Source organism: Actinoplanes sp. G11-F43 (assembly GCF_050589265.1).
Lineage (GTDB): Bacteria > Actinomycetota > Actinomycetes > Mycobacteriales > Micromonosporaceae > Actinoplanes.
The window spans coordinates 9020-66392 of the sequence record NZ_JBNZCE010000019.1 but is presented as its reverse complement, the minus strand read 5'-3'; the positions used below and the strand labels follow the sequence as shown (position 1 = coordinate 66392).

The window sequence follows — 57373 nt, the reverse complement described above, 5'->3', positions numbered from 1 at the left end:
GATCCGGCGCGGCTGGGTGTGCCCGATCTGCCCGCGCACACCCCGGCCCAGCTCGACGCAGATCTTCGGGATCTGGGTGGTCTTGCCCGACCCGGTCTCGCCGGCGACGACCACGACCTGGTGGTCCCGGATCGCGGTGGCGATGTCGTCCTTGCGGGCGCTGACCGGCAGCCCTTCCGGGTACGTCACCCGGGGCACCGACGCGATCCGCGCGTCCAGGCGGGACCGGGCGCGCTCGGCCTCGGTGGCGATCTCCGCGAGCACGGCGGCCCGCGCGTCGTCGTCACGGATCCGTCTCGTCCCGTCGAGGCGGCGCTGGAGCCGCCGCTGATCGCGGGGCAGCAGCTCGGTGATCTGGGTGCGCAGGGCGGCAGGCGTTATCGACATGGCGCAGCAAGGATAGGCGCAACCGCCGCGAATCGCCCCGTGATTAACACCGCCCCGTTTCCCGGGACGCCCCTGGCTCGATATCCCATCGAATGGGATGGCCGATCAGAAACGAGGCCCGCGGTGATCGTTGTCGCAGAAGATCACGACGACATCCGGTACGTGCTCAAACGCTCGCTGGAACGGGCCGGTCACCGGGTCGTCGCGGCGGCCGACGGGGCGACGGCGCTGGCGGCGGTGAAGGAGCACCGGCCCGATCTGGTGGTCACCGACGTGGACATGCCACACATGACCGGGCTGGACCTGTGCCGGGCGATCCGGGCCGACGACGATCTGCGGCACATCCCGGTGGTGGTGGCCAGCGGGTCGCTGATGCCCGGGGACGGGCAGGCCGAGGACGCCGGGGCGTCGGCGACGCTGCTCAAGCCGTTCGTGCCGGCTCAGCTGCTGGCGCTGATCGCGCAGCTGCTGCCGTCCCGGGTCATCTCCGAGTCCTAGACGGGTCCGGGAACGGGGCGGGTTTCGGGTTGGGGGCGGCCAGGCCGGGCAGGCGGGTCGCCTCGATGATCGCGAACCGTTCGGCCAGCTCCCGTTGCAGGGCCTCGTCCACCTCGTCGTCACCGGCGGCGGCGGGCAGGGTGAACCAGAATCGCGTACCGCCGCCGGGATTGTCCTCCACCCCGATCTCACCGTCGTGGCGTTCCACGATCCGGCGGCAGATGGCCAGGCCGAGGCCGGTGCCGGAGTATCCGGCGGCGGCCTCGGTGCGGTGGAAGGACTCGAAGACGTACGGCTTGTCGGCGTCCGGGATGCCGATGCCGGAGTCGGTGACCTCGATGCGCGCCCACCGGCCGTCCAGGACCCCGGTGACCGCGACGGTCGGGACCGCTCCGGGCCGCACGTACTTCAGGGCGTTGCCGATCAGGTTGTCCAGCACGTGCCGCAGCATGGCCGGGTCGGTCTGCACGTGCGGCAGCGGCCCGACCGACCAGACCGGCGCCGCCGTGCCCGGCCCGAGCGCGGCGATCCGGTCCTCGACCACCTCCAGGGTCAGCGGCTCCGGGTCGAGCGGGACGGTGCGCAGCGGGGCGTTGCGGGCGGTGGTGTAGGCGAGCAGGGTCTCGATCAGGGTGTCCATCCGGTCCACGGAGCGGATGATCCGGCCCAGCGCGTCCCGGGTCGCCGCGGTCTCCGGAAGGTCCTCCGGCAGATCCTCCAGTGCCAGGTCGGCGAATCCGCGTACGACCGACAGTGGCGCCTTGAGGTCGTGGGCCGCGACCCCGGCGAAGACCGACAGATCGGTCTCGTGGCGGCGCAGTTCGGTGATGTCCCGGCTGACCGCGACCGCGCCGTGCTCGCCGGCGCTGGGGTCCAGCGGCCGCGCGTCGATGCTGACCAGCACCCCCTCCGGCCGGCCCGGGTTGCGGATCAGCACCTCGAAGCCGTCGACGCTCTCCCCGTCCAGGGCCCGGATCAGCGGCATCTCCTCGGTCGGCAGCGGGGTGCGCCCGTCCGGCCGGTAGACGCCGTAGGCCTCCTGCCAGTCGGCCGGCACGGCCGGGGTCTCGGCGACGCCGAGCAGGCGTTTGGCGGCCGGGTTCTCCAGCAGCATCCGGCCCTGGGAGTCGACCACGCTGACCCCGTCACTGATCGTCGTCATGATCGCGCCGAGCAGTTCGGCCCGCCGCCGGCTCTCCGCCTCGGTGCCGCGCAGTTCGGCGGTGGCCGTCTCGACCCGCTGGTGGGCCCGGGCCCGGCCGGTGGCCAGCACGTGCACCAGCCAGGCGGCCAGCCCGGTCAGGATCAGGCCGCCGGCCAGCACGACCCCCGGCAGGTACCAGCCGGTGCCGGTGAGCAGCCGGGCGTCGCCGCTGGTCTCCAGGATCCACTCGCGGTCGGCGACCAGCAGCGGCCCGGCCCGGCGCAGCCGCCCGTCCCCGGGGGTACGCCAGGAGGCGACGAGCTCACGGGTGCCGTCGTCGTTGACCGACACCAGGTCACCGGAGACCCGGCCCTCGCCGACGGTGGTGAGGATGTCCTTCAGGAAGGTCCCGCCGCGCAGGGCGGACACCACCCAGCCGCGGAACACCGGAGTGTTCTCCCGGGTCCAGACCGGCGCGGCGAAGACGAACGACAGCTGCCGTTCGGCCTCCGGCAGATGCCGGTCGGCGACGAGCAGGTAGGCGTCGGACACCGCGGTGCGGTGGGTGGCCCGGGCGGTCGTCAGGGCCTCGGCGATCGGGGGGACGGCGGCCAGGTCGGCGCCGGAACGGGCACCCGGCTCCTCCTGGTCGAGCCGCCGGACGTAGACGGCGAAGAAGTGTTCGGCGTACGCCGGATCGGGTTTGAAGGTGAGATCGCCCGCGCCCCGCGCCTGCCACGACCGCTCGGCCTCGCCGACCCCGGCGGTGGGCACCGGCACCACGAACGCGACCGGGGCCGCGCCGATCAGTGCGGCGTCGGCCAGTGGACCGCTCGCGGTGTCGAAGTCGTCCCAGGTCGTCTCGGGGTCGTTGGCCAGCCCGGCGGCCAGGGTGTCGACCATGCCGCGATAGCGCTCGGTCTCCATCCGGATCGCCTCGAGCGCGGTGGCGTGCCGCTGGTCCATGATCCGGTCGGCGTTGCCGCGCTGGGCGGTGAGCAGGGCGGTGGTGGCCAGCGCGGTGGCGATCAGGCCGACCAGGAGCACGGATACGGAGAGCAGCGGACCGGTGGCCCGCCGCGCTCCGTTCTCCCGTTGCCCCACCATGAGCAGCGTAGGCCGCGGATCACTTCCAGGTGTCGTACCGGTACAAATCGTGTTTGGTCATGATCTGGGTGACCTTGGTGTAGTACGCCGGGTCGGTGGCGTATCCGGCCTTCCACACCGTCCAGATGAACCTGTTCGCGTCCTTGGTGTGGGCGAAGGCGGGCGCGTACCGCTTGTTGTTGCGCAGGAAGTGACCGTGGTCGCGGAACGAGCGGGCCATCGTGGCGTACGTGCGGAAGGCGTCCTCGGTCACGAAGCACTTACCCGCCTTGTCGCACTCGTTCGTCGTGTAGACGTGGCAGCCGGTGGCGTGCGGGCCGTGGAAGCCCTTCTGGCACTTGATCCCGAAGAAGTTCTTGTCCACCGCCGAGAGGCCGCTGCGCCCCCAGCCGGACTCCAGGATCGACTGGGCGATGGTCACCGAGGCCGGTACGCCGTACTGCCGCCAGCCCTGCTGGGCCCCCGGCACGGCGGCCTTGATGAACTGCTCCGGCGTCAGGACCGGGGCCGGCGGGGCGGGGGCCGGGGTGGGTGTGGGGGCGGGCGCGGCCGGCGGGCACGCCTTGACCGTGGCCGAGACGACGTACGCGTGCGAGATGTACCGGCCGTCGGTCAGCCGGTCCCACTGGGTGGTGGTCCGCACCGTCCCCTTGATCTTCGGGCCCTGGATCGAGCAGGCCAGCTTCACGGTGGCCCCGTTGGCGATCTTCCGGACCACGGCGGTCTTCGTCGAGGGGGTGTCCCGCACGTTCACCGGGCCGTCCGAGGTCCGGATCTTCCCGGTCACCACCGTGGCACCGGCCGCCTGCGCCATGCCGGGAGCCGTCGTCGCCCCGGCCCCGGCGGCGAGCACCAGCAGAGCGCCGGTGAGCAGTCGTCGGGTGGTCTGCCCCATGAGTGAGAGTCCCCTCGGTCGGCGCCGGAACAGGTGCTCCGGCGTCGGTCACCAAGCTCCGGGACGCCGGGTGCGGGACGAGATCACGAACGGGTGCGAAAGCGTTGCCGCGGTCACGCTTCAAAAACCCGGCGACGGGGAAAGGCGCGTTGCACATCGCACGCCCCAGGAGGTCCCATGACAGCCGTCGCGTCCCGTCCGGCGCCCGCCGAGAAGGCGCCGCCGGAGAAGAAGACGCCGGCCGGCCGATGGCACACGTTCACCCCGTTGCTGGTGGCGGCCCTCGCCGCGGCCGGGGCGTATGCCGTCCATCGCCTGTTCATCGGCACCCCGCTGGGGCAGACCATCGACACCGAGGCGCTGCGCGGCGGGGACTTCGACCATCCCCAGGTCACCGAGGTCCTCGGCCGGACCCTGGACGGCACCCGCCTCGTCGTCCTCGCCGGGGTGTGCCTGCTGGCCGCCGCGTTCGGGGTGCTGCGCCGCCGCCTCGACCTGGCGGTGGCCTCCGGCTTCCTGGTGATCGCCGCCAACGTGATCACCCAGCAGCTCAAGGCCGGCCTGGAACGGCCGCTGCTGGACGGCTTCCCGATGCCGAACTCCTGGCCCAGCGGGCACGCCACGGCCGCCGCCTCGGCCGCGTTCGTGCTGGTCCTGGTCTTCCCCCGGCTGATGCGCGGGATGGTCGGGCTGGCCGGCGCCGCCTACGTCGCGATCGTCTCGGTGGCCACCGTGTGGGCCGAGTGGCACCGGCCCAGCGACACCATCGCCGCCCTGCTCATCGTGCTGGCCTGCGGGTCGCTGGCGGTGTTCTTCGTCCGGCTGCGGCGGCCCGGCCCGAGCCGTTCCCTGCAACTGCCCAACCGTCTGGTGATGGGCTGTCTGGGCGGCGCCGCCGCGCTGGCCGTCGCCACCGCCGTGTTCGGCATGGCCTCGGTGGCGGTGTCCGAGCGGGCCATCCCCGAGCTGGTCTCCGGCCGGTTCGCCTTCCTGACCGGCGCGGCCGGCATCGTCGCCGCGACCGCCGTCACCTTCATCGTCTGGGTCCGGCTCACCGCGGCCGAGCCCGCGCCCACCCCGGCCACCGCGGCCCCCACCCCGGCTCCTTCCCGCGGCGCCGCCACCACTCGCGCCGCCCGCACCGACCGCACCACCGCCGCCAAGTAAGGAGAGCCCGATGACCTCACCCGCGAACGACGCACCCACCACCCCGGTCCCGGCCACCGCCCCGGACGACGCGCCCACCACCCCGGCCCCGGCCGCCGCGGGCGCGATCCCGCCCGGCCCGGCCGGAGGTGTGCCGGTCCTGCCCGCGCAGACCACCGGCACCGGCATCGCGACCGGTCCCACCGTGGTGGTCGGCAGCTACCCCGACTACGCCCTCGCCCAGCAGGCCGTCGACCACCTGTCGGACAACAGGTTCCCGGTGCAGCGCACCTCGATCGTCGGCACAGACCTGCGCCTGGTGGAGAACGTGCTGGGCCGGCTCACCATCGGCCGGGCGTCCGGCGCCGGCGCGGCCAGCGGCGCCTGGCTGGGTCTGCTGATCGGCCTGTTCTTCGGCATCTTCAGTGACTCCAGCTGGATCTCGGTCCTGCTGACCACGGTGGTGTTCGGCGCGATCTGGGGCGCCATCTTCGGGGCCATCGCGCACGCCATGACCGGCGGCCGCCGGGACTTCACCTCGCGCAGCTCGCTGCAGGCCGCCACCTACGAGGTGCACGCCGACGCCGAGGTCGCCGACGAGGCCCGCACCCTGCTGATCAGCCTCAACTGGCGCAGCAGCGGCGCCGAGTGACACCCCGCACGAGGAGGGGGCCCGCGGATCCGCGGGCCCCCTCCTCGTGTCGTGGAGATCAGGCGAGCTGGTGGCGCATCTTCGCGAGGGCCCGGGTGAGCAGCCGGGACACGTGCATCTGGGAGATGCCGATCTGGTCGGCGATCTGCGACTGGGTCAGGTTGCCGTAGAAGCGCAGCGTCAGGATCCGCTGCTCGCGGTCGTCCAGGCTGGCCAGGGCCGGCCCGAGCGCCACCCGGGCCTCGGCCTTCTCGAACTCGTCGTCCTCACCGCCGAGGGTGTCACCCAGCTCGGTGGTGCCGTCGGCGCTGATCGGGGTGGACAGGGACGTCGCGTGGTACGCCCGGGCGCCCTCCAGGCCCTCCAGCACCTCCTCCTCGGTCACCCCGAGGTGGACGGCGATGTCCGGGACGGTCGGCGACCGGCCCAGCGTGTGCGTCAGGGTGGCGTTGGCCTCGGTGATGGCGAGCCGCAGCTCCTGGAGGCGGCGGGGCACCCGGACCGACCACGTCCGGTCCCGGAAGTGCCGTTTGATCTCGCCGATGATGGTGGGGATGGCGTAGCCGGCGAAGTCGACGCCGCGCTCGGGGTCGAACTTGTCGACCGCTTTGATCAGCCCGACGGTGGCGGTCTGGACCAGGTCGTCGGTGGGCTCGCCACGGCCGGAGTAGCGGTGGGCGAGATGACGCGCGAGAGGCAGCCACGCCTCGATCGCCTGAGCCCGTAACCGGGTCCGCCGGGGACCCGTGGGAGCCGCCGACATCGCGGCCAGGAGCTCGGAGGCACTGGTCCCGGGCACCGTGTGCGCGGGCTGCCGGGTGGCCTGTAGCAGGGTCATGAGTGGTCCTCCATCAGCGGGCAGAGAGCCGTGCCCGCACGCGGCGACCGTTCTGAAGTGCAACGTTAGCCAAGAAGCCTAGCCGTGGCCAACCGAAAGTATGAGTGACTTCACGTGAATACTGCCGTCACACGCTGAAATCAGCCGATGGTGGCCGCGGCGTCCGGGAGTTTTGCCGTCGCACCCACGTGGTAGACACCAACCGCGGAACAACCGCAGGCACCGGCAGAACGGAAGACGGATGACCATCCTCGGCATCGACATCGGCGGCTCCGGCGTGAAGGGCGCGCCGGTCGACCAGGTCCGCGGCGAGCTCCTCGGCGAGCGGTTCCGGGTGCCCACCCCGCAGCCGGCCGACGTGACCAGCGTGGTCGAGGCGGTCGCCGAGGTCGCGGCCCGGTTCGACGGTTTCGGCAGCGTCGGCGTGACGTTCCCGGGCGTGGTCGTCGACGGGGTGACTCGCAGCGCCGCCAACGTCGACAAGTCCTGGCTGGACGCGCCCGCCGCGCGCCTGTTCACCGAGCGGCTCGGCAAGCCGGTCACCGTGCTCAACGACGCCGACGCGGCCGGGGTGGCCGAGGTGACGTTCGGTGGCGGCCGCGACCAGTCCGGCCTGATCATGATGCTGACCTTCGGCACCGGCATCGGCAGCGCCCTGTTCCTGGACGGCGTGCTGATCCCGAACACCGAGTTCGGCCACCTGGAGCTGGACGGCGCCGACGCCGAGCTGCTCGCCGCCGACCGGGTCCGCGAGTCCGAGGACCTGAGCTGGGAGCAGTGGGCCGCCCGGGTGGAGCGCTACCTGCGCCACGTGGAGATGCTGCTCGCGCCCCGGCTGTTCATCATCGGCGGTGGGGTCAGCAAGAAGTCGGAGAAGTTCTTCCCGCTGCTGGACATCAAGACCCCGATCGTGCCGGCCACCCTGCTCAACAACGCGGGCATCATCGGCGCGGCGATCGCCGCCGCGCAGGCCGCCGAGGGCCCCGGCCCGCAGGACCCGGGCGCCGTCCAGGTCGACACGACGGTGGTGCGGTGATGGCGCGCACGATCGCGACGAACACCACGGTCGAGCGGGCCGGGCTGGTCGAGTTCCTGCGGCCCCGGCACCACGCCATCCTGATGACCACCAAGCGGGACGGCCGCCCGCAGTCCTCACCGAACACGTGCGGTGTCGACCCCGAGGGCCGCATCGTCATCTCCAGCTACCCCGAGCGGGCCAAGGTCGCCAACATCCGCCGCGACCCCCGGGTCACCCTGACCGTGCTGTCCGACGAGTGGAACGGCCCGTGGGTGCAGGTGGACGGCGTCGCCGAGGTGATCGATCTGCCCGACGCGGTGGAGCCGCTGGTGGAGTACTTCCGCTGCATCGCCGGTGAGCACTCCGACTGGGACGAGTACCGCCAGGCCATGATCGACCAGGGCAAGTGCCTGATCCGGGTGACGATCGAGTCCTGGGGCCCGATCGCCACCGGCGGCTTCCCGGCCCGCCTGGCCTGACCTGACGGCCGGACCGACCCGGAAACCCCAGACCGCTTGCCGGTACGAGGTCAGCGCCGGGTCGCCGGCCCGGTCCCAGACGTACGCCTCCGGTGCCGGGTCCGGCACCTCGGCTCAGGCCCGGACGTACGCCTCGGGTGTCGGGTCCGGCACCTCGGCCCGGTCGCGGACGTACGCCTCGGGTGCCGGGTCCGGAGCCTCGGCCCGGTCTCCGGTCGACGCGGAGGCGCAGCGGATCGTGCGCCCGGAGGTGTCCCGGTAGAACCCGCCGGACTCCTCCGGCGACCTCGTCGTTCCCCGTCCTCCCGGGCGGGGATGCCGGCCGGCGCTCGCCGGTTGCCGCGGCGTCACCGGGCCGGAGGCAGGCGACCGGAGAATGGCGGAGACACGAAAGGAGGCCGCAAGGCCGGCACCCAGGAGGACCCAGGTGGTGCCGGCCTTGCGGCCTCGGTGCCCCTCCCCCGTTTCCGGCGGGCCGGCTCACGCCCGCGTGCGCGGGCCGGCCCTGGAGGAGGGTGAGCCGTTTCAGGCCGCGAGGGGGGTGCGGTCCTGCTCGGCGTCCAGGAGGTAGAGGAGCTGGTCGCGGTGCATGGCGGCGATCGGTTCGAGCAGGTCGGGGTGGCGCAGCAGGGCGGCGGCCTCACGGTCGCGGGCGTCCGGCTGCAGGAGGCGGCGGAACTCGTTGGGCAGGCCACCGCGACGGCCGTGCGGGCGGGGGCGCTGGTCCGGGACCGGCATCGCGGCGATGACGGCGTCGACGCCGCGGCGGGCCAGCATCGGGTCGGCGAGCAGGCAGGCCGCCCACGACACGACGACCTCGTCGACCCAGGTGCGCCAGCCCTCGCCGTCGGCGAACTCGTCCTCGGGCTCGCTGCCGGCCCGCCAGTCGAGGATGGCGGAGCCGCCGGGGCCGGCGATGGCGACCAGCGCGGCGTCGATCTCGGTGGGGTAGCGCAGCCAGGCGGCGACCGTGATGGCCTGGCGGGCCTGGAGCTCGGCGAGCGTGTGCGTCACCGTGTTGGCCTCGCCGCCCGGGTAGGCACGCGCCAGCCAGTGGGTGCTGGCGGCGATCACCGGGGACAGGGCGGTGGACGGTCCGGCCACGTTATCTCCTCCTTCGTGCGCTCGCCGTCGGCTCGCGTCGAGGGTTGTTTCGGTGCCGTGGGACCGGTCATGAGAAGGGTTCCTCGATGGCAACCGAGGGCAACCGACACGCTCCCGGGCGCGTGACATCAGTGGGCTTCCCCACGGCGCGCGCCCGCGTGTCGCGCGGTGGGGCGCTCGCCGGCGGGAGCGCGCGACCGGAGGCCCGGGTCGCGGGGCGGGCCTGCTGAGGGGGCGGGTGAGGCGAAGATGAACGCCTGTTGCGATCAGGTGAGATCGTCGTGTTTTCCGGCGGCGCGCGGACGCGTCCCGATGCGCTGTGACGCATCTCCTCCGGTAGGTTGTGTCGCATCGGCGATCGGCCGTTTCAAAAACTCCACTGCGGAGAAGTCATAGAGACGCCGGCGGTGGTTTTCCCGGTCGCCGAGTCCTCCCGCGCCCCTCTGACTACGGTGGAGATCATGACCGGTCGCTTCCCCATCGAAGACGTGACACCGGCTGTTTCCGGTGGCCGCTACCCCGCTAAAGCGGTGGTCGGTGAACTGATTCCCGTCTCGGCGGTGTCCTATCGCGAAGGTCATCACGCGCTCGGCGTGAACGTGGTATGGCGCGGTCCCGACGGCGGGACCCAGGCCTTCACCCGGATGACCCCCGGCGAGCCGGGCCTCGACAAGTGGCACGCCGCGATCCGCCCGGACGAGGTGGGCCGCTGGACGTTCACGGTGGAGGCGTTCGACGATCCGTACCGGACGTGGCGCGACGCCGTGGTAAAGAAGATCGGCGCCGGGCAGAGCGCCGAGGAGCTGGCGAACGATCTGGCCGAGGGCGCGGACGTGCTCGACCTGGCCACCAAGATCGTCCCGGCCGAGGACGAGGAGCGGGTCCGGGAGGCCGCGGCCGCGCTGCGGGACAGCGAGAAGTCGCTGTTCGCCCGGGTCACCCCGGCGCTGGACCTGGAGGAGCTGCTCTGGCACAACCCGGTGCGGCACCTGGTCACCACCACCCGGTCGTTCGCGATCTGGGTGGACCGGCAGCGGGCGCTCTACTCGTCGTGGTATGAGTTCTTCCCCCGTTCCGAGGGCGCCGAGATCGGCCCGGACGCCACCCCGATCAAGCACGGGACCTTCCGCACCGCGGCCGAACGGCTGCCGGCGGTGGCGGCGATGGGCTTCAACGTCGTCTACCTGCCGCCGATCCACCCGATCGGCAGGATCAACCGCAAGGGCCGCAACAACACCCTGGTGGCCCGGCCGGAGGATGTCGGCTCGCCGTGGGCGATCGGCTCCGACGAGGGCGGCCACGACGCGATCCACCCGCAGCTGGGCACCCTGGCGGACTTCGTCGCGTTCCGGGAGCGGGCCGAGGAGCTGGGCATGGAGGTGGCGCTGGACCTGGCTCTGCAGGCCGCGCCGGACCACCCGTGGGTGAAGAAGTTCCCGCAGTTCTTCACCACGAAGGCGGACGGCACCATCGCGTACGCCGAGAACCCGCCCAAGAAGTACCAGGACATCTACCCGATCAACTGGGACAACGACTACCGCACGCTGCGCGACGAGGTCTACCGCGTGGTGATGCACTGGGTGGACAACGGGGTCAAGATCTTCCGGGTGGACAACCCGCACACCAAGGCCGTGAACTTCTGGCAGTGGCTGATCCCGAAGGTCAAGGAGACCAACCCGGACGTGCTGTTCCTGGCCGAGGCGTTCACCCGCCCGGCGATGATGAACGGGCTCGGCAAGATCGGCTTCACCCAGTCGTACACCTACTTCACCTGGCGCACCACCGCCGCCGAGATGAAGGAGTACATGGGCCAGCTGCTCGGCTCGATCGACTGGATGCGGCCGAACTTCTGGCCGAACACGCCGGACATCCTGCACGAGTCGCTGCAGAACGGCGGCCCGCCGATGTTCAAGATCCGCGCGGTGCTGGCCTCGATGCTCACCCCGTCCTGGGGCCTCTACTCCGGGTACGAGCTGTTCGAGCACGTGCCGCGGCCGGGCGCCGAGGAGTACATCGACAACGAGAAGTTCGAGCTGAAGCCCCGGGACTGGGCCGCGGCGGAGCGGGCCGGCCGGTCCCTCGCCCCGTTCCTCACCCGGCTCAACAAGATCCGGGAGAGCAACCCGGCCCTGCACTGGCTGCGCAACCTGCGATTCCACGAGATCGACAACGGGGCGCTGCTCTGCTTCTCCAAGCGGGACCCGGACACCGGTAACACCGTCCTGGTGGTCTGCTCGTTCGACTCCGGCAACGTGCAGTGGGGCAACACCACTCTGGACATGCCCGCGCTCGGCCTGGACTGGCACGAGCGATTCACGGTGGTCGACCAGATCACCGGCGCGACGTACGAGTGGGGTCAGTACAACGCGGTTCGGATCGATCCGTTCGTGGAGCCGGCGCACGTCTTCGTCGTACAGGCGAAGTAGTAGTTCGCTCTTCAGGCGGGGTTTTCAAGGGGAGAAACAACGATGGAGCTGTCGACGTCCGAGCACGATCCGGCTGAGGGAAGTCACACCGAGGACGGGGTGGTCGAGCATCCGACCGCCGAGGATTTCGGGCATGCCCGGACCCTGCCCGCCGACCGGACCTGGTTTCAGCGGGCCGTCTTCTACGAAGTGCTGGTCCGTGCCTTCTACGACTCGGGTTCGGACGGCGGCGGCGACCTGCGCGGGCTGATAGAACGGCTCGACTACCTGCAGTGGCTGGGAGTCGACTGCCTCTGGCTGCCGCCGTTCTACGACTCCCCGCTGCGTGACGGCGGCTACGACATCCGCGACTTCTACAAGGTGCTGCCGGAGTTCGGCACGGTCGAGGACTTCGTGGCCCTGCTGGACGCGGCGCACAAGCGCGGCATCCGGGTGATCACCGACCTGGTCATGAACCACACGTCGGACTCGCACCCGTGGTTCCAGGCGTCCCGGCACGATCCGGAGGGGCCGTACGGCGACTTCTACGTCTGGAACGACACCAGCGAGAAGTACCAGGACGCGCGGATCATCTTCGTCGACACCGAGGAGTCGAACTGGACGTTCGACCCGGTGCGGCGGCAGTTCTACTGGCACCGGTTCTTCTCGCACCAGCCGGATCTCAACTACGAGAACCCGAAGGTGCAGGAGGCCATGCTGGACGTGCTGCGGTTCTGGCTGGACCTGGGCATCGACGGGTTCCGGCTGGACGCGGTGCCGTACCTCTTCGAGGAGGAGGGCACCAACTGCGAGAACCTGCCGCAGACGCACGCGTTCCTCAAGCACTGCCGCAAGGTGATCGACGACGAGTTCCCGGGCCGGGTGCTGCTGGCCGAGGCGAACCAGTGGCCGGCCGACGTGGTGGAGTACTTCGGCGACCCGGAGGCCGGTGGCGACGAGTGCCACATGGCGTTCCACTTCCCGCTGATGCCACGGATCTTCATGGCCGTACGCCGGGAGTCGCGTTTCCCGATCTCGGAGATCCTGGCGCAGACGCCACCGATCCCGGACAACACCCAGTGGGGCATCTTCCTGCGTAACCACGACGAGCTGACGCTCGAGATGGTGACCGACGAAGAACGCGACTACATGTACTCGGAGTACGCCAAGGACCCGCGGATGAAGGCCAACGTCGGCATCCGCCGCCGGCTGGCCCCGCTGCTGGAGAACGACCGCAACCAGATCGAGCTGTTCACCGCCCTGCTGCTGTCGCTGCCCGGCTCGCCGGTGCTCTACTACGGCGACGAGATCGGGATGGGCGACAACATCTGGCTCGGTGACCGCGACGGTGTGCGGACCCCGATGCAGTGGACCCCGGACCGCAACGCCGGTTTCTCCACGGCCACGCCCGGCCGGCTCTACCTGCCGGTCAACCAGGACCCGGTGTACGGCTACCAGGCGGTCAACGTGGAGGCCCAGCGCGACAGTGCCACCTCGCTGCTGAACTGGACCCGGACCATGCTCGCGGTCCGGCGCCGGCACGAGGCGTTCGCCACCGGCACGTTCCGCGAACTGGGCGGGTCGAACCCGTCGGTGCTCGCCTTCCTGCGGGAGATCGGCGACGACGTGGTGCTCTGCGTGAACAACCTGTCCCGGTTCCCGCAACCGATCGAGCTCAATCTCCAGCACTGGAACGGGTACACCCCGGTGGAGTTGACCGGGCATGTCAACTTCCCCCGGATCGGCCAGTTGCCGTACCTTCTGACCCTTCCCGGGCACGGGTTCTACTGGTTCCAACTGTGCGGGTCGGAGGAGAAGCAATGACGCTGCCGTTCGCCGAGTGGTTACCGAAACAGCGCTGGTACGCCGGGCGCAGCCGGGTCCTGTCCTCGGTCAAACAGGCGTCCGCGACGGCTCTGGGCGAAGACCTGGAGCTGGTCCTGGTCGACGTGGAGTACACCGACGGCAGTTCCGAGCGCTACCAGATCGTGGTGGGCTGGGGTGACGGGCCGATGGCCGAGTACAGCGCGGTGGCCACCATCGGGAGCACCGACGACGGCCGGACCGGCTACGACGCCCTCTACGACCCGGCCGCCGCCCGGTACCTGCTGACCCTCTTCGACCGTTCCGGGACGGCCGGTGACATCGCCTTCGAGAAGGAGCCCGGTGTCACCCTGCCGCTGGAGGCCTGGCCGCGGGTGTTCGACGCGGAGCAGAGCAACACCAGCGTGATCTTCGACGAGGACGCGATCTTCAAGATGTTCCGGCGGGTCACCAGTGGTGTCAATCCGGACATCGAGCTCAACCGGGTCCTCGGCCGGGCCGGCAACCCGCACGTGGCCCGGCTCTTCGGGTCGTACCAGGCGGCCGACGACTACTCCCTCGGCATGGTCACCGAGTACGCGGTGAACTCGGCCGAGGGCTGGGCGATGGCCACCGCCTCGGCCCGGGACCTGTTCGCCGACGCCGCGTACGCCGCGGACGAGGTCGGCGGCGACTTCCAGGGCGAGTCGTACCGGCTCGGCGAGGCGGTCGCGTCGGTGCACAAGACCCTCGCCGGGGAGCTGGGCAGCGGCCCCGCGCCGTTCCCGCTGGACGCCGTGCTGGCCCGGCTGCGGTCGGCCGCCAACGCGGTGCCCGAGCTGCAGCAGTACGTCCCGGCGATCACCGACCGGTTCACCGGGCTCACCGGCGAGCAGGTGACGGTCCAGCGGGTGCACGGCGACCTGCATCTGGGCCAGGTGCTGCGCACCCCGGAGAGCTGGCTGCTGATCGACTTCGAGGGTGAGCCGGGCCAGCCGCTGGACGAACGCCGGCTGCCCGACTCGCCGCTGCGCGACGTGGCCGGGGTGCTGCGCTCCTACGAGTACGCCGCGTACCAGCTGCTGGTGGACCAGGACGACGACGAACACCTGGCGGCACGCGCCCGGGAGTGGGTGGACCGCAACCGGGCCGCGTTCTGCGACGGCTACACCCATGTGGCCGGCAGCGACCCGCGGGAGCAGGCGGGGCTGCTGGCGGCGTACGAGCTGGACAAGGCGGTCTACGAGGCCGCGTACGAAGCCCGGCACCGGCCCGGCTGGCTGCGGATCCCCCTGCGGTCGATCGCCAGGCTCGTCGGATGAACCCCGGAGGGCACCCCCACACCATGATCGGTCAAACCACCACCACCCGGCTGGCCGCCGACCGGCGCGCCATGGACGGCGTGATCGCCGGGGACACCCACGATCCGCACGCCGTCCTGGGCGCCCACCCGCACGACGGGCGCACCGTCATCCGGACCCTGCGCAAGGGCGCCGGCGCGGTCGCCGTCCTGCACGAGGGCGAGCGCTACGAGACGGTGAAGGTGCACGACAGCGGCATCTTCGCGGCCGAGCTGCCGGGCACCGTGCTCGACTACCGCCTCGACGTGGACGGCGACCGGTTCGACGACCCGTACCGTCATCCGCCCACCCTGGGCGAGCTGGACCTGCACCTGATCGGCGAGGGCCGGCACGAGAAGCTGTGGAAGGTGCTGGGCGCGCAGCCGCGTGGCGCCGGTGTCGGCTTCGCGGTGTGGGCGCCGGGCGCCCGCGGTGTGCAGGTGGTCGGCGACTTCACCGGCTGGGGCCCGTTCGACGGATGGCCGATGCGGTCGCTCGGCTCCAGCGGGGTGTGGGAGATCTACATCCCGGCCGCGCACACCGGCAGCAAGTACAAGTTCAAGATCCTCGGCCGGGACGGGGTGTGGCGGGAGCACGCCGACCCGCTCGCCCAGCACACCGAGGTGCCGCCGGCCACCGCGTCGGTGGTGTACCAGTCCGGGTACCAGTGGCAGGACGAGCAGTGGATGCGCGACCGGTCCCGCAAGTCCTGGCACCAGGAGCCGATCAGCTGCTACGAGGTCCACCTGGGCTCGTGGCGTCCCGGGCTGTCCTACACCGAGCTGGCCGACCAGCTGGTGGAGTACGTGCTGGAGACCGGTTTCACGCACGTCGAGCTGATGCCGGTGATGGAGCACCCGTTCGGCGGCTCGTGGGGCTACCAGGTCACCGGCTACTACGCGCCGACGTCCCGGTTCGGCACCCCCGACGAGTTCCGGCACCTGGTCGACAGACTGCACCAGGCCGGGATCGGGGTGATCCTGGACTGGGTGCCGGCGCACTTCCCGAAGGACGAGTGGGCGCTCGCCCGGTTCGACGGCACCCCGCTCTACGAGCACGGCGACTGGCGGCGCGGCGAACAGCCCGACTGGGGCACGTACGTCTTCGACTTCGGCCGCAAGGAGGTCCGCAACTTCCTGGTCGCCAACGCCCTCTACTGGTGCGAGGAGTTCCACGCCGACGGCCTGCGGGTCGACGCGGTCGCCTCGATGCTGTACCTGGACTACTCGCGCAAGGAGGGCGAGTGGACCCCGAACCAGTACGGCGGCCGGGAGAACCTGGAGGCGATCAGCTTCCTCCAGGAGATGAACGCGACCGTCTACAAGAACCACCCCGGCGTGATGACCATCGCCGAGGAGTCCACCGCCTGGCCCGGCGTCACCCGCCCCACCCACCTGGGCGGCCTCGGCTTCGGTTTCAAGTGGAACATGGGCTGGATGAACGACACCCTGTCGTACATCGAGCACGAGCCCATCCACCGGCAGTGGCACCACCACCAGATGACCTTCGCGACGGTCTACGCGTGGAGTGAGAACTACTGCCTGCCGATCAGCCACGACGAGGTGGTGCACGGCAAGGGCTCACTGACCGGCAAGATGCCCGGCGACCTGTGGCAGCAGCTGGCCAACACTCGGGCCCTGCTCGGTTTCATGTGGGCGTTCACCGGCAAGCAGCTGCTGTTCATGGGCGCCGAGATGGGCGACCTGCGGGAGTGGAGCGAGGAACGCGGCCTGGACTGGGGCCTGCTCCAGGACCCCCGGTTCGGCGGGATCAAAGGCCTGGTCGGTGACCTGAACCGGGTCTACCGGGAGACGCCCGCGCTGTGGACGCAGGACACCTCCCCGTCCGGCTTCCGGTGGATCACCAGCGAGGACTCGCAGCACAACACGTTCTCGTTCGTCCGGTTCGCCCCGAACGGCGACGCGCTGGCCTGCGTGGTCAACTTCGCCGCCGTCCCGCACGAGGGCTACCGGATCGGCCTGCCCCGGGCCGGCCGCTGGGACGAGGTGGTCAACACCGACAGCGAGCTGTACGGCGGCTCCGGCGTCGGCAACCTGGGCGGCGTGGAGGCCGAGCACATCGCCTGGCACGGTTTCGACGCCTCGGTGTCGCTGCGGATCCCCCCGCTCGGCGCGGTCTGGCTGCGTCACACCGCGTCCTGACCGCTACCGGTCTGCTCGCTGCCATTCGGTGGCGAGCAGACCGTACAGCAGGTCGTCGGTCCACTCCCCCTTGATGAACGTCTGCTGACGCAGCAGCCCCTCCCGCTGGAACCCGAGCCGCTCCATCAGCGCCGCCGAACGGGTGTTGCGGGCATCGCACTCCCCGGTCACCCGGCGCAGCCCCTGCTTGCCGAAGAGCCGGTCCAGCACGCTGCCAACCGCTTCAAAGGCCAGACCCTTGCGCTGGTACGCCGGGTCGAAGGTGAAGCCGATCTCCGCCTGCAGCAGGTTGTCGTGGATCCGCACACCCACGTCCCCGATGAGCCGCTGATCCTCGGTGTGCTCGACGGCGTACTGGAACCATCCCGCCGCCGTCGGCGAGCCCTCCGCGTAGGCCTTGACCGCCCCCTCGGCCTTCTCGACCGGAAAGGGCACCGCCCACGGCTGGTAGCGCGCCACCTCCGGAATCGACCGGTAGGCGGCCAGCACCGGCGCGTCGGAGGCCCGGAAACGCCGCAGGACCAGTCGCTCAGTCGTCATCAGCACCCGGCGACAATACGCGCACCAGGCGACACATGACGCCCCCGGAGCGAGTCCGCGAGATCTGCCGGGCCGACGTGGGCCATAGCCCGACGTCCCTGGTCACCCGTCCAGCCGCCGTGACCGAGGCTGTCCGGCTGCGTGACCGCCGGTTAAGCGAGACCGCACGGTCTCGCTCCACCGGTGATGATCACTGAGTTCGATCTCAGTGGGTGAAGCGGGAGACTCCGGATCAGGCGTCGACGACGTCGGAGACGATGACCGTCACGTTGTCCGGGGCGCCGTTCTCCAGGGTGCGGTTGACCAGGGCGGCCGCGCACTCCTTACGATCGGCGACCTCGCGCAGTGTCTGGGCGATCACCGCGTCCTCGACGTAGTCGGAGAGGCCGTCGCTGCACTGCAGGAAGCGGTCGCCGACCCGGGCCGGGATGGTGCGGCCGGCCGGGCGGTACGAGCCGCCCTGCACGGCCTGGGTGACCAGGGCGCGCTGCGGGTGGCGGCGGGCGTCGTCGCGGGTGAGCACACCCTGGTCGACCAGCGCCTGGACATACGTGTCGTCTCGGGTGAGCTGCTGGAACTCGCCGTCGCGGAGCAGGTAGCAGCGGGAGTCGCCGACGTTGAGGACGGCCAGCCGGTCACCGGACAGCAGCAGGGCGGTGACCGTGGTGCCCATGCCGTCGCGGGCGTCGTCCTCGGCCACCGACGCCTCGATCCGCTGGTTGGCGGTCTCCAGCGCGGAGATCAGGTCCTGGAGGGGTTCGCCGTTGTCCGGCGCGGTGTCGACGGAGCTGAGCGTCTGGACGACCATGTCGCTCGCCAGCTCCCCGGCGGGCAGCCCGCCCATGCCGTCCGCCACCACGAACAGTCGATTTCCGACGAAGACCGCGTCTTCGTTGTTGGACCGGACCAGGCCCTGATCAGTGGCGGCGACCGCCCGGACAGCAAGCGTCATGCCGTAAGAGTGCCAAAGGCCAATTCCGTTGTCTCTAGTACCTCCTACCAAGTGTCGCGGGATCCGGTTTCCGGCCCGCCGGGCCGCCCGCCCCGGATGGCCGGATGATCGTGCTGGTCACGGCTCGGCGCGGCGTCGCGGAGGGCCGGGGACAGCGCTTTCCGGGACCGTACGGCGAAGAAATCGGTCATGGGACGGGCCGCCCGGCCGGAAGTGACATTCGCGACATCGGGGTACGGACGGGCCTCTCGGGCGGTTCAGGATCGACCCGGGCATCCCCCGCGAGGAGTACGGCCGGAGGGGCGTTTGATGATCGCGGTTGGGTGACAGTGTGGGGCGGCGCGACAAGCCGCCGCGCCGTCGGTGACAATCGTCGACGTGACGACAGCTATCCATCAGCGCATCGCCTCGGAGCTCGGGGTACGGGAAGGGCAGGTCACCGCCGCGGTCGAGCTGCTCGACGGTGGGGCGACGGTGCCGTTCATCGCCCGATACCGCAAGGAGGTGACCGGCACACTCGACGACGCCCAGCTGCGCACGCTCGAGGAGCGTCTGGGTTATCTCCGCGAGCTGGAGGACCGGCGGGCCGCGGTGCTGGAGTCGATCCGCTCCCAGGGCAAACTCGACGACGCGCTCGAGCGGCAGATCCTCGAGGCCGACACGAAGGCCCGCCTGGAGGACATCTACCTGCCGTTCAAGCCGAAGCGCCGGACCAAGGCGATGATCGCCCGCGAGGCCGGTCTGGAGCCGCTGGCCGACGGCCTGCTCAGTGACCCGACGGTGGACCCGAAGGCGGCCGCCGCGGCGTTCGTCGACGCCGACAAGGGGGTGGCCGATCCGCAGGCCGCCCTGGACGGGGCGCGGGCCATCCTGATCGAGCGGTTCGCCGAGGACGCCGACCTGATCGGCGAGCTGCGCGAGCAGATGTGGACGCGGGGCCGCCTGGTGGCGAAGGTGCGCGACGGCAAGGAGACCGACGGCGCCAAGTTCTCCGACTACTTCGACTTCGCCGAGCCGTACGGCAAACTGCCCTCGCACCGCATCCTGGCGATGCTGCGCGGCGAGAAGGAGGACGTCCTCGACCTGACCATGGAGCCGCACCCGGAGGAGGACGAGGGCTACTTCGAGGGCCGGATCGCCTTCCGCAACGGGATCGTCGACCAGCGCCGTCCCGGCGACAAGTGGCTGGTCGACACGGTCCGCTGGGCCTGGCGCACCCGGATCCTCATCCACCTCGGCGCCGACCTGCGGGTGCGGCTGCGGGAGGCGGCCGAGGACGAGGCGGTGCGGGTGTTCGCGGCGAACCTGCGGGATCTGCTGCTGGCCGCGCCGGCCGGGACGCGCACCACGATGGGCCTGGACCCGGGTTTCCGCACCGGGGTGAAGGTGGCCGTGGTGGACGCCACCGGCAAGGTGGTGGCCACCGACACGATCTACCCGCACGTGCCGCAGAACAAGTGGGACGAGTCGATCCACCGGCTGGCGGCGCTGGCGTCGAAGCACAACGTCGAGCTGATCGCGATCGGCAACGGCACCGCGTCGCGGGAGACCGACAAGCTGGCCACCGAGCTGATCAAGCGGCACCCGGACGCCAAGCTGACCAAGGTGGTGGTGTCCGAGGCGGGCGCGTCGGTCTACTCGGCCTCGGCGTACGCCTCGCAGGAACTGCCCGGTCTGGACGTCTCGCTGCGGGGCGCGGTGTCGATCGCCCGGCGCCTGCAGGATCCGCTCGCCGAGCTGGTGAAGATCGATCCGAAGTCGATCGGGGTCGGGCAATACCAGCACGACCTGTCCGAGGTGAAGCTGGCCCGCTCGCTGGACGCGGTGGTCGAGGACTGTGTGAACGGTGTCGGGGTGGACGTCAACACCGCGTCCGCGCCGCTGCTGACCCGGGTCTCCGGGATCACCGCCGGCCTGGCCGAGAACATCGTGCTGCACCGGGACTCCAACGGCCCGTTCAAGAACCGTAACGAGATCAAGAAGGTGGCCCGGCTGGGCCCGAAGGCGTTCGAGCAGTGCGCCGGCTTCCTGCGGATCCGCGACGGCGAGGACCCGCTGGACTTCTCCAGCGTGCACCCGGAGTCGTACCCGCTGGTCCGCACGATCGCCGCGGACGCCGGGTCGGACGTGAAGACGCTGATCGGCAACAGCCCGCTGCTGAAGGGCATCCGGCCGGACAAGTTCGTGACCGACGCGGTCGGCCTGCCGACCATCACCGACATCCTGAAGGAGCTGGAGAAGCCGGGGCGTGACCCGCGCCCGGCGTTCACCACGGCCACCTTCGCCGAGGGTGTGGAGAAGATCGCCGACCTGAAGCCGGGCATGATCCTGGAGGGCCAGGTGACGAACGTGGCCGCGTTCGGCGCGTTCGTCGACATCGGCGTGCACCAGGACGGCCTGGTGCACGTGTCGGCGCTCTCCGACAAGTTCGTGCAGGATCCGCGCGAGGTGGTCAAGTCCGGTGACGTGGTGAAGGTCCGGGTGCTGGAGGTCGACCCGGTCCGCAAGCGGATCTCGCTGAGCATGCGCCTGAACGACGAGCCGGCCCGGGAGCGCCGGCCGCGTGAGGACCGCGGCCAGGGCGCCCAGCGCGGCCAGGGCGGCGGCGGGCCGCAGCGTGGTGGTCAGGGTGGCCAGCGCGGTGGTCAGGGTGGCCAGCGGGGCGGTCAGCCCCGGCAGGGCGGCGGCCAGCGCGGTGGCGGTGGTGGCGGCGGCAACAGTTTCGGCAACAGCGCGATGGCTGACGCGCTGCGCCGGGCCGGCCTGACCCGCGACTGACGACCGGAGGGGGTGTGGCCGCCGGCCGCACCCCCTCGGTTCAGATCTTCCAGACCCGCAGATCGCTGAAGGCCACCTCGTACGGCCCGGGCCGCGGATCGCGCTCGGTGTAGATGCCGAGCACCAGCCGCTCGCCCTCGACGTCGTCCTCGGTGAGCTGGGCCACCCCGACCTTGGCGCCGTTGCGGCTGATCTCCAGCAGGTCGCGCTTGATCAGCATCCCGATCCGGGTCGGTGTGCCCAGCGGGATCGGGGCCCCGGCCAGCGGGAAGGTCCGCTTCACCAGGACTTCGCGGGACCGGTGCACGCCGAAGTACATGTTCCGCTCGCACACCCGCAGCTGGTAGCCGAGGCTGGTGTCGTTACGGAACCAGAGGGTGGCGCAGCTGTCCCGCGTGTTCAGCCGCACCGTGACGTCCACCAGCAGGTCGTCGGGCAGCTCGTCGGACGGCCCCTTGCATTTGAAGGTGCCGCTGGTGTCCCGCCGCGCCACCAGCCCCTGCCCCGCGTCGAACCGGCAGGCGCCCTCACCGGCCTGATCGCTCTGCTGCCAGTAGGCCTGCTGGCGCAGCGCGTCGGCGATCCACGGCGCGTCGGCCGGCAGCGACGGCCCGGGGATCGTGGCGCCCTCGGTGGGGCCGCCGGTGACGTCGCCGCCGTGCCCGCGCAGTGACAGCGCCAGCATCAGCGAACCGGCCACTATCGCCAGGATCAGGAAGCCGACCGCGGCGGGCAGCGCCCAGCGGCGGGCCGGCTCCGGCGGCGGCGGGCCGGACCGCATCGATCCGGTGGCCGGCGGCGCCGAGATCGGCACCGTGACGATCGAGTTCTCGTCGTAGCCGACCAGGCCGGGCGGGATGGCCAGGGTCGGCACGGTGGGCGGGCCGGACACCCCGGTCACCGCCTGCGCCTCGACCGCGGCGGCCCGCAGGTCGGGCTGGTCGGCGAAGGCGGCGGCGGTGGCGGCCGGCCGCTCGGTGCCGGAGACCAGCAGGTCCAGCAGTTCGCGGGAGGTGGGCCGGTTGGCCGGATCCTTCTCCAGGGCGTGCGCCACCAGCTCGCGCAGCGGGCCGCCGAGACCGTCCAGGCGGGGCGGCTGGGTGAGGATGCGGGCCGCCATGGCCGGCGGCGAGTCGGCGTAGAAGGGCGTCTGGCCGGTTCCCGCGTACGCCACCACCGTCCCCCACGCGAACACGTCGGCGGCCGGGGTGATCGGGGTGTCCTCCTCGGAGCCGAACCGCTCCGGCGCCATGTACGCCACCGTGCCGACCATCTGGTCGGTGCGGGTGTTGGCGCTGGTCGCCTCCATCGCGCGGGCGATCCCGAAGTCGATCACCTTGGGACTGCCCGGGGCGAGCAGCACGTTGCGCGGTTTCAGATCGCGGTGGATCACCCCGGCGCCGTGGATGGCGGTCAGCGCGGTGGCCACCCCGATCGCCACCCCGTGCAGATTGGCGCTGGTCAGCGGGCCGCGCTGCTCGACCACCTCGGCCAGGGTGGGGCCGTCGACGTATTCGACGACCAGGTAGGGCTGCTCGTGGTCGGGGTCGGCGTCGAGCACCTCGGCGGTGCAGAACGGCGGCACCTGCCGGGCCCGGTTGACCTCGCTGCGGAACCGGCGGCGGAACTCGTCGTCGTGGGCCAGGTCGGCGCGCACCACCTTGACCGCGACCAGCACCCCGGCCGCGGTGCGGGCCAGATAGACGGTGCCCATCCCGCCCTCGCCGAGGCGCCCGACCAGCTCGTAGTCGCCGAGGGCACGGGGATCGCGCGGGCGCAGCGGCTGCGCCCGCTCACCCGGCAGTGCGCCGTCCACCATTCCCGTCCCCCCGAAGCTGTGCGCACGCACTTTATCGGGCCGGGTCTCTGCCCGGATAGGCGGCGGGCTCATGGAGATCCCCGAGTCCAGGATCGGGGGGAGACCCGATGCGCCGGCCCTCTCGGGGCGGACACCATGGAGTCATCGGTTCACATCGAGTGAAGGCAGGGATCCTGAAATGAACGCCGTGCACGACTCTCTCGCCCGTCAGGGGCTGGTCCGCCCGACGCAGGGCCGGATGATCGCCGGCGTCTGCGCCGGCCTGGGCCGCCGTTTCGGCATCGACCCGTGGATCGCCCGGCTGCTGTTCGTGCTGATCCTCTTCCTCATCCCGGGCAGCCAGATCCTGGTCTACCCGATCCTCTGGCTGCTGATGCCGGCGGAGAAGCCGGCCTACTCCCCCACCACTTTCTAGCCCGGAACCGGGGAGGCTCCGGCAGCGTCCAACCGGGCATGAAGCCTCTCGTCACGGCGGTCACCCTCACGGTGGCCGCCGTTCTGGTCTCCGCGTGCGCCGCGGAGAAACCCGCCGTGGAGACAGCCGCCGTGGCGACAGCCGCCGTAGCGCAAACCGCCGGGCCGCTGGTCGGGATGCGGTTCTTCGAGCAGATCCGCCCCGGCCCGGCGATGCTGCTCAAGCGGCAGCCGGCCACGCTGGCCGAGGCCTACGCCGAGAGCACCGCCGTCGTCGAGGCGGACGTCACCGGGGTCCGCGCCGGGCGCCGGGTGGGTGACATGAGCAGTGTGATCGTCACGCTCGCCCCGGTCCGGGTGCTGCGCGGCGCGCTCCGGCCGGCGCTGCCGGTCGAGGTGGAGTTCGGGCCGCTCTACGACCCGGCGGACGTGGACCGGGTGGCGGGCAGGATGGACTCGTTCCCGCCGGAGCGGGGCATCTGGCTGCTGCGCCGGCAGGGCGAGCCGGCGAAGGACCGCAAGCCCGGCGCTCCGCGGGTGGACCCGGCCCAGGACCTGAGCCTCTACCGGACAGTCCACCCGAACTGCGGGATCCTCGTGCCGGGGCCGGAGCACGTGGAGGCGCCGTCAGCGCAGGACGACACCTCGGGTCATGGCGCGCAGGCCGAGGCGGAACGCTTCGCCACCCTGGCCGAACTGGCCGGTCACGCCGTCATCTCCTGAACCCGCTGGGTCAGCTGGAGGTCGTCCAGGTACCCCTTGTAGGTCTCCTCGCCGTCGGCGTCCAGGAAGACGTACCAGCTCTGCTGCACGATCCCGAACCGCTTCCACAGCTTGCCGGGCGCGTCGTTCAGGTGCGGCACGTCCTGCAGCTCGAAGTCGGCGACGAACCGCTTCATCTCCGACGGCTTGCCCATCCCGGCGATGCCGAGGATCTGCAGCCGGTCGCCGTACTCGTCCTTCAGATCGCCGATCGACTGTGCCTCGCTGGCGCAGGTCGCGCACCAGGGCGCCCAGAACCACAGGATGGCCGGCTTGCCGGCGAGGCTCGCCGCGTCGAACTTCGCCCCCTCCAGCGTGGTGCCGGCGAAGGTGAGGTTCTTCGGGACCGGCTTCTTCTCCGCCGGTTCCGACGAGGGCGCGGTGGAGGTCGCGGCGGCCGGGGACGGTCCGGCCGCCGCGGGCGACTCCACCGGTTCGGTGCCACAGCCGGCCGCCGCCAGAGCGAGAGCAAGGGCAAAGGCGGACAGAGCCGGCTTCGGTACGCGTACCGAGTCGCGTTTTTTCATGTCATCTCGTCATTTCGCCGGGGTGGGCTCGGTCAGGCGCAGGGCCAGAGCCGGGCACACGTTGACCGCCTTGCGAGCGCCGTCCTCGAGCCACGGCGGCAGGGGCGTCTGCGGGAACGCCGGGAACCCGTTGTGGTCCAGCCGGATGATCTCCGGGGCCACCGCGGAGCACAGGCCGTGCCCGTCGCAGCGGGACCAGTCCAGGGCCAGTTTCCGGGCGCCCTTCTCGGCGGTGTACGGCAGCGGCAGGATGCCCCGGACCGACTTGCCGCAGCCCTCGCCGTTGGCGTGCGCCTCGACGTCGGCCTTGAACACCTCCAGCGCGGACAGCGCGAACCGGCCGGTGCCGTCCGGGTGGCTGCACGCGCCGCGGCCCTTGACCAGGCCGGCCGCCTGCCGGACCTCCTTGACCGCGTTGCCGCCGAGGGCGACCAGGGTGACCGCGCGGGCCAGGTCGGGCAGGCCGATGCGGCACGGGCCGCACTGACCGGCCGACTCACCGGCGAGGTACTGCACCACCTGGGCCACCTCGCCGATCGGGCAGGTCTTCGAGCCGATCGGGATCAGCATGCCGGCGCCCAGGGTGCCGCCGACCTTGGCGAACCCCTTACGGGAGATCTGGATCGTCTTGGCCTGCTCGGCGCTGACCCACTTGCCGTGGTAGCCGCCGACCAGCAGGCCGGGGCCGATGTCGGCGCCGCACATCTCCAGCACCTCCATGAGCGAGGTGCCGCTGGGCGCCTCGACCACGGCGGGGGCGGTCGCCGAGCCGCCGACGGTGAGCATCACCGTGCCGGGCTCCTCGGGGATGCCGACCGCGTTGTACTCCCACGGCCCGAGCCGGGCCGCGATGGCCAGCTGCGAGTAGGTCTCCGCGTTGGACAGCAGGGTGGGCAGGCCCATCACGCCGTTGTCGCTGGACCGGACCTTGCGGCCGGGCGGGATGTGCGCCTCGCCGTTGATGCCGCGGACCAGCGCGCCGCCCTCACCGGAGATGAACCGGTGCGGCACCACCACGATCCGGGTCGGGCAGGGCATCTTCCGCTCGGCCAGCGCCGCGGCCAGCGACTCCTGGCCGACCCCGTCGTCGGCGACGCCGATGACGATCTCCTCGGCGTCCAGGGCGGCGGCGGCCAGCGCCGCGCCGTCCAGGATCAGGTGCGGGCCGCGGGTGAGGACGGCCTTGTCCTTCCATGACGGCGGTTCGCCCTCGGTGGCGTTCACCACGATCACCGGCGGCAGCTCCTGCCGGCGGCAGGAGTCGACCACCGCGCGGACCTTGCGGGCGAACGGGAATCCGGCGCCGCCCCGGCCGCGCAGTTCGATGCGGTCGGCGAGACCGATCAGCTCACCGGAGGACAGCGCGGCGAACCCGCCGTGCACCTCCTGGTGGGCCAGCAGATCGAGGCGGCCGTACTCGTCGAAGCCCGCCGTGATCCGTGGCGTGCCGATCGCCGTGACCGGTGGAACCTGTGCCTCGCTCACTTCTCATCCTTCATGTCACTCACCGCGCAGCTGCGAGAAGTAGCCGTCGTCGCTGTCGTCCCGGCCACGGCGGCCACCACGGCCACCGTCCTGCGGTTCGGCCCGGCGGGACCGCCGCGAACCGGAGTCGACCAGGGTCGGGCTGTCGTCGCCCTCGGTGAAGTCGACGAACTCGCTGCGGCTCGGGCGGCGGGGCGCCTCGTCGTAGCGGGGCTCGTCGTACCGGGGCTGCTGCTCCTCGTAGCGGGCCGGCCGGGCACCGCGCGGCGCCGGGGCGTCGTCGTAGTCGTCGTCGGCACGGCGACGGCTCCGGGGACGCTCGTCGTACTCCGGCTCCGGGTCCCGGCGGCGCGAGCGCGGGGCCGGCTCGTCGTCCTCGAACCGGCGCATCCGGGTGCTCGTCGACTCCAGGTCGTCGCGGCGCATCCGGGTGCTCGTCGATTCGAGATCGTCGCGGCGCATCCGGCCGCTGGGCGACTCCAGGTCGTCGCGGCGCATCCGGCCGCTGGGCGACTCGAGATCGTCGCGGCGCATCCGGGTGCTCGTCGACTCCAGGTCGTCGCGGCGGCGCGAGCGCGGGGCCGGCTCGTCGTCCTCGAACCGGCGGCCACGCGGAGCGTCCTCGTACATCTCCTGCGCGCGGCCACCCCGGGAACGCGGGGCCGGCTCGTCGTCGTACCGGTACCGGTCGTCCTCGGCGTCCCGGCGCGACATCCGGGTCTGGGTGTCGTAGCGCTCGTCGTCCTCGACGGCCCGGCGCTGGCGGGGCGCGGGCGCCTCCAGTTCGGGCTGCCGGCGGCGCTCGTCCTCGGCCGGGGCGGCGGCCGGGGCGGGGCTGACCGGGCGGACCGGCGGCGGGGTGTCCATGCTCCAGGCCTGGGTGGGCTGGGCGGCCGGCTGGGCGCCGGTGTTCCAGGCCGGGCCGGCGGCCTGCTGGGTGCCACCGTTCCAGGCCGGGTTGGCGGCCGGCTGCGGGGCGCCGCCGGCCGGGGCGAGCAGGTCGACCGGGGGTTCGGCGCGACGGGCGGACGGCCGGCGGATCGGCGCGCTGGCGGTGGGGACCAGGGTGCCGGTCTCGTTCTTGACCGCACCGACGCCGGCCGGCGAGGCGAAGTCCTTCTTGCGGTTGAGGCTGACCGAGAGGCGGACGGCCAGGCCGACCAGGACGCCGACGACGCAGACGACGTACGCGACGATGACCCAGGTGGCGGCGGCGCGGCCGGCGCCGAGGCCGTGCATCAGGGCGATCGGCCAGATCAGGTAGGAGATCGCGTGGATGCCACGCCACATCCACGGCTTGCCGCGGCCGATGAACCGGGAGCGAGCCAGGCCGGACCACATGACCAGCACCATGACCCAGGCGGAGATGGTGCCCATGCCGACGAAGGCGGCACGCCCCTCGACCCCGTCCACCAGGAACGGGATGACGATGTCGATCACACCGATCTGACCGTCGATGAACTTCGTCCACACGTGGACGAAGAGACCGCCGACGGCGATCACACCGGTGGTGCGGTGGGCCGACTGCAGCAGGACGCGCTGACGGATGCTGAGCACCAGGCGGTCGGTGGCGACCAGTCCGATCATGATGGTGATGGACAGCGACACCAGGGCGACGACGCCCATGTAGAACTTGAGGTACTCAAAAAGGTAGTAGTACGCGATCTTTCCCGGAACGGTCATCACCGCAACGGCCCAGACCGCGATCACCAGGCTCAGGACGAGCAGGATCACATCGGTTCTGGACGCCTTGCGCACGCCGGTAGATCCGACCTCGACCGCCGCCCGGGTGGGGGCTGCCTTGTTGTTCTTCGAGCGGGCCATGGACTCCTCGTTTTCCTTGGTGCGGTCACGTCCCGTGGGCGGTGGGACGCCGGCGTCCGTGGGGGACGCCCCGCGCTCAAGCTCGGCGCTGGACCCGGTCCCCGGCGATGGTTCCCCTGCGTGCCGTGGCCCGTGTCCTCCCCGGATTACGTGCCGGGCCCGGGTTCGGATGAACAGCATCCGAACTTTTTGCGTAGTCGGTCGACTACCCTCCGCGCAGGCCCCTTGAGCTGCGCAGACTCGGGAAAGGTTGCTCGCTTAAGGCAAAAATAAGGATGCCGGTCCGAGTGACCCAGGACACCGTCTGAACCATTCGCCCGCGACAGGCGAATTAAGTAGTGCAGACGAATGCAACGAGCTGCCCTGGGAAGGGGGATCGTCATGCGACACCGGATCACCGCGCTCTGCGGCGCAGTCGTCGCCGGCGCCGTATCGAGTGCCGTGCCGTTCGCGGCACCGGCCTCAGCTGACGAGCGGGGTTTCAGCGTCCGGGTGAGCACACCCGGCGAGTTCCGGGCCGGCGGCGACGCCGGGACCGTGACGGCGGTGGTCACCTCGGAGAACCGGCGGTGCCGCAAGGTGCGCTTCGTGCTCCTGATGCGCACCCGGATCGATCCCGGCCAGGCCCGGGTGGTCCGGGTCGAGGAGACCGGGCCGTTCGCCACCACGAACGAGACCCAGGGCAACACCACCACGTTCGTCGACAACGAGCTGGACCCGGGCACCTCCTGCCGGGGCCGGACGGTGACCGGGCGCTGGCAGGTGGCGTTCGGCGGACCGGACGGCGGCGACGTGCGGTTCGAGGTGCAGGCCTTCGACGAGCGCAACACCCTGCTGTCGGCCGGCGGCGCGATCACCCCGGTCGAGGGCGGCCGGGAGGCCGAGCCGTCGCCGACGCCCACCCGGGAGCCGGAACCGGACGAGGAGGAGACCGAGGAGGCCGCGCCGGTCGAGGCGGACGCCGAGGAGACCCGCCCTCCGCTGGCCGCGCAGACCGAGGAGACCGACGCCGCCCTGATCGCCAACGAGACGTCACTGCTCGGGCCGGGCCTGGTCGCCGGCGGGATCTGCGTCTTCCTCGGCGTGATGATCCTGCTGCGGCTGCGCACCCGGACCCGGCAGGCGGTGATCGCCGAACAGACGACACCGACCGGTTTCTACTCGATGCCCCGGTCCCGATAGGAGCTTTCCCGCACCGCATTCACCGGCGTTCTGCTCCATTGATCCCGACCGGGCCGGCACCGCGTTGCGGGGCCCGAACGACCACGACAAGGGCACGCGGATACCCACTGACCGGGTATTCGTGTGCCGGCCCGGCCGGTCGCATAATTGACAGAATCAATTCGGCGGCGGTATTCCATCGATCATTCCGGCGACTTTCCTCTCCGGGCGCGGTCACCATTGCGTCCCGTCTGCGGGTGAATTCCCGTCACAACGAGCCACCCCGGATACCGCTGCGGTTAGCGTGAGGGCCGCAGCGTCATCGTCCATAGGGGAGAGCTCTGTGACCGACCGCCCGAAGCTCCCACGCCATCTCATCGCCGCCGTCGCCGGCACCCTCGCCCTGGCCGCGGTCGCCGTGCCCGCCGGCGTCTCGTTCGCCGGGACCGAGCCGGACCCGGTGACCGCCGGGCCGCCGCCCACCACCCAGGCGGCCAACTACAGCGCCGGGCAGCCCGTGCCCGCCGGCCTCGAGCCGCCCGCCGGGCACACCCTGCACGCCGTTCTCAAAGCCAAGGGCGTTCAGGTGTACGAGTGCCGCAGCGCCGCCTGGACCCTGCTCGAACCGGCCGCGTACCTGACCGGGGTGACCATGCACCCGGTGAAGAAGGTGACCGCCCTGCACTTCCGGGGGCCCAGCTGGCAGTCGGACCGGGACGGCTCACTGCTCGAAGGCGACCCGGCCTCGGTGGTCCGGGCCCCGTCCGCGCACCGGGACAGCATCCCGCAGCTGCGGATCACCGCGAAGACCGCGCGCGGTGGCGGGCTGTTCGGCGCGGTGACCTACATCCAGCGGCTCGACACGGTCGGTGGGGTGGCGTCCGGGGCGTGCACCGGATCGGCGACGAAGTCCGTGCCGTACCGGGCGGTCTACCGCTTCTTCACCGCCGGGTCCTGACGCCTTCCGCACCGCGGCCACCGGCCCTGTCCACCGGCGACGGCCGCCGGCCGGCACCCTCGGGTGCCGGCCGGCGGTTTCATTCGTCGGAGCGGTGAAGCTGGTGGTGCTGTCGATCAGAGCGCCGGGTAGGCGTTCGCCATCAGCTGCGCGAACTGAGCCGGGAACCAGGCCCCGGAGATCGGGGCGCCGGACAGCGCACCCGACATGCTGTTGCCGTTACGGGCGTTACCGGTGTAGGTCGGGTCGCACATCCGGTCGAAGCCCTTGCCCTCGTCGTTCGGGATGAGGGTGCTGGAGCCGTCCGACTCACCCGGCGGCTTCACCCAGACGTAGGCGTCGATACCGGCGGCCGGGGCCGCGGTGGGACGCTCGCCCAGGCCGGCGCCGGCCTGGTTGCACCAGTTGCCGGCGTGGATCCGGCGGTCGATGCGGGACTCGTTGACGAAGGTGTCGACGTTGGTGCTGCTGCTCGCCGCGGTCGGCCGGGCCGAGCCGCCCCAGCCGTTACGGGAGGTGTCGATCAGCATGCCGATGCCCGCGTCGAAGCCGATCGAGACCAGCTTGGTGCGGAACGCCTGGGCGAAGCTCAGCTCGTCCACGTACTGGTTCCAGTCGACCCACTTGGACTGGCGGACCGAGGTGCCGTTGACGTTCGTACCCACGGTGAAGAAGGTCTCGCGAAGCGCCGAGTAGTTCGCCGTGTTGGTGATGAAGCCGTGCACGTTCTTCACGTTGCCCGAGGCACGCGCGGCCTCCAGCATGATGTCGGCGGTCGGGCCGAAGTTCGAGTCCCAGCCGATCCAGCCGTGGTGGGCGGCGTCCACGTAGTTGTAGACGTTGCCGATCGCGCCCAGCTTCTGCAGGGCGTAGCCGATGCCCTGGACGTAGCCGCCGTTCGCCTTCATCGTGTCGCACATCGCCGTGGCGCCCGGCTGACCGGCCACGTTGGTGACCAGGTTCGGCAGCGAGTCGATCTCGACGATGTTGATGATGCGCAGGGCCTTGTACTTCGGGTCGGCCTGGATCGCGGCGATCGGGTCGATGTACGAGGTCTTGTACGTCGGCAGGTCGTTCGGGCCCAGCTCACCGTTGGAGGCGAGGGCGGCACAGTCCCGGCCCGGCAGGTTGTAGATGACGAACTGGATGTAGCCGGCGCCCTGCGCCAGAGCCGCGTCCAGGTGGTCACGCACACCCATCGAACCGTTCGAGCTGCTGTCCTCGGTGCCCTCGATCGCGGCGGTCCGGTCGATCCAGACGGCGGTCGGGTTGTTCGACACCCGGCTGCCACCGGCCACCGACTCGGCCTTGGCCTTCCACTCCGGGTTCACATAACCCCGGGCGTTGGCGTACGGGTTGTCGACCTTGTTGCCGGGCGGCGGGTTGCTGGTGCTCGGCGACGGGCTGGTGCTGGTGCTCGGGGAGGTGCTGGTGCTCGGCGACGGCGAGCCGCCGGTCGAGCCGTTGCACACCACGCCGTTCAGGGAGAACGAGGTGGGGGCGGTGTTCGTACCCGAGTGGTTGCCGTTGAAGCCGAAGTTGGCGGTGCCGTTGGTGGCCAGGTTGCCCGCCCACGACGGGTTGGTGGCGGTCACGTTCGCCCCGGACTGGGTGACCGTGGCGCTCCAGGCCTGGGTGACGGTCTGGCCGCTGGGCCAGGCCCAGGTCAGGCGCCAGCCGCCGGAGATCGCGTCACCGAGGTTGGTGACCGTGACGTTGCCGGTGAAACCGCTGTTCCACTGGTTGACCGAGTAGTCGACACGACAGCCGGCCGCGGCGCTGGCGCTGGTCGCGACGGCGACGGCACCGGAGGCGGCGACGACACCGACGGCGGCAGCAGCGGTGAACGCCCTGGCGCGGGTGGGGATGGGTCTCATAAGAGGGCTCCTCGAGACGGGGACGGCGTGGGAGCACGCCGGGGAACGGTCCGGCGTAGGGAGCACGCCGGGTGCATCGGCCGACACATCGGTGGGGATCGTTGGCCGATGTGGACAGCTTCGCATGGGAGCGCTCCCAGCGCAATCATTCCGAAACAGCAAGGCAACTGAGAGTTCATGGCGCAACAGCCGGGCGGTTCGCGGCGATAGTGGGGCGTGACTATGGAACCTCCGGCCGGCGCCGCGGAACTCGACTTCGACGAGATGTTCGACAGGCACTCCCGGGCGGTCTACAACCACGCGTTCCGGCTCACCGGCTCGTGGACGGTCGCCGAGGACGTGACCCAGGCGACCTTCCTGACCGCCTGGCGGCGCCGCGACGCGATCCGGGTGGTGGACGGTTCCCCGTTGCCGTGGTTGCTGGTGACCGCCACCCACCAGGCCCGCACCGAACAACGCACCCTGGCCCGCTGGCGAACCCGCCTGCTCCGCTCCCCCGCCGGAGAGCCGGAGACCGATCCCGCCGACGAGGTGGCCGGCCGCGTCGACGACGAACGCCGGATGCGTACCGTCCTCGCCGCGATCCACCGCCTCCCCCGGGCCGAACGCGAGGCGGTCGCCCTCTGCCTGTGGTCCGGCCTCGGCTACCCGGAGGCCGCCGCGGCCCTGGGCCTGGCCGAGTCGACGGTCCGCAGCCGGGTCAGCCGCGCCCGGTCCCGCCTGGCCCGCCTCGTCCCCACCGGAGCGGACTCCGCCACCGGACCACCGGCTGACGGCTCCCACCCTCCGCCCGGCTCATCCACCCCGACCGATCCAGACGCCCCGGTCCGCGTCTCTCGGCCCGCGCTCTGAGGAGAAGAAATGATCGTGAATCTGGAACCACCGGCCGAACGCGACCTTCCGCCGGGATCGGCCGCCCGGATGCGCGGCCGCCTGCGCCGGGAGCGCGACGCCGGCCCGGCCACCCGGCGGGCCCCGGCCACCCGGCCGGCCCGGCACGGCCGGATCGCCGTCGCCGGGCTGGTGGCCTGTGCGGTGGCGGGGGCCGTCGCCGTGCCACTGACGCGGGAGCGGCCGGCGGCCACCATCGCCATGGGACCGGGGGAACTCACCCCCGCGCTGTCCTCGACCGTCGAGGACTGCCTGAACGGGTATCCGGACGGGGCGATGTTCGCGAACGGGCCGAAGTTCCCGGTCGGGGGCGCCGACATGGCGGTGGCTGTGGAGCACGGCGGGCGGGCCACCGCGGTCTTCCTCACCGGCGAGGGCTATCTGGCCTGCCAGCGCACCGGCGCCGGGATCATGCCGGGTGACGAGCCGAGCGGTGGCATCTCGGTCGAACGATGGGACGGGACGCGCGGCTGGCTGCCGGGGCCGGTCCAGGTGCTGCTGCGCACCTCGGAGGAAGCCGACGGCGGGGTGGTCACCGCGACCGGCCGGATCAGTGCGCGGGTCCAGCGCCTGGTGGTGGAGCACGGTGACGGCGAGGTCTCCGGGGCGCGACTGTCCGGTGGCACGTTCGGTCTGCTCAGCACGGCTGGGGTGGGCCCGGGCGCCGCGCTCGTCGCCTACGCCGGCGATGGCACGGAGATCTGGCGGCAGCCGTTCTTCGAGCCGGCCCGGTCCCGGTTCGAGTGCTGGATCGACCCGGACGGTGTGGTCGTGCACCCGGCGCCGGCCCGGCGAGACGGCACCGATCCGTCCGCCCCGGACCGGCCGGTGATCACGCCGGAGGCGGGGGACGCTCCGCACGCTGGGGAGGACCCGGCGGCCGCGGGCTGCCATCCGGCCGAGGCGTGGGCACCCTGATCCGGGCATGAGGCGGAACCCCGGCGCACCCCTCAACCGGGTGGGCCGGCCGCCTCCCCCACCCGGGCCAGCACGTCGGCCAGGGGCATCGCGGCGGCTGTCGGGAGGACCAGGGTGGCGTGCTGGAAGCGGGAGGGTTCCACGTACCCGTTGGGGATCGCGACACACCGCAACCCCGCGGCGACCGCTGCCGAAACGCCGTGCGGGGTGTCCTCGAAGGCCACCGCCGCCTCCGGTGGCAGGCCGAGACGGTCCAGGGCGAGCCGGTAGACCGCGGGGTCCGGTTTGTGCCCGGTGACCTCGTCGCCGCAGGCCAGGACCTCGAAGCGGGCCAGGTCGCCGGTCCGGTCCAGGTTGCCGGCGACCCAGAACCGGGCGGAGCTGCTGGCCACCGCGAGCCGCAGGCCGGCCGCCTCGGCCTGGGCCAGCCAGGTGGAGACGCCGGCGGTCAGGCCCAGCGTCTCGTGCGCCCGCTTGCGGTACGCGAGACGCCTCTCGTGGTCGGCCGCACGGTCGAAGGCGGGCCCGGCCGCCGCGGACAGTTCGGCGTAGCGGTCCTCGGTGATGTCGCCGCCGTGATCGGCGAAGAACCGGGTCTCGTCGAGGGTGAGCCCGTGCCGCCGCCACAGCCAGCGCCAACTGTCCAGCAGGGTGGTCTCGGTGTCCATCAGCAGGCCGTCGAAGTCGAAGATGAGCGCTTTGCACACCATCCGCCGATTATGAACCGCTACCGTTTTGCGACCCGCGGCACGTGTGCGGTGACTCAAGAGCGGCCTGGCGGTGCCGACCCTACTGCCATGAGCGTGGGCAGCGAGATGCACACCGCCGGTCCCCTGGTGGAGGGGGCCGGCGGCGAGGGCATGACACCGGACCGGCAGGGGCTGATGCTGGCCGAGCTGGTGGCGTTCATGACCAAGGACACCCCCTCGGTGCAGCATGTCCTCGACCTGACCGCGCCGCATCTGCGGGAGATCGCCGGGCTGACCGCCGCGACGGTCTTCGAGCTGGATTCGGAGACCGGCATGATGACGGTGTCCGCCCGGGTCGGTGAGCCGGGCCGCCGTGACCAGCTGGTGGCGGGCAAGGTGTTCCGGGCGCCGGCCGGTGGCAAGCCGGTGGTCAACGGCGAGCAGATGGCGATCCGCCTGCGCATCGGCGGGCAGACCGTCGGCGTGCTGCTGCTCACCGGCCCCGGCCTGGAGGAGCTCCAGCTCGACACCATCTCGACGATGGCCCTGCACTTCGCGACCACCCTGCAGGGGCTGGCGGCGGAGAAGCAGCGGCAGTTCGTGGCGCACAGCAGCGACACCATCCGGGAGATGTTCGAGCAGGGGATGACCGCCGGGAACGTGGAGGCGGCGGCCGAGCTGCTGGCCCGGTCGTGTGCGACCGCGTTCCGGACCGAGCACGCCGCGATGCACCTGATCGACCAGGAGGGGCGGATCCGGTACGTGCACGGGGTCGGCTTCCCCACCGAGACGCTGCACGCGGTCACCGGCACGCTGATCGGCCAGGCCGCAGCCGACTCCCCGGTGTGGCGCAACGCCGCCGAGAAGGGCGAGCCGCTGCTGGTCTCGGACGCCGGCACCACGAAGGTGCGGGCCGGGGGGCTCATCCAGTCGATCGGGTTCCAGTCGTTCATCGCGATGCCGCTGATGTCCGCGCAGGGGCCGGTCGGCATCGTGATGTGCGGCGACTCCAGCGGCACCCGCGACTGGACCGCCCAGGACCGCAGCCTGGCGAAGCAGCTCGCCGTCGAGGGCACCCTGATCATGGACAGCGCCCGGATGCGGCAGGCCGCCGAGGTGCACATGAACGAGCTGACCCGGCAGGCGTTCCACGACTCGCTGACCGGCCTGCCGAACCGCAAGATGCTGCTGGACCGGGCCGAGACCGCGGTGGAGATCGCCGCGTCCACCGGCACCGGGGTGGCGCTGCTGCTGCTCGACCTGAACGGGTTCAAGCAGGTCAACGACACCGTCGGGCACCATGCCGGCGATGTGCTGCTGCAACTGGTCGCCAAGCGGCTGCTGGGTGTGGTGCGGCGTCCGGATCTGGTGGCCCGGCTCGGTGGTGACGAGTTCTCGGTGCTGCTGACCTGTGATCAGGGTGCGCGGGACGCGGTCGCCGTCGGGGAGCGGATCTGCGAGCGGCTGCGGGAGCCGTTCGACATCGAGGGTGAGCCGGTACGCATCGGCGCCAGCATCGGGGTCGCGCTGTTCCCCCAGCACGGTACCGAGGTGACGACGCTGATCCGGGAGGCGGACGCGTACATGTATCAGGCGAAGCGCGGTGGGGGTGGGGTCCGGCTGGCCGGCAGCTGACCCACCCGGCGTCAACCCGGTATTCGGCACAAAAGGCGCATCTCTCCCTGGTAGTTTTCGGATGAAAGATCACGAAACTACCCTCATGGGGAGGATACGGTGCGCAGAGCCCGCATGCTCACGGCCGGTGCCGCACTCGCCGCCGTCCTGACCGGCACGGCCCCGGTCGCCGTCCCGGCCGGCAGCACCCCGGCACGGGCGGACTCCGGGCCGGCCCCGGAGGCGGCCATCGAATTCGCGGCCTCCCCGGACGAGACCGCCGTGGGCTCCCCGGTCGTGCTCAGCGGCACCGCCGGATTCCTCGACCGGGCCGGCGGCAACGACGGCCGGGTCGACTTCTACTTCGTCAAGGGGCAGAAAGGCCCCCGGACGCACGTGGGATCCACCACCAGCAACAGCTCCGGCACGTTCCGGTGGGTGACCCGGGCCACCGCCACCGGCGATTACGTCGCCGAGTACCGGCACCGCGGCACCCCGGCCACGGCCACCGCCGCCGACTTCCTGGCCGTCTACCAGAATCGCCGGGCCGACCAGATGCTCTACTCGTGGACGGCGAGCAAACTGTCCTGCCTGCCCTCGTGCCGGGCGGTCGGGCCGGAACAGTTCGTCGGCCCCGGGCCGATCCGGGTCACCCTGTCCCGCGAGTGCCTGCAGCCCAGGTCGGGCGGGCGGATCGGATTCACCAGCGACCCGAAGAACGTCCACCGCCCCGGCGCCCCCGGCTGGCGGGACTTCCCGAACGGTGAGGGCCCGGCCGAGTTCGACCTGAAACCGGGCATCACCAAGGGCCACTTCTACTTCGAGTGGACCAGCGCCCCGGCCCCGGACGGCGAGCTGACCTCGTGCAACCTGTCCTTCACGGCCTCCCAGAAGTCGACCCGCAAGGAATACCTCTGACCGCACCACCCGGCCGGCCCGCCGCCGCGCGAGCCGGCCGCCGCCCTCAGACGAACGCCCCGTGCCCGGTGATCGCCCGGCCCACGATCAGCGAGTTGATCTCGCGGGTGCCCTCGTAGGAGTAGAGCGCCTCCGCGTCGGCCACGAACCGGCCGATGTCGTAGTCGAGCACGATCCCGTTCCCGGCCAGCAGCTCCCGCGCCCAGCCCACCACCTCCCGCATCCGGGTCGTGCAGTAGGCCTTGGCCAGCGCCGAATGCTCGTCCTTGTACACGCCGCGATCCTGGAGCTGAGCCAGCCGCACACACATGCCCAGGGCCCCGGTCACATTGCCGACCATCCGCACCAGCAGGTCCTGCACCAGCTGGAACTTGGCGATCGGCCGGCCGAACTGCTCACGCTCCCCGGCGTACTTCAGGGCGATCTCGTAGGCGGCGATCATCACACCGACCGACTGCCACGCCACCCCCGCCCGGGTCTGCTGGAGCACCCGGGCGGTGTCCTTGAACGAGTGCGCCCCCTGCAGCCGGTCGGCCTCCGGCACCCGCACCCCGGTCAGCTCGATGTCGGCGTTCTGCACGATCCGCAGCGCGATCTTGTGCTCGATCTTCGTGGCCGTGAACCCCGGGGCGTCCCCGGGCACCACGAACCCCTTGACCTGCCCGTCCTGCTCATCACGGGCCCAGACCACGATCAGGTCGGCGAAGGTGGCGTTGCCGATCCAGCGTTTCCGCCCGTCCAGCACCCAGGTGTCGCCCTCCCGCCGCGCCGTGGTGCGCAGGCCGGCCGCCACATCGGAGCCGCCGGTCGGCTCGGTCAGCGCGAACGCCCCGACCCGGTCGAACGACGCCATCGACGGCAGCCAGCGCTCCTGCTGCTCCGGCGAACCGCACTCCTGGATGCTGCCCATCGCCAGACCGGCGTGCACCCCGTAGAACGTGGCCATCGACGCGTCCGCGTGCCCCATCTCCAGGGCCAGCCAGCCGTCCAGCAGCGAGGAGCGTTTCTCCCCGGCCAGGCCCAGCCCGGCGAACCTCTTGATCAGGTGCGACGGGAACTCGGCCCGCGCCCAGTAGTCGTTGGCGATCGGCGTCACCTCCGCGGCGAGGAACTCGCGCACCCGGCTGACGGTGGCGCTCTCCTCATCCGTTAGGAGGTCCTGAAAGGCGTAAAGGTCTCCGGCGAGCATATTGCGTACCTACCCCCGAGAGGTCGGACCTAGACTTCGGACCCATGCTCACCATGCAGGACGCACTGGCCCGGTTGACCACGTACTGGACGGAACAGGGGTGTCTGGTCGTCCAGCCGATGAACACCGAGGTCGGTGCCGGGACGCTCAACCCCGCGACGTTCCTGCGCGTGCTCGGCCCGGAACCGTGGCACGTCGTCTACCCCGAACCGTCGGTGCGGCCCGACGACTCCCGTTACGGCGAGAACCCGAACCGGCTCCAGACCCACACCCAGCTCCAGGTGATCCTCAAACCCGACCCGGGCCACCCGCAGGAGCTCTACCTCGGCAGCCTGGCCGCCCTCGGCATCGACGTGGCCGCGCACGACGTCCGGTTCGTCGAGGACAACTGGGCCTCCCCCGCACTCGGCGCCTGGGGCCTGGGCTGGGAGGTCTGGCTGGACGGGCTGGAGATCACCCAGTTCACCTACTTCCAGCAGGCCGGCGGGCTCAACCTCGACCCGGTCAGCGTGGAGATCACTTACGGCATCGAGCGCATCATCATGGCGCTCCAGGAGAAGACCCACTTCAAGGAGATCGAGTACGCCCCGGGCGTCAGTTACGGCGAGGTCTTCGGCCAGTCCGAATACGAGATGTCGCGCTACTACCTCGACGACGCCGACATCGACGCCAACCGCCGCCTGCTGGAGCTCTACGCCGGTGAGGCACAACGCATGATCGACGCGGGCCTGCCGGTGCCGGCCCACTCCTTCGTGCTCAAATGCTCGCAGGCCTTCAACGTGCTCGACTCCCGGGGCGCCGTCTCCACCGCCGACCGGGCCGCCGAGTTCGCCCGGATGCGGCGGCTCGCCGGCGAGGTCGCCAGACTCTGGGTGGACCGCCGCACCGAACAGGGCCTGCCGCTGGGCACCATCACCCCGCCGGACGCCGCCCGGCCCGCCGCCTCCGTGCAGACCGCCGACGGCGAACGCACCCTGGTCTTCGAGATCGGCACCGAGGAACTGCCGCCCAGCGAGCTGCGCTCCGCCCGCGACCAGGTGAAACGGCTCCTCACCGAAGGGCTCGCCGGCACCCGGCTGGGGCACGGCGAGATCCGCGTCTTCGGCACCCCGCGCCGGCTGATCGCCGTGGTCGCGGCCGTCGCCGCCCGCGAGGACGACCACGTGCGCACCGTCAAAGGCCCGAAACGGCAGGCCGCTTACGGCCCGGACGGCGCCCCGACCAAGGCCCTCGAGGGCTTCCTCCGCGGCCAGGCGATGACGATCGCGGACGTCGAGATCGAGGAGATCAACGGCGTACCGGCAATCGTGGTGAAGAAACACGAACCCGGTCGCGCGGCACCCACCGTGCTCGCCGCCGTGCTCGCGCAGGTCGTCACCGGCCTGCGGGCCGCCAAGAACATGCGCTGGAACGACCCGAAACTCTCCTTCAGCCGGCCGGTCCGCTGGCTGACCGCCCTCTGGGGCGACGACGTGGTGCCGGTCGCGGTCTCCACCCTGGCCGCCGGGCGCCGCACCCGCCTGCTGCGCACCGCCGTGCCCCCGCACGCCGACATCGACTCGGCCGAGACCTTCCTCGAAACGCTCGGCGTCAACGGGATCGTCGCCGACCACGAGGACCGCCGCGAACTGATCGTCATCGGCGCGCAAGACCTCGTCTACCCCGACGGGAAGATCGACGTCAAGGGCGAGGCCGCGCTCATCGACCAGATCACCGACCTCGTCGAACAGCCGCTGCCGCTGCTCGGCACCTTCGACGAGAGCTACCTGTCGCTGCCCGACGCGGTGCTCACCACGGTGATGCGCAAACACCAGCGTTACCTCCCGGTCCGGGACGAGAACGGGGCACTCCTGCCGATGTTCGTCACCGTGGCGAACGGGCCGGTCGACGTCGAACTCGTGCGCTCCGGCAACGAGGCGGTGCTGCGCGCCCGCTACGAGGACGCGGCGTTCTTCTACCGCGCCGACCTCGCGACCCCCATCACGGAGATGAAAACCCATCTCAACCGCCTCACCTTCACCGACCGGCTCGGCTCGATGGCCGACCGGGCCGGGAGGATCTCGGCCCTTGCCCTCTCCATCGCGGCGGGCCTGGAAATTGGTTCACCTGTTCTAGAAAGAGCCGCTGAGCTGCTCAAATTCGACCTCGGCTCGCAGCTGGTGACCGAGATGACCAGCCTCGCCGGGATCATGGCGCGCGACTACGCCCTGCACGCCGGCGAGGACCGGGCCGTGGCCCAGGCCGTCTACGAGGCCGAACTCCCCCGCAACACCGGCGACGTGCTCCCGGCCACCGTCCCCGGCGCCCTGCTGTCCCTGGCCGACCGGCTCGACCTGGTCGCCGGCCTGGCCGCCACGGTCGGCCTGCCCACCGGATCGAGCGACCCCTTCGCGGTACGCCGGGCCGTCCTCGGCCTGCTCGCCGTGCACCGCTCCACCCCCGCGCTGGCCGGGTTCACCCTCACCGAGGGTCTCGAAACGGCCGCCGCCGCCCAGCCGGTGCCGGTCTCCGCCGAGGTGCTCGCGGCCGCCCGGGACTTCCTCGCCAAACGCCTGGAGCAGGTGCTCACCGAAGAAGGACAACCCATCGACCGGGTACGGGCGGTGCTGCTCCACGCCGACCGCCCCGCCCTCGCCGACGTCCTGCTCGGACAGCTCACCTCCGCGGTCGCCGACCCCGGCTTCCTCGCCGTGGCGGCAGCCGTGCAGCGGGCCCGGCGGATCGTCCCGGCCGGAACCGTGGCCGGATACGACCCCGCGGTCCTCAAGGAGCCGGCCGAACTCGCCCTGCACGAGGCGGTCACCGCGGTGCCCGCCTTCTCCGACGTGACGTCCTTCGTGGCCGCCACCCAGGGGCTGGTCGGACCGGTCGGAACGTTCTTCGACGAGGTGTTCGTGATGGCCGACGACCCGCAACTGCGGGCCGCCCGGTTGGGACTGCTCGCCACCGTCCGTGATCTGGGCGACGGCCTGCTCGACTGGGATCACCTGCGGCTCTGATCCGTGAGATCCCCGCGGCTCGCACTTCATGTCGTACCCCGGTTCTAGGGTTCGGTCATGTCCTTCGACTGGACCGGATTCGACCGGTGCGTGCTCGACGGCGACAGCACGGCGGCCACCGCCCTGCTGCTCGCCGCGAGCGAGGCCGACCGCCTCGCCCGCTTCGGCGAGCTGACCGCACGCGTCCGCTCCGACCCGGGCACCTGGTGGCGCCGCAGCCGGCACTTCCCCCGGATGCACGCCCTCGCGGTGATCGGCTGCGCGCCGTCCGCGGCCAAAGCCGCCGTCCTGCTGCGCCACGGCGACATGGCCGACTGGACCGGGATCACGGTCACCGACTTCCTGGCGATCGCCCGCGCCCGGCACCTGACCTGGACCGCCGACCTCGGCGTCCGCCTCGCCACCCGGCTCCCGGCCGAGGGCGTCCGGCCCCGCGAGTGGCAGTTCCTGACCGCCCTGCTCGCCGAAGGGCCCGCCGACCCGCCGGTCACCGTGGGCGTGATCCGGTCCTGGGCTCGCACGGCCTTCGCCACCGGCGCCGACCCCGCCGCCCAGCCCCACCTCGATCTGCTGCTGCCCGCCGTCTTCGACACCGACGGCGTCGGCGGCGGCCTCCTGGACAGCCACTTCTCCCCCGCCGTCCGCCGTCTCACCACCGAAGGACGGCTCGACCGGGCCCGGCTGCTGGCCATGACCGTCGACCGGCTCGGCCGCCCGGACCGGCCCGGCCACCTGCGGGCGTTCACCGCCCTGCACGACGACCTGGCCCCGTCCGCCACCGAGATCGCCGCGCACGCGATGGACTACGCACGGATCCTCGGCTCCGGCCCACCCGCCGTCGCCGGGCCGGCCCAGCGGGCCCTCCGAGCCGCCGACGACGCCGGGCTGCTCGATCTGGACACACTGCTGGAAGCGAGCGCCGCGGTGCTGCCGCGTCCGGAGAAAGGACTGGTCAAGACCCAGCTGGCCTGGCTCGACCGGGTCGCCCGGCGGGATCCGGGCCGGGCCGGTGAGGTGCTGGCCACGGTCGCGGCGGGATTCGGGCATCCGATGCTCGACCTGCAGGAACGAGCCCTCGCCGTGATCGAGCGGCACCTGCCCTCCACCGGCGCGGCGTCGGTGCCCGGCCTGGCCGAGGCCACCGGCGACCTCGCCGAGTTCCTGCGTCCCCGTGCCGAGGCGCTGTTCCATCCCCCGCCACCGGCCGAGGCGCTGTCCCAACCCTCGCTACCGGCCGCCGCCAGTGAAGAGCCGGCCTCCTCTCCCGGGAGCGGGCCGGCCGCTTCTGCTGGGATCCGGCCGGCCGCTTTGGTGGGGAGCGGTCCGGCCACCTCTGCCGGGGATGGCCGGACCGGCGCGCCTCCCCCGGCCGGCCGGCTGCCTGGGGAGGCGATGCCGCCGGGGATCGGAAGCGCGGCGGAGCTGGCCGAGGAGGTGGTCGCACTCCTCGCGGAGGACAGCGCGGTCCGGTGGGAGCGGGTTCTGGACGGGCTGGTCCGGCTGCACGCGACGGGTGACGGCGAAGCTCTGTCCGCGGCACTGCGGCCCGTCCTGCACCGCTACGCGTCCACCTTCAACCGGTGGGATCAGACCCGGCCGGCCTACCTCGCCGAGGCGATCCGCACCGCGGTCGGTCATCAGCCCCAGCCCAGGATCCGGCGGGAGCTGCTCGCCGTGGCCGACGCCGCCGACCGTCTCACTCGGCCGGCTCCGTCCGCGACCGTCCCCGATCCTCCTGAACCCCGCCCGGTCCCCTCCGAACCCGGCCCGGACCCGATCGATGCAGGCCCGGAGCCTCCCGAGACCCACCCGGAGCCTTCTGAATCCGGCCCGGAGCAGGCCGAGGCAGGCCTGGATCCGGCCGAGGCAGGCCTGGATCCGGCCGAGGCAGGCCTGGATCCGGCCGAGGCAGGCCCAGAACACACATCGGGCGATCTTGAGCTGCTCGGGACGGCCGACGGCCTCCTCACGCTACGCCTTGCCGAGATCGCGCGGCGGATCGCGCGGGATCCGGTGCCGTTCCTGGTCGCCACGCCGACCCATGTCACCGGGGCCATCGACGCGGATGTCCTGACCTCCCGGCTGACGCGGGCGCGGCGGGACGGGTGGGCACCGGCGGCTGTCGACTTCGAGCAGGCGCTGCTGCGGGTCGTACCCAGCCGGGATCCGGCGGTGCGGGACCGGGCCACGGCCGTCGGCTCGGTGCACGGCGACCGCCTGGCCGCGTGGCTCGCCGGTGGTGGCCTGCCCGACCCGGTGAGCAGCAGATTCGTCCAGGCCCACGTCACCGCGGACGGGAGCGTCCTCGCCCGGCGGGTCGTCGTCAACCTGAGCCCCGGCGCCGCGCAGAATCCCGGCTCCCCGCCGAACCCAGGCGCCGCGCAGAATCCCGGCTCCCCGCCGGATTCGGGCGCCGCGCAGAGTTCCAGTTCGCCGCCGGATTCGGGCGCCGCGCAGAATCCCCTCACCCCACTGAATCCCGGCATCGCGCAGAAGTCCTTCACCCCACCCGCATCCGGCGCCGCGCCGGGTCTCGGGGCGGCGCTCAGCCCGCTGCAGGCCGCCATGTCCACGTTGACCAGGACCGCGACGCCCTATCAGGACGAGTACTGGTATTCGGTTCATCACGGCGGCATCCTTGCCCTGGCCCTGCCTCACCATCGGGAAGTGGCCGCCGCCCGGATGCTGCCCCGGTTCGCCGCCCTGACCGAACAGGACGATGACACCGCGATGCTGCTGCCGGTCCTCGCCGAGGCCGGTGGACCGGTGGGGCCGGCCGTGGCGCTCGCTGTGACGTACGGGCTCGGGGCTCGTCTCCCGGCTGCCCGGGTCGCCGCCGTCGACGCCTTCCTGACACTGGCGGCCGAGGCCGGGCCGTTCGCCGGTCTGGTCGGCGCCGAACTGGGCGACCTGGCCGCCGACGGCGTCGTGAAAGCGGTCCGGGTCGCGCCCGCGCTGGCCGAGGCCCATCAGGCGGGGGCGTCGGCAGCGGTGTGGGAGGTGCTGCGAACGGCACTGCCTCTACTTCTGCCCACCTCGCCCCGCGGCCTGCCCGAACTGCTCGAACTCGGCACCCAGGTGGCCGGAGCGTCCGGCGCGCGCGGCGAGATCCCGGAGCTGACCCCGATCGCCACCCGCCGGGGCGGCACCCGGCTGATCCGGGAAGCCCGCCGACTGCACGAGACCCTGACCCGATGAGATCAGCGGGAGAGGTGGAAGAGATGTCCGGGAACGACCATTGACCCGCCGTTTGCGGAGATGCCATGAGATCGTCGCCTGGGTGACGGTTCGGTCGCGTCGACTCTGAGCGGAGCACCGGCGAGGGACGCCGATGCGCTGAACCGTGGAGGAGAACGTGGCAGATCGCCGTCAGGTGCTGCGGATCGGTGCTGTCGCCGCCACCGCTCCGGCTCTGGCCGGGGCCGCGGCCACACCCGCCCTCGCCGAGACCTACGCGGGGGCGGACGGGCGCGGTGGGCGGGGGCACGGTTCGGGCCGGCCGCTGGTGGTGGGGCATCGGGGCGCGTCCGGGTACCGGCCCGAGCACACCCTCGCGTCGTACGAGCTGGCCGCCCGGATGGGTGCCGACTACATGGAGCCGGACCTGGTCATCACCAGCGACGGGGTTCTGGTGTGCCGGCACGAGCCGGAGATCGGCGGCACCACCGACGTGGCGGCCCGGCCCGAGTTCGCCGGCCGGAAGCGGACCGTCTCGCTGGACGGGGTGAGCGTGACCGGCTGGTTCACGCACGACTTCACGCTGGCCGAGCTGAAGACCCTGCGGGCCACCGAACGGATTCCGGCGGTACGGCAGCGGAACACGCTGTACGACGGCCGCTTCGAGGTGCCGACCTTCCAGGAGGTGCTGGACCTGCGCAAGCGACTCTCCCGGGAACTGGACCGGGAGATCGGTGTCTATCCGGAGACCAAGCACCCCACGTACTTCAATCGGTTGGGTCTGGGTCTGGAGAAACCGCTGGTGCGGGTGCTGCGCCGGAACGGTCTGGACGCGCGGGGCGCGAAGGTCTTCATCCAGTCGTTCGAGGCGGTGAACCTGCGGGAACTCGCCGGTGAGCACCGGGTGAAGGTGCCGCTGGTGTTCCTGACCGCGGCGAGCGGGACGCCGTTCGATGATCCGCGCGCCTACGCCGACTATCTGACGCCGCGGGGGCTGAAGGAGCTGTCGCAGTACGTGGACGGGCTCGGGCCGGAGAAGGGGCAGGTCATTCCGCGGAAGGCGGACGGGACGCTCGGTGCCCCGACGAGTTTGGTGCGGGACGCGCACGCGGCGGGGCTGACCGTGGTGCCGTACACGTTCCGGGCGGAGAACTCGTTCCTGCCGGCCGAGTTGCGGGTGGGCACGGATCCGGCGGCGTACGGCCGGGCGATCGACGAGCAGGTGACGTTCTTACGGACCGGCATCGACGGCCTCTTCACCGACAACCCGGACATAGCAGTCCTGGCCCGCACCCTCGCCTGATTTTCGGCTAGCCGTGCCTCAGACAGGTAATGGCTACCGTGAAACCTGTCTGAGGTACGGCCGGGGTTCCCCAGCCGTACCTCAGACAGGTAATGACAGGCCGGTTACCTCGCTGAGGTACGGCTAGCCGAAAGGCGGAGGGTGCGGGCTGGCTGTGGGTCGGAGGGGCGGGGTGGCTCGGGCCGGGTGGGTGGGGCTGTGGGGGGCTACTTGGCGACGATTGTCGGGTAGATGTGGGAGAAGTCGAGTTTGTAGCCGAAGCCGCTGGCCACGATGAAGGTCAGGCCGAGCAGTACGCCGATCACCACGACCGCGAACAGGGCGTAGCCGAGCACCGTACCGAAGGGCTTGCGGTCGGCCGGGGTGACGCCGGTGGCGTCCACCGAGGCCGCCCCGGCCCCCCACGCGAGGGAGCGGATGCCGAGCGCGAACAGGATCGGCAGGCCGGCGCCGAGGGCCAGGCCGGCGAGCAGGACCTGCCACGCGCCGTCGAGAGCGAACCCGAGGTTGTGCATGTCGATGCCTCTCAGTTGGCCGCGACGGCGGGGACGGACGGCGTGGTGGCGGGTTCGGCGGGGGCGCCGTCCCAGTCGTCGTTGACGTTCTCGTGGTCGATCTTGCCGGTGCGGGAGCGCAGGTACATGGCGATCGAGGCGAGGCAGAGGAGGGTGAAGACGACGAGGGCGCCGCCGGTGCCGCCGACCGCGTTGCCGATCCAGTACATGGCGGCGCCGACGAGGGCGGCCGCGGGCAGGGTGATCATCCAGGCGAGGAGCATCCGGCCGGCGACGGCCCAGCGGACTTTGGCGCCGGGGCGGCCGAGGCCGGAGCCGATGACGGAGCCGGTGGCGACGTGGGTGGTGGAGAGCGCGAAGCCGAGGTGGCTGGAGGCGAGGATGACCGCGGCGGCGCCGGATTGGGCGGCGGTGCCCTGTGACGGGGTGATGTCGGTGATGCCCTTGCCGAGGGTGCGGATGATGCGCCAGCCGCCGAGGTAGGTGCCGAGGGCGATGGCGACGGCGGCGGAGACCTTGACCCAGAGCGGGATGTTCTCCAGGTCGGTCCAGTGGCCGCTGGCGATGAGGGCGAGCGTGATGACACCCATGGTCTTCTGCGCGTCGTTGGTGCCGTGCGCGAGGGAGACGAGGGAGGCGCTGCCGATCTGGCCCCAGCGGAAGCCCTGTTCGGTGAAGCGGGCTGCGACCCCGGCGGTGATCTTGAAGATCACCCAGGTGCCGAGGGCGGCGACGACTCCGGCGATGACGGGTGAGATGACGGCGGGCAGGAGGACCTTGCCGACGACGCCGTCGAGTTTGCTGCCGTCGCCGTTCCAGTTGACGCCGGCCATGCCGAGGCCGGCGAGGGTGGCGCCGACGAGGCCGCCGAAGAGGGCGTGGGAGGAGCTGGACGGCAGCCCGAGGAGCCAGGTCAGCAGGTTCCAGACGATGCCACCGACGAGGCCGGCCAGGATGATCAGCAACAGGGTGCTGCCGCCGTCGGCGAGGAGTTCCGCCTTGGGGGCCCCGCTCTTGTCCTGGATCTTGACGACGGCGTTGGTGACGGTCAGCGCGACTTCCACCGACAGGAACGCGCCGACGAGGTTCAGGACGCCGGAGAGGGCCACGGCTGTCTTGGGCCGGAGCGCCTTGGTGGCGATGGAGGTGGCCATCGCGTTGGCGGTGTCATGGAACCCGTTGGTGAAATCGAAGGCCAGGGCCGTGATGACCACCAGCGCCAAGATCACGGATGTTTCTGTCACGTCGTGATCGTGACCGAGTTACGGGCTGACGGCCAGAGGCGGAACGGGACATGTACAAGGTTCCGCCTCCGTTAACCTTCCGTTTCCCATATTTCAACTCTTCGTGATCGCAAAGTCACGCCGAGTATCCGTCAACCACCTTTAGGTGAACTTTGTTTTAGCTATCTGCCATATACAAAACCCGCAAATCGCCTATAAGGTACGAATCTCGGTGTCGGCGGTCACGATCGATTCACGCAGGATTTCCAGCCCGGTGCGCGCCTCCTCCTCGGTCAGCGTCAGCGCGGGTCCGATTCTGATCACGTTGCCGTAGAGCCCGCCCTTGCCCACCAGAAGACCGTTCGCGCGGCAGAGGTCGAACACCCGTACCGTCGCGGCGGGGTCCGGCTCGGTGGTTCCGGGGCGGGTGAACTCCAGCCCGATCATCAGGCCCCGGCCCCGCACCTCGGCCAGGATCGCGCTGTCCAGCTCCCGCAGCCCGTCCAGCAGGATGGCGCCGACCCGCCGGGCGTTGCCCTGCAGGTCACGGTCGAGCACGTAGTCGAGGACCGCGTTGCCGGCCGCCGCGCTGACCGGGTTGCCGCCGAAGGTGGAGAAGCTGATCGCCGGCACCGCGTTCATCACCTCGACCCGGCCGACCACGCCGCCCAGCGCGTACCCGTTGCCGATGCCCTTGGCGAAGGTGATCAGGTCCGGGGTGACGCCGTGCGCCTGGTAGCCCCAGAAGTGCTCGCCGGTGCGGCCCCAGCCGGTCTGCACCTCGTCGGCGATGAGCAGGATGCCGCTCTCGTCGAGCACCTTCCGGTACGCCCCGAGCAGCCCGTCCGGCCCGTGCACGAACCCGCCGACGCCCTGGATCGGCTCGGCGATCAGGGCCGCCACGTCGCCCGCGGTGACCGTGCTGAGCACCTCGCGCAGGTCGTCGACGGCCGCGTCGATCAGGGCGGCGTCGTCGAGCCCGGCCATCCGCCCGCGCAGCCGGTCGGCGGAGGCCAGCCAGTTCACCGCGAACGGCTGGAGCGAGCTGGACGACCAGCTGCGGTGCCCGGTGATCGCCATGGTGCCGAACGACCGGCCGTGGTAGCTGTTCTTGATCGCCAGGATCTGGTTGGACCGGCGCACGTTGGTGGCCATCAGCAGGGCGGTCTCGTTGGCCTCGGTGCCCGAGTTGGTGAAGAAGACCCGGGCGTCCGGGATCCCGGAGATCCGGGCGATCTTCTCGGCCAGTTCGACCTGCTGCCGGATCAGGTAGAGGGTGGAGGTGTGCGCGACGCCGGTGCCGATCTGGGCGCGGACGGCGTCGCTGATCTCGGCGACGTCGTAGCCGATCATCGTGGTCAGCACGCCGCCGAAGAAGTCCAGATAGGTGCGCCCGGTGGCGTCGGTGACGTGCCGGCCGCTGCCGGAGACGATCTCCAGGGCGTCGTCGCCGTAGTAGACGGGCATCCAGGTCGGCATCACCGCACGGTGACGGTCGAGCAGGCTCATCGGGATCCTTTCGGGAAACGCTAACGCCAGCCGGGCGGGTGGGCGAGCCCACGCCGGCCGCTGCCGCGGGTGGTCGGGAAGGTGGCCGCCGCGAGGACGTCGGCCAGGTCGTCGTAGCCGTCGGCGACCAGGCCCACGGTGATCCGCAGGTGGTCGCCGTCCAGCGGGGTGACGCAGAACGGGGCGCCGGGCGCGGCCGCCACCCCGTGGGCGGCCAGCGCGACCATGGCGTTCTGCTGGTCCGGGACGGCCATCCAGAGGTTGATCCCGTCGGCCGCGGTGGCGGTCACCCCGCGCGCGTGCAGTGCCTTCAGGAGCAGACCCCGGCGTTCGGCGTACGTGGTACGAGCGGTCGCCACCCGGGCCACCGCCCCGGGGTCGGTGAGCAGGTCGAGCAGCACGCCCTGGAGCAGCCGGCTGGACCAGCCGGGCCCGAGCAGCCGCCGGTCGGCGAGCGCGGTGAGCACGTGGGCGGGCCCGCCGACCGCGGCCAGCCGCAGATCGGGGCCGTGGCTCTTGGCGAAGCTGGCCACCCGTACGGTGCGTTCGGGCAGGTAGCGGCCGAGGCTGACGACCGGCGCGGTGGCGATGTCGCCGGCGTGGTCGTCCTCGACGACGAGCAGGTGCGGCGCCTCCAGGAGGACGTTGGCCAGTAGTGCCGCACGGGCGGCGTCCATGCTGGTACCGGTGGGGTTGTGGGCACGGGGCTGGAGGAAGAGGGCGACCGCCCGGTAGTCGCGGATGGCCTGCTGGAGGGCGTCCGGGACGAGGCCGGCCGAGTCCATCTCGACGCCGATCACGGTGGCGCCGACGGCTTGGAGCAGGTCGAGCAGGGGTGGGAAGGCCGGGTTCTCGACGAGCACGTGATCGCCGTATCGCAGGGCGGCGCCGGCCACCCGGTCGAGAGCGTCCATCGCACCGTCCACGACGGTCAGTCTCTCCGGCGGGTACGGCCACTGTTCCCGCAACAGCGATTCCAGTTCGGGGAGCACCGGGACGTCGAGGTAGCTGCCGGCCCACCGGCCGTCGCCGATCCGGCGCAGGGCCTGGCTCAGGTCGGGCAGCAGCAGCGGGTCGGGCACGCCGGTGGACAGGTCCCGGGGCAGGTTCATCCGGGCGCTGCTGAGCTGGGCGTACCGCAGCCGGGCGCGGGGTGGCAACGGTCCGGACACGAACGTGCCGGATCGGCCGCGGGTCTGGATGGCTCCGGCGAGGATGAGGTTGCGCCAGGCTTCGCTGACCGTGGTCGGGCTGACCCCGAGCCCGCTCGCGACCACCCGAACGGTGGGCAGCCGGGCGCCCGCGGGCAGGCGGCCGGAGGTGATCAGCCGGCTCACCGCGGCCGCTATGCCCCGGGCGCTTCTGTCCTGAACCGCCCCGGTGATCAGGGTCAGCAAATTATCGTCTCCGAAACATTCCGTAACGTACGGGCAATTGTTCGCCTCAATGTGTGTCGTTAGTGTCCTACGGCATCCGGCGCTTGCAAGCAAGACCTGGCGCAGGACCTATGACGAGGAGTAAACACACGATCACAGGCGCTTCGAGGCGCACTGCGCGTGCATAAATGATCAAGAGAGAGGGGCCGCCATGACGACCGGAGTCGTCCGCGCCGCCCTCGTCCAGACCACCTGGACGGGCGACAAGGAATCGATGATCAAGGCGCACGAGGATTACGCTCGTGAGGCCGCCGCCCAGGGCGCGAAGGTGATCTGCTTCCAGGAGCTCTTCTACGGGCCGTATTTCTGCCAGGTCCAGGACGCCGCGTACTACGAGTACGCGGAATCGGTTCCGGGCCCGACGACCGAGCGTTTCCAGGCGCTCGCCGCCGAACTCGGCATGGTGATGGTCCTGCCGATGTACGAACAGGAGCAGCCCGGAGTCCTCTACAACACCGCCGCCGTGATCGACGCCGACGGGAAATACCTCGGTAAATACCGCAAGAACCACATCCCGCAGGTGAAGGGTTTCTGGGAGAAGTTCTACTTCCGTCCGGGAAACCTGGGATATCCCGTTTTCGACACCGCGGTCGGCCGGGTCGGCGTCTACATCTGTTACGACCGGCATTTCCCGGAGGGCTGGCGGGCGCTGGGCCTGAACGGCGCGCAGATCGTGTTCAACCCGTCGGCCACCAGCCGTGGTCTCTCCTCCTATCTGTGGCAGCTGGAGCAGCCGGCCAGCGCGGTCGCGAACGAGTACTTCATCGGCGCCATCAACCGGGTCGGGGTCGAGGATCTGGGTGACAACGACTTCTACGGGCAGACGTATTTCGTCGACCCGGAGGGCAGGTTCGTCGGCGAGGTGGCCGACACCCACAACCCCGAACTTGTCGTACGGGATCTGGACCTGAGCCTGCTGAGCACGGTCCGGGACCGGTGGCAGTTCTACCGGGACCGCCGGCCGGACTCGTACGACGGGCTGGTGGCGCCGTGACGTTGCTGATCAAGGGCGGGACCGTGGTCGGGCCGGTCGGCGCGACGAAGGCGGATGTCCTCATCGACGGCGAGACGATCACCGCGCTGTACGCGCCGGGCACCGCCCCGGAGATCGCGGACACCATCGACGCCACCGGGAAGTACGTGATCCCGGGCGCGGTGGACGCGCACACCCACATGGAGCTGCCGTTCGGCGGCACGCACGCCAGTGACACCTTCGACACCGGCACCCGGGCGGCGGCGATCGGCGGCACCACCACGATCATCGACTTCGCGGTGCAGCGGACCGGCGAGGTGATCCAGGACGGGCTGGCCGCCTGGCACGGCAAGGCCGAGGGCAACTGCCACATCGACTACGCCTTCCACATGATCATGGGCGGGGTGGACGACGAGTCCCTCAAGGCGATGGACCACCTGGTCGCCAACGAGGGCATCAGCAGTTTCAAGCTCTTCATGGCGTACCCCGGCGTCTTCTACTCCGACGACGGGCAGATCCTGCGGGCGATGCAGAAGGCGCGCGACAACGGCGCCATGATCATGATGCACGCGGAGAACGGGCCGGCCATCGACGTGCTGGTCAAGCAGGCCCTGGAGCGTGGCGAGACCGATCCGGTCCACCATGGTCTGACCCGGCCGCAGGAGCTGGAGGCGGAGGCCACCAGCCGGGCGATCTGGCTGGCGAGCGTGGCCGCCGACTGCCCGCTCTACATCGTGCACCTGTCGGCCTCGAAAGCGCTCGACCAAGTAAAAAACGCCCGTGACCTGGGGAAGAACGTCTTCGCCGAGACCTGCCCGCAGTACCTCTATCTCACGCTGGAGGACCAGCTCGGCGCGCCCGGGTTCGAGGGCGCCAAGTGGGTCTGCTCGACACCGCTGCGCAGTAAGCACGAGACGCACCAGGCGGACCTGTGGCAGGGCCTGCGCACCAACGACCTGTCCGTGGTGTCGACCGACCACTGCCCGTTCTGTTTCAAGGACCAGAAGGAACTGGGCCTCGGCGACTTCTCCAAGATCCCGAACGGCATCGGCAGCGTCGAACACCGCGTCGACCTGCTCTACCAGGGCGTCGTCGACGGGAAGCTGTCGCTGAGCCGCTGGGTGGAGACGATCGCGACCACCCCGGCCCGGATGTTCGGCCTGTTCCCGAGGAAGGGCATCATCGCGCCCGGCTCGGACGCCGACGTGGTGATCTACGACCCGAACGGGCGGACCCGGATCAGCGCCGAGACCCACCACATGAACATGGACCACTCGGCCTGGGAGGGCTGGGAGATCGACGGCAAGGTCGACACGGTCCTGTCCCGCGGCGAGGTGATCGCCTCCGGCGGCGAGTACACCGGGCGGGCCGGGCGCGGCAGGTATGTCAAACGCGGCCTCAGCGACTACCTGATCTAGGGGGTGCGTATGGACATCGGCGTCGTCCTACAGAACGACCCACCCGCTCTGGAGATCGTCGAGTGGGCGAAGAAGGCCGAGGCGGCCGGCTTCAGCCACTTCTGGACGTTCGACTCGCACGTGCTCTGGCAGGAGCCGTTCGTCGTCTACTCGGCCATCCTGGGCGCCACCGAGCGGATCGTGGTCGGCCCGATGGTGACCAACCCGGGCACCCGGGACTGGACGGTCACCGCGTCGACCTTCGCCACCCTCAACGAGATGTACGGCAACCGCACGGTCTGCGGCATCGGCCGTGGCGACTCGGCGCTGCGGGTCCTCGGGCTCACCCCGCAGACGCTCGGCCAGCTGCGCGAGAGCGTACTGGCGATCAAGGGGTTGGGTAACGGCGAGAAGGTCACCGTGCGTGGCCAGGAGCTGCGACTCGCCTGGGCCGCGGACAGCCGCCTGGAGGTCTGGGTGGCGGCGTACGGCCCGAAGGCCCTGGCCATCACCGGTGAGGTGGGTGACGGGTTCATCCTGCAACTCGCCGACCCGGACATCGCCGAGTGGATGATCAAGGCGGTCCGCAAGGCGGCGGCGGACAAAGGCAGGGACCCGGACGCCATCAAGTTCTGCGTGGCGGCCCCGGCCTACGTCGGCGACGACCTCGGCCATCAGCGGGAGCAGACCCGCTGGTTCGGTGGCATGGTCGGCAACCACGTGGCGGACATCGTGGCGCGCTACGGGTCGTCCGGAGCGGTCCCGCAGGCTCTGACCGACTACATCAAAGCCCGCGAGGGGTACGACTACGCGGAGCACGGCCGGGCCGGCAACAGTCACACCGCGTTCGTGCCGGACGAGATCGTCGACCGGTTCTGTGTGCTCGGCCCGGTCGAGGAGCACACCAGGAAGCTGCGGGAACTGCAGGAGCTGGGCGTCGACCAGTTCGCCGTCTACCTGCAGCACGACGCCAAAGCGGAGACCCTTGCCGCGTACGGCGAACACATCATCCCGGCGTTCTCGTGAGGCGCGTCCTCTCGGTGATCGCCGGACTGGTCGCGGCCGCACTGGTCTGGGAGGGCTACAAGGCGGCCGGCGATCCCGAGGGGACGGTGCTGTTCGGCGTGCGGGTGCTCCCGCGCGCCGACGACCTCTCCATGCCACACCTGTGGACGATCGGGCGGCGGCTGGCCGATCCGGAGATGACCGGCGGCCGACCGGTGTGGCTGGTGGTGGCCGAGGCCTGCCTGTTCACGCTCGGCATCACCGCCGCCGGTTTCCTGGCCGGGGCGGTGATCGGGCTGGTGCTGGCCGCGGCGATGCAACGGTTCCGGATCGTCGAGCGGGGCCTGCTGCCGTACGTCATCCTCTCCCAGACCGTCCCCCTGGTCGCGCTGGCGCCGCTGATCGCCGGCTGGGGTGGCACCCTGATGCCGGCCTGGGCGACGGTCGCGGTGATCGCCGCCTACCTGGCGTTCTTCCCGGTCGCGGTGGGCATGCTGCGCGGGCTGCAGTCACCGGCGGCCAGTGGTGTCGAGCTGATGCGCAGCTACGCCGCCGGCTGGTGGCGCACCCTGGTCAAGCTGCGGTTCCCGGCGGCGCTGCCCTATCTGTTCCCGGCGTTGCGCCTGGCCGGCGCGGCGGCGGTGGTCGGCGCGGTGGTCGGTGAGATCTCCACCGGCACCCGGGGCGGCATCGGCCGTCTGATCATCGAGTACTCGCGGGAGGCCACCTCGGATCCCGCCAAGGTCTACACGGCGATGCTCGGCGCGGCTCTGCTGGGCCTGCTCGTCGCCGGCCTCGTCTCCCTTCTCGAACTGCCGTTGATGCGGCACCGGCGACATGTGGAGGTGGTGACCCTGTGAGCGCGGTCCACGTCGAGGGCCTGACCAAGATCTTCAACCGGGGGCGTACGGATGAGGTGCTCGCCCTGTCCGATGTCGATCTGACCGTCGGGGACGGTGAGTTCGTCTCGCTGATCGGCCCGTCCGGGTGCGGCAAGAGCACGCTGCTGCGCCTGATCGCCGATCTGATCGAACCCACCACCGGCACCGTCACCGTCGCCGGCAAGCCGGCCGAGCAGGCCCGCCGCGAGCAGGAGTACGGCATCGCCTTCCAGCAGGCCGGGCTCTTCGAGTGGCGGACCGTGCGGCGCAACGTCGAACTCCCCCTCGAACTGCGCGGCGTGTCCAAGAGCGAGCGCCGGGCCAGGGCTGAGGAGATGCTGGAGCTGGTCGGGCTCGCCGAGTTCGCCGGGCACTACCCCGGGCAGCTGTCCGGGGGCATGCAGCAGCGGGTGGCGATCGCGCGGGCGCTGGCCGTCCAGCCGCCGCTGCTGCTGATGGACGAACCGTTCGGGGCGCTGGACGAGATGACCCGCGAGCGCCTCCAGTCGGAGCTGCTCGGGATCTGCGCGAAGACCGGCGCCGGCACCGTGTTCGTCACCCACTCGATCTCCGAGGCGGTGTTCCTCTCCGACCGGGTGGTGGTGATGTCCGCACGACCGGGACGGATCACCGCGTCGATCGAGGTGAAACTGCCGTCCCGGGACGAGGCGGGACGGCAGGCGCCGCTCTACTTCGAGAAGATCACCGAGGTACGTCAGGCACTGCGCTCATGAGACGCGTACTCCCGCCGGTGATCTTCGGGGTTCTCGCTCTTGTTCTCTGGGAAGTGTTCGTGACACTCGGGCGGGTGGCGCCGTTCATCCTTCCGGCGCCGAGCGCGATCGGGGCGCAGATCCTGGAGCAGCGCGGCAACATCTGGGACGCGGCCCTGGCCAGCGGGGCGAACGCCCTGGTGGGCTTGGTCGGCGGCACCCTGCTGGCGGTGCTGGCCGCGCTCGCCGCCAGCCGGTCCCGGCTGCTCGGTGAGGTGTCGATCCCGTTCGCGGCGGTGGTGAACGCGCTGCCGATCATCGCGCTCGCCCCGATCCTCAACAACATGTTCGAGTCGACCAGCAGCGTCCCCCGCCGTCTGGTCACCGGCATCGTGGTGTTCTTCCCGGTCTTCCTCAACCTGCTGCGCGGGCTGCGCGAGGTCAGCCCGGTCCATCAGGAGCTGATGCGCACGTACGCGGCGAGCGGGTGGACGTTCGCGGTCAAGGTGCGGCTGCCCGGCGCGCTCCCCCATCTGTTCACCGGCCTGCGGCAGGCGTCGTCGCTGGCCGTCATCGCAGCGGTGGTCGCCGAATACTTCGGTGGTCTCCAGGACGGGCTCGGCGCGCGGATCACCTCCGCCGCGGCGTTCACCGCCTACCCCCGTGCCTGGGCCTTCGTGGCCGGCGCCTGCCTCCTCGGACTCACCTTCTACCTGGTCACGCTCCTGCTGGAGCGGCTGGCCATGCCCTGGAAACAACGGTTGATCAGCTAAGGGGTCTGCGTCTTGAAGTTCTCTCGCATCCTTCTCGCCTCGGTGCTCGCCCTGGGCGCCTGCGGTACCGCCGATACCCCCACCACACCGGCCGCCTCCGGTGGGCTCACCCCGGTCAAACTCCAGTTGCAGTGGTTCTTCCAGGCCCAGTTCGCCGGCTACATCGCCGCCGTCGACCAGGGCTTCTACCGGGAGCAGGGCCTCGACGTCGAGCTCCTGGAAGGTGGCGTCGACATCGTGCCGCAGACCGTGCTGGCCACCGGCAAGGCCGACTACGCGGTCGCCTGGGTGCCGAAGGCGCTCGCCTCCCGGGAACAGGGCGCCGGGATCACCGACGTCGCTCAGATCTTCGCCCGGTCCGGCACCTACCAGGTCGCCTGGAAGGACAGCGGCATCAGCAAAGCCGCCGACCTGAAGGGCAAGAAGGTCGGCAACTGGGGCTTCGGCAACGAGTTCGAACTGTTCGCCGGGATGACCAAGGCCGGGCTCGACCCCGGAAAGGACGTCACCCTGGTGCAGCAGCAGTTCGACATGCAGGCGCTGCTGAAGAAGGAGATCGACGCCGCCCAGGCGATGAGCTACAACGAGTACGCCCAGCTCCTCGAAGCGAAGAACCCGGACACCGGGCAGCTCTACACCGCCGAGGACTTCACCGTCATCGACTGGAAGACCGAGGGGTCGTCGATGCTGCAGGACGCGGTCTGGGCCAACACCGAGCGGCTCAGCGACCCGAACTACCAGGCGCAGACGGTGAAGTTCCTGACCGCCACGATCAAGGGCTGGGCGTTCTGCCGGGACAACGCGGAGAAGTGCCGTGATCTGGTGGTGGCCAAGGGCGCCAAGCTCGGGCAGAGCCACCAGCTGTGGCAGATGAACGAGACCAGCAAGCTGATCTGGCCGGCCGCCGGCGCGGGCATCGGCGTGATCGACGAGGCCGCCTGGAAGCAGACCGTCGACATCTCGATGACCACGAAGAACCAGACCGGCGACACCGTGCTGACCAAGGCCCCGGAGGGGCTGGCCTACACCAACGACTACATCAACCAGGCGATCGAGCAGGCCAAGGCCGCCGGGGTGGACGTCACCGGCGCCGGCTTCCAGCCGGCCACGGTCACCCTGACCGAGGGCGGCGCCTGACGTCGTGTGCCGCGTTGCGGTGCGTTCCGCACCGCAAC

Annotated in this window: 47 protein-coding genes (1 of these 47 only partly in view); 28 read left to right on the top strand and 19 right to left on the bottom strand. The window is 71.1% G+C overall.

The window, feature by feature from the left end; all coding sequences use genetic code 11:
• Positions 1-387, bottom strand: the 5' portion of a protein-coding gene (gene hrpA / locus ACQ0O7_RS23335; protein ID WP_430784304.1) for an ATP-dependent RNA helicase HrpA. The gene continues 3513 nt to the left of window position 1, outside the view; only the first 387 of its 3900 coding nucleotides appear in the window; the start codon lies at positions 385-387; its stop codon lies beyond the left edge, outside the window.
• A gap of 123 nt (positions 388-510) precedes the next feature.
• On the opposite strand from hrpA, the gene ACQ0O7_RS23330 reads away from it, so the two are divergent.
• On the top strand, positions 511-885 hold the full coding sequence (locus ACQ0O7_RS23330; protein ID WP_430784303.1) for a response regulator: 375 nt from the start codon (positions 511-513) through the stop codon (positions 883-885).
• On the opposite strand, the gene ACQ0O7_RS23325 is transcribed toward ACQ0O7_RS23330, so the two are convergent.
• Both ACQ0O7_RS23325 and gsmA read right to left on the bottom strand, forming a co-directional pair.
• Positions 869-3136: an ATP-binding protein gene (locus ACQ0O7_RS23325; protein WP_430784302.1), complete on the bottom strand. Its 2268-nt coding sequence runs from the start codon at positions 3134-3136 to the stop codon at positions 869-871. The two genes, ACQ0O7_RS23330 and ACQ0O7_RS23325, sit on opposite strands and share 17 nt — an antisense overlap.
• 19 nt (positions 3137-3155) lie before the next feature.
• On the bottom strand, positions 3156-4031 hold the full coding sequence (gene gsmA, locus ACQ0O7_RS23320) for a sporangiospore maturation cell wall hydrolase GsmA (protein ID WP_430784301.1): 876 nt from the start codon (positions 4029-4031) through the stop codon (positions 3156-3158).
• Positions 4032-4208: 177 nt separating this feature from the next.
• Between gsmA and ACQ0O7_RS23315 the strand changes: the two genes are divergently transcribed.
• Both ACQ0O7_RS23315 and ACQ0O7_RS23310 read left to right on the top strand, forming a co-directional pair.
• Positions 4209-5198, top strand: coding sequence for a phosphatase PAP2 family protein (locus tag ACQ0O7_RS23315; protein WP_430784300.1), 990 nt, complete (start codon positions 4209-4211; stop codon positions 5196-5198).
• A gap of 10 nt (positions 5199-5208) precedes the next feature.
• Positions 5209-5829 (top strand): general stress protein, encoded by a 621-nt coding sequence (locus tag ACQ0O7_RS23310; RefSeq protein ID WP_430784299.1) that lies wholly within the window; start codon positions 5209-5211, stop codon positions 5827-5829.
• 58 nt (positions 5830-5887) lie between these two features.
• Here the strand turns inward: ACQ0O7_RS23310 and ACQ0O7_RS23305 are convergent, their stop codons facing one another.
• The gene (locus ACQ0O7_RS23305; protein ID WP_430784298.1) at positions 5888-6667 is read right to left on the bottom strand and encodes a SigB/SigF/SigG family RNA polymerase sigma factor; all 780 of its coding nucleotides are present in this window, start codon (positions 6665-6667) and stop codon (positions 5888-5890) included.
• A gap of 241 nt (positions 6668-6908) precedes the next feature.
• Here ACQ0O7_RS23305 and ppgK point away from each other — a divergent pair, with 241 nt between their 5' ends.
• Positions 6909-7703, top strand: coding sequence for a polyphosphate--glucose phosphotransferase (gene ppgK / locus ACQ0O7_RS23300; protein ID WP_430784297.1), 795 nt, complete (start codon positions 6909-6911; stop codon positions 7701-7703).
• Entirely contained in the window at positions 7703-8164 is a 462-nt protein-coding gene (locus ACQ0O7_RS23295; RefSeq protein ID WP_430784296.1) for a PPOX class F420-dependent oxidoreductase, read from the top strand. The genes ppgK and ACQ0O7_RS23295 overlap by 1 nt, the downstream gene beginning before the upstream one ends.
• A gap of 114 nt (positions 8165-8278) precedes the next feature.
• Here ACQ0O7_RS23295 and ACQ0O7_RS23290 read toward each other — a convergent pair whose 3' ends face one another.
• Positions 8279-8515 (bottom strand): hypothetical protein, encoded by a 237-nt coding sequence (locus ACQ0O7_RS23290; protein WP_430784295.1) that lies wholly within the window; start codon positions 8513-8515, stop codon positions 8279-8281.
• Between the two features lie 174 nt (positions 8516-8689).
• Complete coding sequence (locus tag ACQ0O7_RS23285) at positions 8690-9268, bottom strand: hypothetical protein (protein ID WP_430784294.1); 579 nt, start codon at positions 9266-9268, stop codon at positions 8690-8692.
• Between the two features lie 461 nt (positions 9269-9729).
• Between ACQ0O7_RS23285 and ACQ0O7_RS23280 the strand changes: the two genes are divergently transcribed.
• From ACQ0O7_RS23280 to glgB, 4 genes are all read left to right on the top strand, one after another.
• The gene (locus ACQ0O7_RS23280; protein ID WP_430784293.1) at positions 9730-11694 is read left to right on the top strand and encodes an alpha-1,4-glucan--maltose-1-phosphate maltosyltransferase; all 1965 of its coding nucleotides are present in this window, start codon (positions 9730-9732) and stop codon (positions 11692-11694) included.
• A gap of 42 nt (positions 11695-11736) precedes the next feature.
• Positions 11737-13497 (top strand): maltose alpha-D-glucosyltransferase, encoded by a 1761-nt coding sequence (gene treS, locus ACQ0O7_RS23275; RefSeq protein WP_430784292.1) that lies wholly within the window; start codon positions 11737-11739, stop codon positions 13495-13497.
• A complete protein-coding gene (locus ACQ0O7_RS23270; protein ID WP_430784291.1) occupies positions 13494-14798 on the top strand; it encodes a maltokinase N-terminal cap-like domain-containing protein in 1305 nt (434 codons plus the stop codon). Before treS ends, ACQ0O7_RS23270 begins: the two co-directional genes overlap by 4 nt.
• Positions 14799-14869: 71 nt before the next feature.
• Complete coding sequence (glgB, locus tag ACQ0O7_RS23265; protein WP_430784466.1) at positions 14870-16978, top strand: 1,4-alpha-glucan branching protein GlgB; 2109 nt, start codon at positions 14870-14872, stop codon at positions 16976-16978.
• A gap of 3 nt (positions 16979-16981) precedes the next feature.
• On the opposite strand, the gene ACQ0O7_RS23260 is transcribed toward glgB, so the two are convergent.
• Together ACQ0O7_RS23260 and ACQ0O7_RS23255 are read right to left on the bottom strand one after the other, a co-directional pair.
• Positions 16982-17518, bottom strand: coding sequence for a GNAT family N-acetyltransferase (locus ACQ0O7_RS23260; RefSeq protein WP_430784464.1), 537 nt, complete (start codon positions 17516-17518; stop codon positions 16982-16984).
• Between the two features lie 232 nt (positions 17519-17750).
• Positions 17751-18470 (bottom strand): PP2C family protein-serine/threonine phosphatase, encoded by a 720-nt coding sequence (locus tag ACQ0O7_RS23255; protein WP_430784290.1) that lies wholly within the window; start codon positions 18468-18470, stop codon positions 17751-17753.
• Positions 18471-18848: 378 nt separating this feature from the next.
• On the opposite strand from ACQ0O7_RS23255, the gene ACQ0O7_RS23250 reads away from it, so the two are divergent.
• Positions 18849-21248 (top strand): Tex family protein, encoded by a 2400-nt coding sequence (locus tag ACQ0O7_RS23250; protein WP_430784289.1) that lies wholly within the window; start codon positions 18849-18851, stop codon positions 21246-21248.
• Between the two features lie 40 nt (positions 21249-21288).
• On the opposite strand, the gene ACQ0O7_RS23245 is transcribed toward ACQ0O7_RS23250, so the two are convergent.
• Entirely contained in the window at positions 21289-23067 is a 1779-nt protein-coding gene (locus ACQ0O7_RS23245; RefSeq protein WP_430784288.1) for a serine/threonine protein kinase, read from the bottom strand.
• A 178-nt stretch (positions 23068-23245) separates the two neighbouring features.
• On the opposite strand from ACQ0O7_RS23245, the gene ACQ0O7_RS23240 reads away from it, so the two are divergent.
• Together ACQ0O7_RS23240 and ACQ0O7_RS23235 are read left to right on the top strand one after the other, a co-directional pair.
• Positions 23246-23482 carry a PspC domain-containing protein gene (locus ACQ0O7_RS23240; RefSeq protein WP_430784287.1) on the top strand — a complete coding sequence of 79 codons (237 nt, stop codon included), beginning with the start codon at positions 23246-23248 and terminating at the stop codon, positions 23480-23482.
• Between the two features lie 38 nt (positions 23483-23520).
• Positions 23521-24204 carry a hypothetical protein gene (locus ACQ0O7_RS23235; protein ID WP_430784286.1) on the top strand — a complete coding sequence of 228 codons (684 nt, stop codon included), beginning with the start codon at positions 23521-23523 and terminating at the stop codon, positions 24202-24204.
• On the opposite strand, the gene ACQ0O7_RS23230 is transcribed toward ACQ0O7_RS23235, so the two are convergent.
• From ACQ0O7_RS23230 to ACQ0O7_RS23220, 3 genes are read right to left on the bottom strand one after another with little or no spacing between them, the layout of a single operon-like run.
• The gene (locus ACQ0O7_RS23230) at positions 24186-24770 is read right to left on the bottom strand and encodes a redoxin domain-containing protein (protein WP_430784285.1); all 585 of its coding nucleotides are present in this window, start codon (positions 24768-24770) and stop codon (positions 24186-24188) included. The genes ACQ0O7_RS23235 and ACQ0O7_RS23230 overlap by 19 nt on opposite strands.
• A gap of 9 nt (positions 24771-24779) precedes the next feature.
• On the bottom strand, positions 24780-26255 hold the full coding sequence (locus ACQ0O7_RS23225; RefSeq protein ID WP_430784284.1) for an NADH-ubiquinone oxidoreductase-F iron-sulfur binding region domain-containing protein: 1476 nt from the start codon (positions 26253-26255) through the stop codon (positions 24780-24782).
• A 15-nt stretch (positions 26256-26270) separates the two neighbouring features.
• Entirely contained in the window at positions 26271-28079 is a 1809-nt protein-coding gene (locus tag ACQ0O7_RS23220; RefSeq protein WP_430784283.1) for a translation initiation factor III, read from the bottom strand.
• Positions 28080-28460: 381 nt separating this feature from the next.
• On the opposite strand from ACQ0O7_RS23220, the gene ACQ0O7_RS23215 reads away from it, so the two are divergent.
• Complete coding sequence (locus ACQ0O7_RS23215) at positions 28461-29261, top strand: hypothetical protein (RefSeq protein ID WP_430784282.1); 801 nt, start codon at positions 28461-28463, stop codon at positions 29259-29261.
• Positions 29262-29583: 322 nt separating this feature from the next.
• Positions 29584-30198, top strand: coding sequence for a DUF3455 domain-containing protein (locus tag ACQ0O7_RS23210; protein ID WP_430784281.1), 615 nt, complete (start codon positions 29584-29586; stop codon positions 30196-30198).
• 116 nt (positions 30199-30314) lie between these two features.
• Here ACQ0O7_RS23210 and ACQ0O7_RS23205 read toward each other — a convergent pair whose 3' ends face one another.
• Complete coding sequence (locus ACQ0O7_RS23205) at positions 30315-32075, bottom strand: glycoside hydrolase family 6 protein (RefSeq protein WP_430784280.1); 1761 nt, start codon at positions 32073-32075, stop codon at positions 30315-30317.
• 222 nt (positions 32076-32297) lie between these two features.
• Here ACQ0O7_RS23205 and ACQ0O7_RS23200 point away from each other — a divergent pair, with 222 nt between their 5' ends.
• Positions 32298-32927, top strand: coding sequence for an RNA polymerase sigma factor (locus tag ACQ0O7_RS23200; RefSeq protein WP_430784462.1), 630 nt, complete (start codon positions 32298-32300; stop codon positions 32925-32927).
• 9 nt (positions 32928-32936) lie between these two features.
• A complete protein-coding gene (locus ACQ0O7_RS23195) occupies positions 32937-33884 on the top strand; it encodes a hypothetical protein (RefSeq protein ID WP_430784279.1) in 948 nt (315 codons plus the stop codon).
• A 32-nt stretch (positions 33885-33916) separates the two neighbouring features.
• Here the strand turns inward: ACQ0O7_RS23195 and ACQ0O7_RS23190 are convergent, their stop codons facing one another.
• On the bottom strand, positions 33917-34594 hold the full coding sequence (locus tag ACQ0O7_RS23190) for an HAD family hydrolase (protein WP_430784278.1): 678 nt from the start codon (positions 34592-34594) through the stop codon (positions 33917-33919).
• A gap of 87 nt (positions 34595-34681) precedes the next feature.
• Between ACQ0O7_RS23190 and ACQ0O7_RS23185 the strand changes: the two genes are divergently transcribed.
• A complete protein-coding gene (locus ACQ0O7_RS23185) occupies positions 34682-36208 on the top strand; it encodes a diguanylate cyclase domain-containing protein (protein WP_430784276.1) in 1527 nt (508 codons plus the stop codon).
• A 99-nt stretch (positions 36209-36307) separates the two neighbouring features.
• On the top strand, positions 36308-37105 hold the full coding sequence (locus ACQ0O7_RS23180) for a hypothetical protein (RefSeq protein ID WP_430784275.1): 798 nt from the start codon (positions 36308-36310) through the stop codon (positions 37103-37105).
• A 46-nt stretch (positions 37106-37151) separates the two neighbouring features.
• Here ACQ0O7_RS23180 and ACQ0O7_RS23175 read toward each other — a convergent pair whose 3' ends face one another.
• On the bottom strand, positions 37152-38294 hold the full coding sequence (locus tag ACQ0O7_RS23175) for an acyl-CoA dehydrogenase family protein (RefSeq protein WP_430784274.1): 1143 nt from the start codon (positions 38292-38294) through the stop codon (positions 37152-37154).
• Positions 38295-38338: 44 nt separating this feature from the next.
• On the opposite strand from ACQ0O7_RS23175, the gene ACQ0O7_RS23170 reads away from it, so the two are divergent.
• The 3 genes from ACQ0O7_RS23170 to ACQ0O7_RS23160 all read left to right on the top strand — a co-directional run bounded on the left by ACQ0O7_RS23170 (position 38339) and on the right by ACQ0O7_RS23160 (position 45773).
• Entirely contained in the window at positions 38339-41293 is a 2955-nt protein-coding gene (locus tag ACQ0O7_RS23170; protein WP_430784273.1) for a glycine--tRNA ligase, read from the top strand.
• A gap of 57 nt (positions 41294-41350) precedes the next feature.
• Complete coding sequence (locus tag ACQ0O7_RS23165) at positions 41351-44491, top strand: DUF6493 family protein (RefSeq protein ID WP_430784272.1); 3141 nt, start codon at positions 41351-41353, stop codon at positions 44489-44491.
• Positions 44492-44648: 157 nt separating this feature from the next.
• Positions 44649-45773, top strand: a complete 1125-nt coding sequence (locus ACQ0O7_RS23160; RefSeq protein ID WP_430784271.1) for a glycerophosphodiester phosphodiesterase — start codon at positions 44649-44651, stop codon at positions 45771-45773.
• Positions 45774-45979: 206 nt separating this feature from the next.
• Here the strand turns inward: ACQ0O7_RS23160 and ACQ0O7_RS23155 are convergent, their stop codons facing one another.
• The 4 genes from ACQ0O7_RS23155 to ACQ0O7_RS23140 all read right to left on the bottom strand — a co-directional run bounded on the left by ACQ0O7_RS23155 (position 45980) and on the right by ACQ0O7_RS23140 (position 50417).
• Complete coding sequence (locus ACQ0O7_RS23155; RefSeq protein WP_430784270.1) at positions 45980-46288, bottom strand: hypothetical protein; 309 nt, start codon at positions 46286-46288, stop codon at positions 45980-45982.
• Between the two features lie 11 nt (positions 46289-46299).
• Entirely contained in the window at positions 46300-47532 is a 1233-nt protein-coding gene (locus ACQ0O7_RS23150) for an inorganic phosphate transporter (protein ID WP_430784269.1), read from the bottom strand.
• A 192-nt stretch (positions 47533-47724) separates the two neighbouring features.
• Positions 47725-49020: an aspartate aminotransferase family protein gene (locus tag ACQ0O7_RS23145; RefSeq protein ID WP_430784268.1), complete on the bottom strand. Its 1296-nt coding sequence runs from the start codon at positions 49018-49020 to the stop codon at positions 47725-47727.
• Positions 49021-49040: 20 nt separating this feature from the next.
• The gene (locus ACQ0O7_RS23140; protein ID WP_430784267.1) at positions 49041-50417 is read right to left on the bottom strand and encodes an aminotransferase class I/II-fold pyridoxal phosphate-dependent enzyme; all 1377 of its coding nucleotides are present in this window, start codon (positions 50415-50417) and stop codon (positions 49041-49043) included.
• A gap of 190 nt (positions 50418-50607) precedes the next feature.
• Between ACQ0O7_RS23140 and ACQ0O7_RS23135 the strand changes: the two genes are divergently transcribed.
• Genes ACQ0O7_RS23135 through ACQ0O7_RS23105 form a run of 7 tightly spaced genes read left to right on the top strand, consistent with a single transcriptional unit; the run spans position 50608 to position 57335 of the window.
• Positions 50608-51450, top strand: coding sequence for a nitrilase-related carbon-nitrogen hydrolase (locus ACQ0O7_RS23135; RefSeq protein ID WP_430784266.1), 843 nt, complete (start codon positions 50608-50610; stop codon positions 51448-51450).
• Positions 51447-52847 carry a dihydropyrimidinase gene (gene hydA, locus ACQ0O7_RS23130; protein ID WP_430784265.1) on the top strand — a complete coding sequence of 467 codons (1401 nt, stop codon included), beginning with the start codon at positions 51447-51449 and terminating at the stop codon, positions 52845-52847. Before ACQ0O7_RS23135 ends, hydA begins: the two co-directional genes overlap by 4 nt.
• Positions 52848-52856: 9 nt before the next feature.
• On the top strand, positions 52857-53852 hold the full coding sequence (locus tag ACQ0O7_RS23125) for a TIGR03842 family LLM class F420-dependent oxidoreductase (RefSeq protein ID WP_430784264.1): 996 nt from the start codon (positions 52857-52859) through the stop codon (positions 53850-53852).
• The gene (locus ACQ0O7_RS23120) at positions 53849-54691 is read left to right on the top strand and encodes an ABC transporter permease (RefSeq protein WP_430784263.1); all 843 of its coding nucleotides are present in this window, start codon (positions 53849-53851) and stop codon (positions 54689-54691) included. The genes ACQ0O7_RS23125 and ACQ0O7_RS23120 overlap by 4 nt, the downstream gene beginning before the upstream one ends.
• The gene (locus tag ACQ0O7_RS23115; protein ID WP_430784262.1) at positions 54688-55446 is read left to right on the top strand and encodes an ABC transporter ATP-binding protein; all 759 of its coding nucleotides are present in this window, start codon (positions 54688-54690) and stop codon (positions 55444-55446) included. The genes ACQ0O7_RS23120 and ACQ0O7_RS23115 overlap by 4 nt, the downstream gene beginning before the upstream one ends.
• The gene (locus ACQ0O7_RS23110; protein ID WP_430784261.1) at positions 55443-56198 is read left to right on the top strand and encodes an ABC transporter permease; all 756 of its coding nucleotides are present in this window, start codon (positions 55443-55445) and stop codon (positions 56196-56198) included. Before ACQ0O7_RS23115 ends, ACQ0O7_RS23110 begins: the two co-directional genes overlap by 4 nt.
• 12 nt (positions 56199-56210) lie before the next feature.
• Entirely contained in the window at positions 56211-57335 is a 1125-nt protein-coding gene (locus ACQ0O7_RS23105; protein ID WP_430784260.1) for an ABC transporter substrate-binding protein, read from the top strand.
• The last annotated feature ends 38 nt before the right edge of the window (positions 57336-57373 follow it).

Excerpts from the sequence above, each read along its gene's own strand:
- ACQ0O7_RS23175 (WP_430784274.1), bottom strand. The coding sequence starts at position 38,294 with ATGCTCGCCGGAGACCTTTACGCCTTTCAGGACCTCCTAACGGATGAG.
- ACQ0O7_RS23245 (WP_430784288.1), bottom strand. The coding sequence starts at position 23,067 with ATGGTGGACGGCGCACTGCCGGGTGAGCGGGCGCAGCCGCTGCGCCCG.
- ACQ0O7_RS23170 (WP_430784273.1), top strand. The coding sequence starts at position 38,339 with ATGCTCACCATGCAGGACGCACTGGCCCGGTTGACCACGTACTGGACG.
- glgB (WP_430784466.1), top strand. The coding sequence starts at position 14,870 with ATGGACGGCGTGATCGCCGGGGACACCCACGATCCGCACGCCGTCCTG.
- ACQ0O7_RS23280 (WP_430784293.1), top strand. The coding sequence starts at position 9,730 with ATGACCGGTCGCTTCCCCATCGAAGACGTGACACCGGCTGTTTCCGGT.
- ACQ0O7_RS23135 (WP_430784266.1), top strand. The coding sequence starts at position 50,608 with ATGACGACCGGAGTCGTCCGCGCCGCCCTCGTCCAGACCACCTGGACG.
- ACQ0O7_RS23155 (WP_430784270.1), bottom strand. The coding sequence starts at position 46,288 with ATGCACAACCTCGGGTTCGCTCTCGACGGCGCGTGGCAGGTCCTGCTC.
- ACQ0O7_RS23305 (WP_430784298.1), bottom strand. The coding sequence starts at position 6,667 with ATGACCCTGCTACAGGCCACCCGGCAGCCCGCGCACACGGTGCCCGGG.
- ACQ0O7_RS23315 (WP_430784300.1), top strand. The coding sequence starts at position 4,209 with ATGACAGCCGTCGCGTCCCGTCCGGCGCCCGCCGAGAAGGCGCCGCCG.
- ACQ0O7_RS23260 (WP_430784464.1), bottom strand. The coding sequence starts at position 17,518 with ATGACGACTGAGCGACTGGTCCTGCGGCGTTTCCGGGCCTCCGACGCG.
- ppgK (WP_430784297.1), top strand. The coding sequence starts at position 6,909 with ATGACCATCCTCGGCATCGACATCGGCGGCTCCGGCGTGAAGGGCGCG.
- ACQ0O7_RS23190 (WP_430784278.1), bottom strand. The coding sequence starts at position 34,594 with ATGGTGTGCAAAGCGCTCATCTTCGACTTCGACGGCCTGCTGATGGAC.
- ACQ0O7_RS23185 (WP_430784276.1), top strand. The coding sequence starts at position 34,682 with ATGAGCGTGGGCAGCGAGATGCACACCGCCGGTCCCCTGGTGGAGGGG.
- ACQ0O7_RS23235 (WP_430784286.1), top strand. The coding sequence starts at position 23,521 with ATGAAGCCTCTCGTCACGGCGGTCACCCTCACGGTGGCCGCCGTTCTG.
- ACQ0O7_RS23325 (WP_430784302.1), bottom strand. The coding sequence starts at position 3,136 with ATGGTGGGGCAACGGGAGAACGGAGCGCGGCGGGCCACCGGTCCGCTG.
- ACQ0O7_RS23220 (WP_430784283.1), bottom strand. The coding sequence starts at position 28,079 with ATGGCCCGCTCGAAGAACAACAAGGCAGCCCCCACCCGGGCGGCGGTC.
- ACQ0O7_RS23270 (WP_430784291.1), top strand. The coding sequence starts at position 13,494 with ATGACGCTGCCGTTCGCCGAGTGGTTACCGAAACAGCGCTGGTACGCC.
- ACQ0O7_RS23230 (WP_430784285.1), bottom strand. The coding sequence starts at position 24,770 with ATGAAAAAACGCGACTCGGTACGCGTACCGAAGCCGGCTCTGTCCGCC.
- ACQ0O7_RS23205 (WP_430784280.1), bottom strand. The coding sequence starts at position 32,075 with ATGAGACCCATCCCCACCCGCGCCAGGGCGTTCACCGCTGCTGCCGCC.
- ACQ0O7_RS23195 (WP_430784279.1), top strand. The coding sequence starts at position 32,937 with ATGATCGTGAATCTGGAACCACCGGCCGAACGCGACCTTCCGCCGGGA.
- ACQ0O7_RS23255 (WP_430784290.1), bottom strand. The coding sequence starts at position 18,470 with ATGACGCTTGCTGTCCGGGCGGTCGCCGCCACTGATCAGGGCCTGGTC.
- ACQ0O7_RS23240 (WP_430784287.1), top strand. The coding sequence starts at position 23,246 with ATGAACGCCGTGCACGACTCTCTCGCCCGTCAGGGGCTGGTCCGCCCG.
- ACQ0O7_RS23125 (WP_430784264.1), top strand. The coding sequence starts at position 52,857 with ATGGACATCGGCGTCGTCCTACAGAACGACCCACCCGCTCTGGAGATC.
- ACQ0O7_RS23310 (WP_430784299.1), top strand. The coding sequence starts at position 5,209 with ATGACCTCACCCGCGAACGACGCACCCACCACCCCGGTCCCGGCCACC.
- ACQ0O7_RS23200 (WP_430784462.1), top strand. The coding sequence starts at position 32,298 with ATGGAACCTCCGGCCGGCGCCGCGGAACTCGACTTCGACGAGATGTTC.
- ACQ0O7_RS23110 (WP_430784261.1), top strand. The coding sequence starts at position 55,443 with ATGAGACGCGTACTCCCGCCGGTGATCTTCGGGGTTCTCGCTCTTGTT.
- ACQ0O7_RS23215 (WP_430784282.1), top strand. The coding sequence starts at position 28,461 with ATGCGACACCGGATCACCGCGCTCTGCGGCGCAGTCGTCGCCGGCGCC.
- ACQ0O7_RS23295 (WP_430784296.1), top strand. The coding sequence starts at position 7,703 with ATGGCGCGCACGATCGCGACGAACACCACGGTCGAGCGGGCCGGGCTG.
- ACQ0O7_RS23145 (WP_430784268.1), bottom strand. The coding sequence starts at position 49,020 with ATGAGCCTGCTCGACCGTCACCGTGCGGTGATGCCGACCTGGATGCCC.
- ACQ0O7_RS23165 (WP_430784272.1), top strand. The coding sequence starts at position 41,351 with ATGTCCTTCGACTGGACCGGATTCGACCGGTGCGTGCTCGACGGCGAC.
- treS (WP_430784292.1), top strand. The coding sequence starts at position 11,737 with ATGGAGCTGTCGACGTCCGAGCACGATCCGGCTGAGGGAAGTCACACC.
- gsmA (WP_430784301.1), bottom strand. The coding sequence starts at position 4,031 with ATGGGGCAGACCACCCGACGACTGCTCACCGGCGCTCTGCTGGTGCTC.